56 protein-coding genes and 1 rRNA gene (2 of these 57 running past the window's edge) are annotated in these 54,854 nt (G+C 60.2%); 35 read left to right on the forward strand and 22 right to left on the reverse strand.

Annotated features, from left to right (window positions below; all coding sequences use genetic code 11):
- The 3 genes from ACMYUN_RS14085 to ACMYUN_RS14095 form a co-directional block, all read right to left on the reverse strand.
- Positions 1-727 (reverse strand): 16S ribosomal RNA (locus tag ACMYUN_RS14085) (it extends 810 nt beyond the left edge of the window).
- 631 nt (positions 728-1,358) lie between these two features.
- On the reverse strand, positions 1,359-2,579 hold the full coding sequence (locus tag ACMYUN_RS14090; protein ID WP_415760919.1) for a CaiB/BaiF CoA transferase family protein: 1,221 nt from the start codon (positions 2,577-2,579) through the stop codon (positions 1,359-1,361).
- Positions 2,580-2,593: 14 nt separating this feature from the next.
- Positions 2,594-3,775: an acyl-CoA dehydrogenase gene (locus ACMYUN_RS14095; RefSeq protein ID WP_415760920.1), complete on the reverse strand. Its 1,182-nt coding sequence runs from the start codon at positions 3,773-3,775 to the stop codon at positions 2,594-2,596.
- 156 nt (positions 3,776-3,931) lie between these two features.
- Here ACMYUN_RS14095 and ACMYUN_RS14100 point away from each other — a divergent pair, with 156 nt between their 5' ends.
- The 10 genes from ACMYUN_RS14100 (at position 3,932) to ACMYUN_RS14145 (ending at position 13,784) form a co-directional block, all read left to right on the forward strand.
- Entirely contained in the window at positions 3,932-4,831 is a 900-nt protein-coding gene (locus ACMYUN_RS14100; protein WP_415760921.1) for a LysR family transcriptional regulator, read from the forward strand.
- A 434-nt stretch (positions 4,832-5,265) separates the two neighbouring features.
- Complete coding sequence (locus ACMYUN_RS14105) at positions 5,266-6,387, forward strand: Re/Si-specific NAD(P)(+) transhydrogenase subunit alpha (protein ID WP_039757060.1); 1,122 nt, start codon at positions 5,266-5,268, stop codon at positions 6,385-6,387.
- A 15-nt stretch (positions 6,388-6,402) separates the two neighbouring features.
- The gene (locus ACMYUN_RS14110; RefSeq protein WP_003220416.1) at positions 6,403-6,723 is read left to right on the forward strand and encodes an NAD(P) transhydrogenase subunit alpha; all 321 of its coding nucleotides are present in this window, start codon (positions 6,403-6,405) and stop codon (positions 6,721-6,723) included.
- A complete protein-coding gene (locus tag ACMYUN_RS14115) occupies positions 6,723-8,156 on the forward strand; it encodes an NAD(P)(+) transhydrogenase (Re/Si-specific) subunit beta (protein ID WP_039757064.1) in 1,434 nt (477 codons plus the stop codon). The genes ACMYUN_RS14110 and ACMYUN_RS14115 overlap by 1 nt, the downstream gene beginning before the upstream one ends.
- A gap of 214 nt (positions 8,157-8,370) precedes the next feature.
- Complete coding sequence (locus ACMYUN_RS14120; RefSeq protein WP_071173986.1) at positions 8,371-9,864, forward strand: acetyl-CoA hydrolase/transferase family protein; 1,494 nt, start codon at positions 8,371-8,373, stop codon at positions 9,862-9,864.
- Between the two features lie 321 nt (positions 9,865-10,185).
- Positions 10,186-10,401, forward strand: a complete 216-nt coding sequence (locus ACMYUN_RS14125) for a DUF1127 domain-containing protein (protein ID WP_007911656.1) — start codon at positions 10,186-10,188, stop codon at positions 10,399-10,401.
- Positions 10,402-10,734: 333 nt separating this feature from the next.
- Positions 10,735-11,052: a DUF2388 domain-containing protein gene (locus tag ACMYUN_RS14130; RefSeq protein WP_415760922.1), complete on the forward strand. Its 318-nt coding sequence runs from the start codon at positions 10,735-10,737 to the stop codon at positions 11,050-11,052.
- 108 nt (positions 11,053-11,160) lie between these two features.
- Positions 11,161-11,478: a DUF2388 domain-containing protein gene (locus tag ACMYUN_RS14135; protein ID WP_064365263.1), complete on the forward strand. Its 318-nt coding sequence runs from the start codon at positions 11,161-11,163 to the stop codon at positions 11,476-11,478.
- 27 nt (positions 11,479-11,505) lie between these two features.
- The gene (locus ACMYUN_RS14140; RefSeq protein ID WP_039757071.1) at positions 11,506-11,826 is read left to right on the forward strand and encodes a DUF2388 domain-containing protein; all 321 of its coding nucleotides are present in this window, start codon (positions 11,506-11,508) and stop codon (positions 11,824-11,826) included.
- Complete coding sequence (locus tag ACMYUN_RS14145) at positions 11,823-13,784, forward strand: DUF4105 domain-containing protein (RefSeq protein WP_415760923.1); 1,962 nt, start codon at positions 11,823-11,825, stop codon at positions 13,782-13,784. The genes ACMYUN_RS14140 and ACMYUN_RS14145 overlap by 4 nt, the downstream gene beginning before the upstream one ends.
- Before the next feature lie 58 nt (positions 13,785-13,842).
- On the opposite strand, the gene trpA is transcribed toward ACMYUN_RS14145, so the two are convergent.
- Both trpA and trpB read right to left on the reverse strand, forming a co-directional pair.
- The gene (trpA, locus tag ACMYUN_RS14150) at positions 13,843-14,652 is read right to left on the reverse strand and encodes a tryptophan synthase subunit alpha (RefSeq protein ID WP_024015029.1); all 810 of its coding nucleotides are present in this window, start codon (positions 14,650-14,652) and stop codon (positions 13,843-13,845) included.
- The gene (trpB, locus tag ACMYUN_RS14155; protein WP_016772302.1) at positions 14,652-15,884 is read right to left on the reverse strand and encodes a tryptophan synthase subunit beta; all 1,233 of its coding nucleotides are present in this window, start codon (positions 15,882-15,884) and stop codon (positions 14,652-14,654) included. The genes trpA and trpB overlap by 1 nt, the downstream gene beginning before the upstream one ends.
- A gap of 113 nt (positions 15,885-15,997) precedes the next feature.
- Here trpB and ACMYUN_RS14160 point away from each other — a divergent pair, with 113 nt between their 5' ends.
- Entirely contained in the window at positions 15,998-16,915 is a 918-nt protein-coding gene (locus ACMYUN_RS14160) for a LysR family transcriptional regulator (RefSeq protein WP_415760924.1), read from the forward strand.
- Here the strand turns inward: ACMYUN_RS14160 and ACMYUN_RS14165 are convergent.
- Complete coding sequence (locus ACMYUN_RS14165; protein ID WP_039757078.1) at positions 16,888-17,214, reverse strand: DUF883 family protein; 327 nt, start codon at positions 17,212-17,214, stop codon at positions 16,888-16,890. The two genes, ACMYUN_RS14160 and ACMYUN_RS14165, sit on opposite strands and share 28 nt — an antisense overlap.
- A 166-nt stretch (positions 17,215-17,380) precedes the next feature.
- On the opposite strand from ACMYUN_RS14165, the gene ACMYUN_RS14170 reads away from it, so the two are divergent.
- Positions 17,381-17,596: a dodecin gene (locus ACMYUN_RS14170; RefSeq protein ID WP_039757080.1), complete on the forward strand. Its 216-nt coding sequence runs from the start codon at positions 17,381-17,383 to the stop codon at positions 17,594-17,596.
- A 129-nt stretch (positions 17,597-17,725) separates the two neighbouring features.
- Positions 17,726-17,950, forward strand: coding sequence for a DUF1161 domain-containing protein (locus tag ACMYUN_RS14175; protein ID WP_016772306.1), 225 nt, complete (start codon positions 17,726-17,728; stop codon positions 17,948-17,950).
- A 162-nt stretch (positions 17,951-18,112) separates the two neighbouring features.
- On the opposite strand, the gene ACMYUN_RS14180 is transcribed toward ACMYUN_RS14175, so the two are convergent.
- Complete coding sequence (locus ACMYUN_RS14180; RefSeq protein WP_415760925.1) at positions 18,113-19,114, reverse strand: LLM class flavin-dependent oxidoreductase; 1,002 nt, start codon at positions 19,112-19,114, stop codon at positions 18,113-18,115.
- Between the two features lie 240 nt (positions 19,115-19,354).
- Between ACMYUN_RS14180 and ACMYUN_RS14185 the strand changes: the two genes are divergently transcribed.
- Together ACMYUN_RS14185 and ACMYUN_RS14190 are read left to right on the forward strand one after the other, a co-directional pair.
- Positions 19,355-19,786: an OsmC family protein gene (locus tag ACMYUN_RS14185; RefSeq protein ID WP_016772308.1), complete on the forward strand. Its 432-nt coding sequence runs from the start codon at positions 19,355-19,357 to the stop codon at positions 19,784-19,786.
- A gap of 240 nt (positions 19,787-20,026) precedes the next feature.
- Positions 20,027-20,266, forward strand: a complete 240-nt coding sequence (locus ACMYUN_RS14190; protein ID WP_125917048.1) for a DUF1161 domain-containing protein — start codon at positions 20,027-20,029, stop codon at positions 20,264-20,266.
- Between the two features lie 4 nt (positions 20,267-20,270).
- Here ACMYUN_RS14190 and ACMYUN_RS14195 read toward each other — a convergent pair whose 3' ends face one another.
- On the reverse strand, positions 20,271-20,690 hold the full coding sequence (locus ACMYUN_RS14195; RefSeq protein ID WP_310409597.1) for a hypothetical protein: 420 nt from the start codon (positions 20,688-20,690) through the stop codon (positions 20,271-20,273).
- 40 nt (positions 20,691-20,730) lie between these two features.
- Entirely contained in the window at positions 20,731-21,153 is a 423-nt protein-coding gene (locus tag ACMYUN_RS14200; RefSeq protein ID WP_415760926.1) for a hypothetical protein, read from the reverse strand.
- 58 nt (positions 21,154-21,211) lie between these two features.
- On the opposite strand from ACMYUN_RS14200, the gene ACMYUN_RS14205 reads away from it, so the two are divergent.
- Positions 21,212-22,303 (forward strand): aminopeptidase, encoded by a 1,092-nt coding sequence (locus ACMYUN_RS14205; RefSeq protein WP_415760927.1) that lies wholly within the window; start codon positions 21,212-21,214, stop codon positions 22,301-22,303.
- A gap of 99 nt (positions 22,304-22,402) precedes the next feature.
- On the opposite strand, the gene ACMYUN_RS14210 is transcribed toward ACMYUN_RS14205, so the two are convergent.
- Positions 22,403-23,053 carry an HAD family hydrolase gene (locus ACMYUN_RS14210; RefSeq protein ID WP_415760928.1) on the reverse strand — a complete coding sequence of 217 codons (651 nt, stop codon included), beginning with the start codon at positions 23,051-23,053 and terminating at the stop codon, positions 22,403-22,405.
- A gap of 28 nt (positions 23,054-23,081) precedes the next feature.
- Positions 23,082-23,627 carry a gamma carbonic anhydrase family protein gene (locus tag ACMYUN_RS14215; RefSeq protein ID WP_415760929.1) on the reverse strand — a complete coding sequence of 182 codons (546 nt, stop codon included), beginning with the start codon at positions 23,625-23,627 and terminating at the stop codon, positions 23,082-23,084.
- A 62-nt stretch (positions 23,628-23,689) separates the two neighbouring features.
- On the opposite strand from ACMYUN_RS14215, the gene prlC reads away from it, so the two are divergent.
- From prlC to ACMYUN_RS14230, 3 genes are all read left to right on the forward strand, one after another.
- Complete coding sequence (gene prlC / locus ACMYUN_RS14220) at positions 23,690-25,768, forward strand: oligopeptidase A (protein ID WP_165368388.1); 2,079 nt, start codon at positions 23,690-23,692, stop codon at positions 25,766-25,768.
- Positions 25,765-26,055, forward strand: a complete 291-nt coding sequence (locus tag ACMYUN_RS14225) for a YheV family putative zinc ribbon protein (RefSeq protein WP_039757098.1) — start codon at positions 25,765-25,767, stop codon at positions 26,053-26,055. The genes prlC and ACMYUN_RS14225 overlap by 4 nt, the downstream gene beginning before the upstream one ends.
- A gap of 113 nt (positions 26,056-26,168) precedes the next feature.
- Positions 26,169-28,196 carry a M3 family metallopeptidase gene (locus tag ACMYUN_RS14230; RefSeq protein WP_415760930.1) on the forward strand — a complete coding sequence of 676 codons (2,028 nt, stop codon included), beginning with the start codon at positions 26,169-26,171 and terminating at the stop codon, positions 28,194-28,196.
- A gap of 5 nt (positions 28,197-28,201) precedes the next feature.
- Here ACMYUN_RS14230 and ACMYUN_RS14235 read toward each other — a convergent pair whose 3' ends face one another.
- Positions 28,202-28,849, reverse strand: coding sequence for a tyrosine-protein phosphatase (locus ACMYUN_RS14235; RefSeq protein WP_039757100.1), 648 nt, complete (start codon positions 28,847-28,849; stop codon positions 28,202-28,204).
- A gap of 279 nt (positions 28,850-29,128) precedes the next feature.
- Here ACMYUN_RS14235 and ACMYUN_RS14240 point away from each other — a divergent pair, with 279 nt between their 5' ends.
- The 3 genes from ACMYUN_RS14240 to ACMYUN_RS14250 are packed head-to-tail and all read left to right on the forward strand — an operon-like array spanning position 29,129 to position 32,970.
- Positions 29,129-29,869, forward strand: coding sequence for a gluconate 2-dehydrogenase subunit 3 family protein (locus ACMYUN_RS14240; protein WP_415760931.1), 741 nt, complete (start codon positions 29,129-29,131; stop codon positions 29,867-29,869).
- Between the two features lie 2 nt (positions 29,870-29,871).
- On the forward strand, positions 29,872-31,656 hold the full coding sequence (locus ACMYUN_RS14245) for a GMC family oxidoreductase (RefSeq protein WP_415760932.1): 1,785 nt from the start codon (positions 29,872-29,874) through the stop codon (positions 31,654-31,656).
- 12 nt (positions 31,657-31,668) lie between these two features.
- Positions 31,669-32,970, forward strand: a complete 1,302-nt coding sequence (locus tag ACMYUN_RS14250) for a c-type cytochrome (protein ID WP_415760933.1) — start codon at positions 31,669-31,671, stop codon at positions 32,968-32,970.
- A gap of 70 nt (positions 32,971-33,040) precedes the next feature.
- Here ACMYUN_RS14250 and ACMYUN_RS14255 read toward each other — a convergent pair whose 3' ends face one another.
- The gene (locus ACMYUN_RS14255) at positions 33,041-33,343 is read right to left on the reverse strand and encodes a hypothetical protein (RefSeq protein ID WP_039757104.1); all 303 of its coding nucleotides are present in this window, start codon (positions 33,341-33,343) and stop codon (positions 33,041-33,043) included.
- Between the two features lie 235 nt (positions 33,344-33,578).
- Here ACMYUN_RS14255 and ACMYUN_RS14260 point away from each other — a divergent pair, with 235 nt between their 5' ends.
- The 3 genes from ACMYUN_RS14260 to ACMYUN_RS14270 all read left to right on the forward strand — a co-directional run bounded on the left by ACMYUN_RS14260 (position 33,579) and on the right by ACMYUN_RS14270 (position 37,220).
- Entirely contained in the window at positions 33,579-34,637 is a 1,059-nt protein-coding gene (locus tag ACMYUN_RS14260) for a PA0069 family radical SAM protein (protein ID WP_415760934.1), read from the forward strand.
- A gap of 237 nt (positions 34,638-34,874) precedes the next feature.
- On the forward strand, positions 34,875-35,603 hold the full coding sequence (locus tag ACMYUN_RS14265; protein WP_039757106.1) for a carbonic anhydrase: 729 nt from the start codon (positions 34,875-34,877) through the stop codon (positions 35,601-35,603).
- A 90-nt stretch (positions 35,604-35,693) separates the two neighbouring features.
- On the forward strand, positions 35,694-37,220 hold the full coding sequence (locus ACMYUN_RS14270; protein ID WP_415760935.1) for a SulP family inorganic anion transporter: 1,527 nt from the start codon (positions 35,694-35,696) through the stop codon (positions 37,218-37,220).
- Between the two features lie 136 nt (positions 37,221-37,356).
- Here ACMYUN_RS14270 and ACMYUN_RS14275 read toward each other — a convergent pair whose 3' ends face one another.
- Positions 37,357-38,007 carry a hypothetical protein gene (locus ACMYUN_RS14275; protein ID WP_007911722.1) on the reverse strand — a complete coding sequence of 217 codons (651 nt, stop codon included), beginning with the start codon at positions 38,005-38,007 and terminating at the stop codon, positions 37,357-37,359.
- Between the two features lie 370 nt (positions 38,008-38,377).
- On the opposite strand from ACMYUN_RS14275, the gene coxB reads away from it, so the two are divergent.
- The 4 genes from coxB (at position 38,378) to ACMYUN_RS14295 (ending at position 42,768) form a co-directional block, all read left to right on the forward strand.
- Positions 38,378-39,505: a cytochrome c oxidase subunit II gene (coxB, locus tag ACMYUN_RS14280; protein ID WP_039757109.1), complete on the forward strand. Its 1,128-nt coding sequence runs from the start codon at positions 38,378-38,380 to the stop codon at positions 39,503-39,505.
- An 82-nt stretch (positions 39,506-39,587) separates the two neighbouring features.
- On the forward strand, positions 39,588-41,174 hold the full coding sequence (gene ctaD, locus ACMYUN_RS14285; protein ID WP_415760936.1) for a cytochrome c oxidase subunit I: 1,587 nt from the start codon (positions 39,588-39,590) through the stop codon (positions 41,172-41,174).
- Between the two features lie 129 nt (positions 41,175-41,303).
- Positions 41,304-41,855 carry a cytochrome c oxidase assembly protein gene (locus tag ACMYUN_RS14290; protein WP_415760937.1) on the forward strand — a complete coding sequence of 184 codons (552 nt, stop codon included), beginning with the start codon at positions 41,304-41,306 and terminating at the stop codon, positions 41,853-41,855.
- A 25-nt stretch (positions 41,856-41,880) separates the two neighbouring features.
- Entirely contained in the window at positions 41,881-42,768 is an 888-nt protein-coding gene (locus ACMYUN_RS14295; RefSeq protein WP_129998069.1) for a cytochrome c oxidase subunit 3, read from the forward strand.
- A gap of 76 nt (positions 42,769-42,844) precedes the next feature.
- Here ACMYUN_RS14295 and ACMYUN_RS14300 read toward each other — a convergent pair whose 3' ends face one another.
- A complete protein-coding gene (locus ACMYUN_RS14300; RefSeq protein WP_415760938.1) occupies positions 42,845-43,048 on the reverse strand; it encodes a twin transmembrane helix small protein in 204 nt (67 codons plus the stop codon).
- A gap of 70 nt (positions 43,049-43,118) precedes the next feature.
- Here ACMYUN_RS14300 and ACMYUN_RS14305 point away from each other — a divergent pair, with 70 nt between their 5' ends.
- The 5 genes from ACMYUN_RS14305 to ACMYUN_RS14325 are packed head-to-tail and all read left to right on the forward strand — an operon-like array spanning position 43,119 to position 47,027.
- On the forward strand, positions 43,119-43,859 hold the full coding sequence (locus ACMYUN_RS14305) for an SURF1 family protein (protein WP_415760939.1): 741 nt from the start codon (positions 43,119-43,121) through the stop codon (positions 43,857-43,859).
- On the forward strand, positions 43,825-44,418 hold the full coding sequence (locus tag ACMYUN_RS14310; RefSeq protein WP_415760940.1) for a hypothetical protein: 594 nt from the start codon (positions 43,825-43,827) through the stop codon (positions 44,416-44,418). The genes ACMYUN_RS14305 and ACMYUN_RS14310 overlap by 35 nt, the downstream gene beginning before the upstream one ends.
- Positions 44,419-44,428: 10 nt before the next feature.
- Complete coding sequence (locus tag ACMYUN_RS14315; RefSeq protein ID WP_129998066.1) at positions 44,429-45,508, forward strand: COX15/CtaA family protein; 1,080 nt, start codon at positions 44,429-44,431, stop codon at positions 45,506-45,508.
- On the forward strand, positions 45,496-46,395 hold the full coding sequence (gene cyoE, locus ACMYUN_RS14320) for a heme o synthase (RefSeq protein ID WP_039757118.1): 900 nt from the start codon (positions 45,496-45,498) through the stop codon (positions 46,393-46,395). The genes ACMYUN_RS14315 and cyoE overlap by 13 nt, the downstream gene beginning before the upstream one ends.
- Positions 46,392-47,027 (forward strand): SCO family protein, encoded by a 636-nt coding sequence (locus tag ACMYUN_RS14325; RefSeq protein ID WP_415760941.1) that lies wholly within the window; start codon positions 46,392-46,394, stop codon positions 47,025-47,027. Before cyoE ends, ACMYUN_RS14325 begins: the two co-directional genes overlap by 4 nt.
- A gap of 174 nt (positions 47,028-47,201) precedes the next feature.
- On the opposite strand, the gene ACMYUN_RS14330 is transcribed toward ACMYUN_RS14325, so the two are convergent.
- The 3 genes from ACMYUN_RS14330 to ACMYUN_RS14340 all read right to left on the reverse strand — a co-directional run bounded on the left by ACMYUN_RS14330 (position 47,202) and on the right by ACMYUN_RS14340 (position 49,718).
- The gene (locus ACMYUN_RS14330) at positions 47,202-47,972 is read right to left on the reverse strand and encodes a MetQ/NlpA family ABC transporter substrate-binding protein (protein WP_039757123.1); all 771 of its coding nucleotides are present in this window, start codon (positions 47,970-47,972) and stop codon (positions 47,202-47,204) included.
- A gap of 64 nt (positions 47,973-48,036) precedes the next feature.
- Positions 48,037-48,711: a methionine ABC transporter permease gene (locus ACMYUN_RS14335; RefSeq protein WP_016772337.1), complete on the reverse strand. Its 675-nt coding sequence runs from the start codon at positions 48,709-48,711 to the stop codon at positions 48,037-48,039.
- Complete coding sequence (locus ACMYUN_RS14340; RefSeq protein ID WP_016772338.1) at positions 48,711-49,718, reverse strand: methionine ABC transporter ATP-binding protein; 1,008 nt, start codon at positions 49,716-49,718, stop codon at positions 48,711-48,713. Before ACMYUN_RS14340 ends, ACMYUN_RS14335 begins: the two co-directional genes overlap by 1 nt.
- 262 nt (positions 49,719-49,980) lie before the next feature.
- Here ACMYUN_RS14340 and katE point away from each other — a divergent pair, with 262 nt between their 5' ends.
- A complete protein-coding gene (gene katE, locus ACMYUN_RS14345) occupies positions 49,981-52,122 on the forward strand; it encodes a catalase HPII (RefSeq protein ID WP_415760942.1) in 2,142 nt (713 codons plus the stop codon).
- A gap of 93 nt (positions 52,123-52,215) precedes the next feature.
- Here katE and ACMYUN_RS14350 read toward each other — a convergent pair whose 3' ends face one another.
- The 4 genes in view from ACMYUN_RS14350 to ACMYUN_RS14365 are tightly spaced (at most 37 nt apart) and all read right to left on the reverse strand, a layout consistent with a single transcriptional unit that may run on beyond the window.
- A complete protein-coding gene (locus ACMYUN_RS14350) occupies positions 52,216-52,929 on the reverse strand; it encodes a PA5502 family lipoprotein (RefSeq protein ID WP_415760943.1) in 714 nt (237 codons plus the stop codon).
- A 37-nt stretch (positions 52,930-52,966) separates the two neighbouring features.
- The gene (znuB, locus tag ACMYUN_RS14355) at positions 52,967-53,755 is read right to left on the reverse strand and encodes a zinc ABC transporter permease subunit ZnuB (protein ID WP_101159661.1); all 789 of its coding nucleotides are present in this window, start codon (positions 53,753-53,755) and stop codon (positions 52,967-52,969) included.
- Positions 53,748-54,533, reverse strand: coding sequence for a zinc ABC transporter ATP-binding protein ZnuC (gene znuC, locus ACMYUN_RS14360; protein ID WP_039757132.1), 786 nt, complete (start codon positions 54,531-54,533; stop codon positions 53,748-53,750). The genes znuB and znuC overlap by 8 nt, the downstream gene beginning before the upstream one ends.
- Positions 54,533-54,854, reverse strand: the 3' portion of a protein-coding gene (locus ACMYUN_RS14365) for a Fur family transcriptional regulator (RefSeq protein WP_129998064.1). It continues 161 nt past the right edge of the window; only the last 322 of its 483 coding nucleotides appear in the window; its start codon lies beyond the right edge, outside the window; its stop codon occupies positions 54,533-54,535. The genes znuC and ACMYUN_RS14365 overlap by 1 nt, the downstream gene beginning before the upstream one ends.

The following is a 54,854-nucleotide window of genomic DNA, read 5'->3' on the forward strand; positions in this document are numbered from 1 at the left end:
CGCCTTCGCCACTGGTGTTCCTTCCTATATCTACGCATTTCACCGCTACACAGGAAATTCCACCACCCTCTACCATACTCTAGCTTGCCAGTTTTGGATGCAGTTCCCAGGTTGAGCCCGGGGATTTCACATCCAACTTAACAAACCACCTACGCGCGCTTTACGCCCAGTAATTCCGATTAACGCTTGCACCCTCTGTATTACCGCGGCTGCTGGCACAGAGTTAGCCGGTGCTTATTCTGTCGGTAACGTCAAAATTGCAGAGTATTAATCTACAACCCTTCCTCCCAACTTAAAGTGCTTTACAATCCGAAGACCTTCTTCACACACGCGGCATGGCTGGATCAGGCTTTCGCCCATTGTCCAATATTCCCCACTGCTGCCTCCCGTAGGAGTCTGGACCGTGTCTCAGTTCCAGTGTGACTGATCATCCTCTCAGACCAGTTACGGATCGTCGCCTTGGTGAGCCATTACCTCACCAACTAGCTAATCCGACCTAGGCTCATCTGATAGCGCAAGGCCCGAAGGTCCCCTGCTTTCTCCCGTAGGACGTATGCGGTATTAGCGTTCCTTTCGAAACGTTGTCCCCCACTACCAGGCAGATTCCTAGGCATTACTCACCCGTCCGCCGCTGAATCCAGGAGCAAGCTCCTTTCATCCGCTCGACTTGCATGTGTTAGGCCTGCCGCCAGCGTTCAATCTGAGCCATGATCAAACTCTTCAGTTCAAACATCTTTGGGTTTTTAAGAAACCCTAAACTTGGCTCAGCAATCGTTGGTTACATCTTTGATTTCTCGCGGAGTAACTTGTGATGCTGATAATCTTGTTGACTATCAGTCTGACTGCACAAGCACCCACACGAATTGCTTGATTCAGTTGTTAAAGAGCGGTTGGCTAAGATCTTTCGTCTCAACCGAGGCGCGCATTCTACAGCAGCCTCATTTGCTGTCAAGTGATTATTTTCAGAAGTTTTCGAAGAATTCTTCAACAACTTCAACCACTTGCGCTTCCGATCTCTCGTTAGCGGGAGGCGAATTCTACAGCGTTAATCGCTGCTGTCAACACCTCTTTTTCTCCACTTTCGACCGAGAAGATCGAACCGTTAAAAGAGCTACACATCACTGCTCTTTCAACTCCTTCCAGGCTTCGATGATCTGAAGCAAGCCACTGTCGAAAACTTCGTAACTCTTTGAATATCAAGGAGTTTTCCGTTTCGACTGCGCCGGAAGTGGGGCGAATTATAGACCTCTGGAATCTGCCGTCAACCGTTAATTTCGCTTTTCTTTCAATAAGTTGCGTATTGGTTAAAAAACATCCAATCAGATGAGAAAAAGAGCGCCTTCTATATAGAAGAAGACTTAAAGGACGCCTTCCTCCTTCAACATAGTCACCGCACCTGCCTTCAGACCCAGCACCCGCTGCAGAACCTCTAATGTGTGCTCACCCAATAAAGGAGGCGCATGGCGATATTCAACGGGCGTCTCCGACAATCGAATCGGGCTGGCCACCTGAGGCACCATCCCCGCCAATGCATGAGGCAGTTCGATCGCCAGACCGCGCGCCTTCACTTGTGGGTCTTCAAACACCTGCGACAGATCATTGATCGGCCCACAAGGCACACCCGCCAGCTCCAGTTGTGCAACCCACTCGGCCGTGGTCTTGAAGACCGTAGCTTGGCGGATCAACGGGATCAGCACCGCGCGGTTCGCTACCCGCAGCTTGTTGGTCGCGAAACGCGGATCATTCGCCCACTGCGGCTGCCCGGCGACTTCGGCGAACTTGCGGAACTGCCCGTCATTACCTACGGTAAGAATGAAGTCGCCATCCGCCGTAGGAAAGTCCTGATAAGGCACAATATTGGGATGTGCATTACCCAGCCGCTTTGGCGCAGTGCCCGTGGTCAGGTAATTCATCGCCTGGTTGGCCAGACACGCGACCTGTACATCCAGCAACGCCATATCGATGTGCTGGCCGCCACCGCCGTGATCGCGATGAGCCAATGCCGCGAGGATCGCCACCGTCGAATACAGCCCGGTGAGAATATCCGTCAGCGCCACGCCCACTTTCACCGGGCCAGCGCCTTCATCTCCTTCAGGTCGACCGGTCAGACTCATCAAGCCGCCAAGGCCCTGGATCATGAAGTCATACCCTGCGCGCTTGGCGTAAGGACCGGTCTGGCCGAAGCCGGTGATGGAGCAATAGATCAGATTCGGGTTGAGCGCCTTCAGCGATTCATAGTCCAGGCCGTAGGCCGCCAGACCGCCCACTTTGAAATTCTCGATGAGGATGTCCGACTTCGACGCCAGGTCGCGCACCAGCTTCTGCCCTTCAGGCCGGGTGAAGTCGATGGTGACCGACTGCTTGTTGCGATTGGCCGACAGGTAATACGCGGCTTCCGACGTGTTCTCGCCGTAAGCGTCTTTAAGGAAGGGCGGGCCCCAGGCGCGGGTGTCATCACCATTGCCGGGGCGCTCGACCTTGATCACTTCGGCGCCAAGGTCGGCGAGGATTTGCCCGGCCCAAGGCCCGGCCAGCACTCGCGATAAATCCAGTACCCGCAGATGCGACAGTGCGCCCATGGTCCGCTCTCCTATTAATAGAACGCTTGCAGACCGGTTTGCGCACGCCCGAGGATCAGCGCGTGAACGTCGTGGGTACCTTCATAGGTATTCACTACTTCTAGGTTAACCAAGTGACGGGCTACGCCGAACTCATCAGAGATGCCATTGCCACCAAGCATGTCGCGCGCCATTCGTGCGATATCCAGCGATTTGCCGCACGAGTTGCGTTTCATGATCGAAGTGATTTCAACGGCGGCGGTACCTTCGTCTTTCATACGACCCAGACGCAGGCAGCCTTGCAGTGCCAGGGTGATTTCGGTCTGCATGTCGGCGAGTTTCTTCTGCACCAGTTGAGTCGCGGCCAACGGGCGACCGAATTGCTGACGATCCAGAGTGTATTGGCGTGCGGTGTGCCAGCAGAACTCGGCGGCGCCCAGCGCGCCCCAGGAAATGCCGTAGCGTGCGGAGTTGAGACAGGTGAACGGACCTTTCAGGCCACGCACGTCCGGGAAGATGTTTTCTTCCGGCACGAACACGTTGTCCATAACGATCTCACCGGTGATCGAAGCGCGCAGGCCGACCTTGCCGTGAATCGCCGGAGCGCTCAGACCTTTCCAGCCTTTCTCCAGAACGAAGCCACGGATATCGCCGGCATCGTCCTTGGCCCATACCACGAACACGTCAGCGATCGGGCTGTTGGTGATCCACATCTTCGCGCCAGTCAGGCTGTAGCCGCCATCGACCTTGCGCGCCCGAGTGATCATCGCGCCCGGATCGGAACCGTGGTTCGGCTCGGTCAGACCGAAGCAACCGATCCATTCGCCGGAAGCCAATTTCGGCAGATACTTTTGTTTCTGTGCTTCGGTACCGAATTCGTTGATCGGCACCATCACCAGTGAGGACTGCACGCTCATCATCGAGCGATAGCCAGAGTCGACACGCTCGACTTCACGGGCGATCAAGCCATAACTGACGTAATTCAGACCGCTGCCACCGTATTGCTCGGGAATGGTCGCGCCGAGCAGGCCGACTTCGCCCATCTCACGAAAGATTGCCGGATCGGTCTTCTCATGACGGAACGCTTCAAGCACACGCGGCGCCAGACTCTGTTGAGCGAACTGTGCGGCGGTGTCGCGGATCATGCGCTCTTCCTCGGTGAGCTGTTGATCCAGCAGCAGGGGATCGATCCAGTTGAAGCTAGCTTTACCGCCCATGAGTGTGCCCTCGCATCGGGTGAATTAACGTGGCATTGATCCTAGGCGCGGTTCGCCATCGCGGCAAACGAGGATTTCGCATCCTGTTGTGCTAATTTCTCACTTCGAACCGTCGCGAAATGCCATTTATGCGGCGCATTAGTGAGGTTGACGTACATGCGCAGGAAAATCCCCAGCACCGCCGCCCTGATCAGCTTCGAAGCTGCCGCCCGCCATGAGAGCTTTACCCGTGCCGCTGAAGAGCTGTCACTCACCCAGGGCGCCATTTGCCGACAGATCGCCAGCCTCGAAGAGTTCCTCAGTGTGCAACTGTTCCGGCGCTCGCGACGAGGGGTGAAGCTGACGGAAGCGGGACTTTCCTACAGCCGCCGGGTGGCGACTCAGCTCGATGCAGTGGAGCGCGATACCCTCTCGGTGATGGGCCAGCAGGGCACCAACGTTATCGAGCTCGCCGTGGTGCCGACTTTCGGCACGCAGTGGTTACTGCCACGCCTCAAGGATTTCCAGCTCCAGCACCCGGAAGTGACCGTCAACCTGACCAACCGCACCCGGCCCTTCCTGTTTGCCGACACCGAATTCGATGCCGCGATTTACTTCGGCGACGCCGACTGGTCGGGTACCGAATCCCACAGGTTGATGGGCGAAAATCCGATGCCGGTGTGCAGCCCCGCCCTACTCGGCGATCACACGCAGCTGACAGCGCCAGCCATCGCCGAGCTACCGCTGCTTCAGCAGACCACCCGACCTTACGCCTGGCGCCAATGGTTCAACTCGCAACAGCTGAATATTCCGCGCGACATGACGGGTCCACGCTACGAGCTATTCTCCATGCTCGCCCAGGCAGCCATGCACGACATGGGCGTCGCGCTGATTCCGCCGTTTTTGATCCAGCGCGAGCTGGCAGAGAAACGTCTGGTGGTTGCCAACCCTCAAGCGCTCTCCAGCATCAAGGCCTATTACCTTATGATTCCGGAGCGAAAGGTCGAATCAGCATCACTGAAGGCATTTCGCGACTGGCTGGTAAATCAAGCGCAGAGCTACAGCCTAGAAGAATAAAGGCTCTGCGCAATACTTAACCCCGTAGTCAGAAAAAACAAAGCCCTACAGATATAACTATTTGTCGCTTTTGCGCAGACTGTATCCGAAAGTCGTACAGACGTCCCGCAAGCTGCCAAACACGTGGCCTTGAGCCTCTAATGGCGACTCATTGCTGCCTATTCACGCCACCGATGCGAAATTTTTCAAAATTCAGCCAGAATCCTTGCAGGGCACGGTCTGCAAGGGGTTCACCTGGCCATCTGCGACATTCGGTCACGGCATGACTTGTAGTTAATTTTCCGTCACCCGTCATAATCCCTTGAAGGGCATAAAGTTCGCCTGCAAAATGCCGCGCCCCGCCCTGATTCGGCGGGATCGTGCTGATCGGCCGCCCCAGTCGCACCATCCGTAGTGCATGGGTTTACTCAATAAGATCACGCAGGAGATTTGACGTGCACATTGGTGTTCCTCTCGAAACCCAGACCGGTGAAACACGGGTTGCTGCAACCCCGGAAACCATCAAGAAGCTGATCAGCCAAGGCCATAAGGTCACTGTACAAAGCGGCGCCGGCGTCAAAGCCAGTGTTGTTGACAGTGCCTATGAAGCGGCCGGCGCAAGCATTGGCAGCGCCAATGATGCGTTTGGCGCCGAGCTGATACTCAAAGTGGTCGCGCCAAGCGATGCCGAACTGACGCTGATCAAGCGCGGTGCGGTGCTGGTGGGTATGCTCAACCCATTCAACAACGAGACCATCGCGAAGATGGCTGAGTGCGGCATTACCGCGTTCGCCCTCGAAGCGGCGCCGCGTACCTCGCGGGCGCAGAGCCTTGATGTGTTGTCGTCGCAAGCGAACATCGCCGGTTATAAAGCGGTGCTGCTCGCCGCTCACTATTACCCACGCTTCATGCCGATGCTGATGACTGCTGCGGGCACCGTGAAAGCGGCGCGCGTGCTGATTCTCGGCGCGGGTGTGGCCGGTCTGCAGGCGATTGCCACGGCGAAACGTCTGGGTGCGGTCATCGAAGCGTCTGACGTACGCCCAGCCGTTAAGGAACAGATCGAATCCCTCGGCGCCAAGTTCGTCGACGTGCCGTACGAGACCGATGAAGAGCGCGAATGTGCCGTCGGTGTCGGCGGTTACGCGCGGCCCATGCCGGCGAGCTGGATGCAGCGTCAGGCCCAGGCTGTGCACGAGCGCGCCAAGCAGGCCGATATCGTCATCACCACCGCGCTGATTCCGGGCCGCAAGGCGCCGACGCTGCTGAGCGCCGAGACCGTGGCGCAGATGAAACCGGGCTCGGTGGTCATCGACCTTGCCGCCGCCCAGGGTGGCAACTGCCCACTGACCGTCGCCGATCAGGTCGTTGTGGAAAACGGTGTGACCATCGTCGGCCCGACCAACCTCGCCGGTGAAGTCGCTGCCGATGCTTCGGCGCTGTACGCACGCAACCTGCTGGACTTCCTCAAGCTGGTGTTCACCAAGGAAGGCCAGTTCGACGTCAACCTCGAAGACGACATCGTCGCCGCGTGCCTGATGTGCCGCGACGGCCAAGTCATCCGCAAAAACGCCTAAGCAGGGATTCAGACGATGGAAGAGCTTATCTCCCCCGGTATCTACAACCTGATCATCTTCGTGCTGGCGATTTATGTCGGTTACCACGTGGTCTGGAACGTTACACCTGCGCTGCACACACCGTTGATGGCGGTGACCAATGCCATTTCCGCAATCGTGATAGTCGGCGCCATGCTCGCCGCTGCGCTGACCGTCACGCCGCTGGGCAAGACCATGGGCACGCTGGCTGTGGCACTGGCGGCGGTTAACGTCTTCGGTGGCTTCCTGGTCACCCGCCGCATGCTTGAGATGTTCAAGAAGAAAGCCCCGAAAGCAAAAGAAGAGGCGCCGAAGTAATGAGCATGAATCTCGTCACGACGCTCTACCTGATCGCGTCGATCTGCTTTATCCAGGCCCTCAAAGGCCTGTCGCACCCGACTACTTCGCGGCGCGGCAACCTGTTCGGCATGCTTGGCATGGCGTTGGCTATCATCACCACGGTCGGCCTCATCTATAAGTTGGGCGCTGAGCTGGCTACGGCTGGTATCGGTTATGTCATCGTTGGTCTGCTGGTCGGCGGCACCGCCGGTTCGATCATGGCCAAGCGCGTTGAAATGACCAAGATGCCGGAACTGGTAGCGTTCATGCACAGCATGATCGGCCTCGCGGCGGTGTTCATTGCCATTGCGGCGGTAGTTGAGCCGCAGTCGTTGGGTATCGTTAAACAGCTGGGCGATGCGATCCCGGCGGGCAACCGTCTGGAGCTGTTCCTCGGCGCTGCGATCGGTGCGATCACCTTCTCCGGTTCGGTGATTGCCTTCGGCAAGCTCTCGGGCAAGTACAAGTTCCGCCTGTTCCAGGGCGCGCCGGTACAGTTCGCCGGTCAGCACAAACTCAATGCGATTCTGGGTCTGGCTACGCTGGTGCTCGGCCTGACCTTCATGTTCACCGGCAACCTCACGGCGTTCGCGCTGATGCTGGCGCTGGCGTTCGTGATGGGCGTGTTGATCATCATCCCGATCGGCGGCGCCGACATGCCGGTGGTGGTGTCGATGCTCAACAGCTATTCCGGCTGGGCGGCGGCGGGGATCGGCTTCTCGCTGAACAACTCGATGCTGATCATTGCCGGCTCGCTGGTGGGTTCGAGCGGCGCGATTCTCTCGTACATCATGTGCAAGGCGATGAACCGTTCCTTCTTTAATGTGCTGCTCGGCGGTTTCGGCAATACGGCAGATGCAGGCCCTGCTGGTGCGCAGGAAGCCCGTCCGGTGAAGTCCGGCTCGGCTGATGATGCAACCTTCCTGCTGACCAACGCCGACACCGTGATCATCGTCCCGGGTTACGGCCTGGCAGTGGCCCGTGCACAACACGCATTGAAGGAACTGACCGAGAAGCTGACCCATCGCGGCGTAACCGTGAAGTACGCGATCCACCCGGTTGCCGGTCGCATGCCTGGGCACATGAACGTCCTGCTCGCCGAGGCCGAAGTGCCTTACGACCAGGTGTTCGAGATGGAAGACATCAACTCCGAATTCGGCCAGGCCGATGTGGTGCTGGTGCTCGGTGCGAACGACGTGGTCAACCCGGCCGCGAAGAACGATCCGAAGTCGCCGATTGCCGGCATGCCGATTCTCGAAGCGTTCAAGGCCAAGACCATCATCGTCAACAAGCGCTCGATGGCCAGCGGCTATGCCGGTCTGGACAATGAACTGTTCTATCTGGACAAGACCATGATGGTTTTCGGCGATGCGAAGAAAGTCATCGAAGACATGGTCAAAGCGGTCGAGTAATTCACCGTTGCAATAGCGAACGCCCCGACCTGTCGGGGCGTTTTTGTTTGCGCCACACACTGGACAATTTACCGCGTTGTTGCAGATCCGGTAACGGTGTTTTACTGCAAACCCGCGAAATAGAGGCCTCGTTTGCGACCTTGGTAGCGGGACAGGCGCCGGCCAAATTCACTAGACTGCGCATCCTGCTACTCGTTGCCCGAGATAATAATCCATGTACCGTGACCGTATTCGCCTGCCTTCGTTGTTGGATAAAGTGATGAGCGCTGCCGACGCTGCCGCTCTGATTGAGGACGGCATGACCGTCGGCATGAGCGGTTTCACCCGCGCCGGCGAAGCCAAGGCCGTTCCCCACGCACTGGCCGAGCGCGCCAAGGTCACGCCGCTGAAGATCAGCCTGATGACCGGCGCCAGCCTGGGCAACGACCTCGACAAGCAACTGACCGAGGCCGGCGTGCTGTCGCGGCGCATGCCGTTTCAGGTCGACAGCACGTTGCGCAAGGCAATCAACGCCGGCGAAGTGATGTTCATTGACCAACATCTCTCGGAAACGGTCGAGCAGTTGCGCAACCAGCAATTGAAACTGCCGGACATCGCCGTCATCGAGGCAGTCGCCATCACCGAACAAGGCCATATCGTGCCGACCACTTCGGTGGGCAACTCGGCCAGCTTCGCGATCTTCGCCAAACAAGTGATCGTCGAGATCAACTTGGCCCACAACGCCAACCTCGAAGGTCTGCACGACATCTATATCCCGACGTACCGCCCGACGCGCACGCCAATCCCGCTGGTGAAAGTCGACGATCGCATCGGCAGCACGGCGATTCCGATTCCACCGGAGAAGATCGTTGCGATTGTCATCACCCAGCAGTCGGACTCGCCGTCCACGGTGTCGGTACCGGACGTTGATACCAACGCTATCGCCGAACACCTGATCACCTTCTTCAAGCAGGAAGTTGCGGCCGGCCGCATGACCAACAAGCTTGGCCCACTGCAGGCCGGCATTGGCAACATCGCCAACGCGGTGATGTGCGGCTTGATCGACTCGCCGTTCGAAGACCTGACCATGTACTCGGAAGTGCTCCAGGATTCGACTTTCGACCTGATCGATGCCGGCAAGCTGAGCTTTGCCTCGGGCAGTTCGATCACCCTGTCCGAGCGGCGCAACAGCGACGTGTTCGGCAACCTGGAGAAGTACAAGGACAAACTGATTCTGCGGCCGCAGGAGATCTCCAATCACCCGGAAGTGGTGCGCCGTCTGGGCATCATCGGCATCAACACCGCGCTGGAGTTCGATATCTACGGCAACGTCAACTCCACCCATGTCTGCGGCACGCGGATGATGAACGGCATCGGCGGCTCCGGCGACTTCGCGCGCAATGCGCATCTGGCGGTATTCGTGACCAAGTCGATCGCCAAGGGTGGCGCGATTTCCAGCGTGGTGCCGATGGTCAGCCACGTCGACCATACCGAGCATGACGTCGACATCTTGGTGACCGAAGTCGGCCTCGCCGACCTGCGTGGCCTGGCGCCACGGGAGCGTGCACGAGTGATCATCGACAACTGCGTGCATCCAGACTTTCGCCAGGCACTGAATGACTATTTCAGCGCTGCCTGTGCAATCGGTGGGCACACCCCGCACATTCTGCGCGAAGCCCTGAGCTGGCATATGAACTTGGAAGAAACCGGGCGCATGCTGGCGGTGTGATTCACACAGATAACCACCGAGGCAAACACAGTTTTGCCTCGGTGGGTGTGCGCGAGAAGCAGGATCGCAAAAAACTGTACTGCTGTACCGGTCTTTTCCTACAGCAAAGTCCTACTCAATCCCCAGATACGAGCCGAAATGCACCAACCGAGTGCAGACAGGTACAGTTTGCCCAATTTCGACCCGTACACCATGCATAAACAGTTAACTGCTCGCTCACAATACAAATGAACTGTATCTACAGAGACTATCCAAACGAGAGGATCATGGGCACCAGTCAAACCACTACCTGATCCCGCCACAAGCGGAAGGATGTCAACCATGGAACGTACACTCAGTTCCGAACTGTTCTTCGAAGACAAAGCTGTAAACACCCAGGCTTCCCTGCCTCTGCGCGTTATCGCCAATCTGATGTTGTGGCAGCGCCGCATCTCCAGCCGCCATCAACTGGCCCGTCTGGATTCGCGTCTGCTGGCTGATGCCGGTATCAGCGAAGCACAACGCTACGAAGAGCTGAGCAAGCCGTTCTGGCGCTAAGCAGCGTCGCTGGCTCTGGTCTTCAGACCCACCGCCAGCAACCCGAATTGCACAAGCAGAACCCGTCGTGGGAAACCACGACGGGTTTTGTCGCTTCAGGGGCTTTGAATGCTCTAAAACGCATAACTGAATGAGCACAGGTACAATTTTCGAATTCTCGTATGACGCCAGTACAGTCATCCAGAACCTTTGCAGTATCACTGGCCACCACTGGGCGAACCGCATTTGCCAGCCTAATATCCCTGCAGAACGTGGCGAACGTTGCGCAACAGGCGTCTGACTCCTCAGATACCGAGCCACCTCTCACTACGGTTTATCCAAAGGAGTTCCATCATGACCCGTCTTCGCCTGCTCAGTGCCGCTGCCCTGCTGGCCGTGGCTGCCAACGCCAGCGCTACCAGCTTCATCGTGACTACCGACTCGATCGTCGGCGCGCTGAAAGCCTCTTCCGATGCCACTTCCGATGTGACCTCCTCTTTCCGTGACGACAAGATCGTCCTTGCCGCCCGCGACGATGCCGCCAGCTTCGTCGCCAGCGAAGGCGACATCCGCGGGGTGAAACTGGAAAGCGCGCTGGACCACATTCGCCATCACGCGCCACAACTCAATGCCACCGACGCCCAATTGGCTCAGGCCATTCTGACCCTCTGATCGTTTGCCGCATGGCGGGACACGCCAGCCGTGTCCCGATGTTTCAATGCTGGCTCTGGCCCGGGCATTTGCGCTAGCCTTCAGGCTCGTTAACAGTTGTCGAGTCCCATGCGCTTTCTTCCAAACCTGCTCATCTCTTCTACTTTATTCACCGCCTGCTGGGCGATGTCCGCTAACGCCTTCGACGCTTTCAATGCATCGACTCAAGGCACGGTTGTCAGCGGGTACGCCACCAGCATGGTGTCTTCTGCGCCGTTCGACCGTAAACTGCTGCTCGCCGCCCATGATGACGCGGCCGCCTTCGTCGCCAGTGACGGTGAATGGCGGGGCGCACGGCTGGAATCCGCGCTGCACTACCTGCGCAAAACCCGGCCAAAACTTCATGCCAGCGACCTTGAACTGGCAGAGGCAATTCTCGTCCAATAGTTATCCTTGTCCTTCCGGAGTCGTTCCATGCGTAGCCCGCTGATTGCTGCCGCCCTTGGCCTGTTTGTGTTGGCCGATGTGGCCCAGGCGCACACCCTGGTAGCCACCAGTAACATCATCGTTCGTGCCTCCCAGCGCACCATCGATTTCACCTCCGATACCACCACGTCGATTCGCGATTCGAAAATCATCCGCGAAGCCCACGACGACGCCGCCAGTTTCGTCGCCAGCAACGGTGACATCCGTGGCGCGCACCTCGAAGCCGCCCTCAACACCTTGCGTACCCGCGTGCCGGAAGCACGCGACGCCAGTGACCAGGTACTCGCCGAAGCCATCCTCGCACTGTGAGGTCCGTTGGCGCCTGGCTGCTGGCCGGAGCGTTGTTGCTGCTTGGCAACAGCGCCCACGCCGGCCTGCAATTGCGGCTCAAGACCGAGGGTTTGAGCCCGGCTCAAGTACAGGCCAGTCAGGCGCTGATCGATGAAGCCATGCACAAGCTGCCGCCGAGTTTCATCGAGCGGCTGGATCGGCGCATTGATGTCGGCTGGACCGATGACATGCCTGCCAACGCTTACGGGCAGGCAACGCTGGTTGCCGAGCTCGATCTGAATCGCAAGCTGCTCGACGGTCTCACCGATGGCAGCGCGGCGAAAGAGAAAACCAATCGCCCCCACGGCACTGTGCGCGAGGAACTGCTGGCCACGGTGCTGCACGAAATTACCCACATTTATGATCGCGCGCGTTTATGGCCGAGCGCCGAGCGCACGTTGATCCAACGCTGCACCCGACGCTTCAACAGCGCCGGGCTGATCGGCATTCCCGATGAGTGTCGCGGGCAGAACGGTCGCCGCTTCACCATCAGCGACGACCCGCGCCTGCTTGACCTGGCCGGGTGGCAGCAGTACGTCGGCCGCCGTGGCGAGCGTGAACAACACAACCGCCAGATCGCCCGCAGTCCGGATCTTTACGAGATCTCCAGTCCCAAGGAATTCGTCGCGGTCAACATGGAGTACTTCCTCCTCGACCCGAGCTACGCCTGCCGCCGCCCGGCGCTGTATCGCTATTACAAGGAACATTTCGGCTGGGCGCCGCCAGCGCAGGACACCTGCAGCAAGAGCTTCGCCTTTCTCAATGCGGGCAATGACTTCGCCAAGCAGCCTCTGGGGCAAGTCGATCCGGAACGGGTCTACGCGGTCGATTACCTGCTGGCCGAGGCCAATCAGAACTGGGTCAGCCGCTGGGGTCACAGCATGCTGCGCCTGGTGATCTGCGCCCCCGGTCGCCCGCGTGGCCCGGATTGCCGCCTCGACCTCGATCAGCACCTGGTGCTGTCCTATCGCGCTTTCGTTGGCGATGTGCAGCTGTCGAGCTGGGACGGACTGGTCGGCAAATACCCGTCACGGCTGTTCGTGTTGCCGCTGGCGCAAGTGATCGACGAATACACCAAGACCGAGCTGCGCAGCCTCGCTTCAGTGCCGCTGAACCTGTCTCGCGAGGAAATCGAAGGCGTGGTCGAACATGCTGCCGAGATGCACTGGAGTTACGACGGCAACTACTTCTTCCTGTCCAACAACTGCGCGGTGGAAGGCTTGAAACTGTTGCGCAGCGGCAGCAATAACAGCCAACTGGTCGGCCTCGACAGCATCATGCCCAACGGCTTGCTCGAGGTGCTCAAGGGCCGTGGTCTGGCCGACACCAGTGTGCTCGACGATCCGAAAGAAGCGCTGCGCCTGGGTTACCGCTTCGACTCGTTCCGCGATCGCTATCAAGCGATGTTCGATGTATTGAAGAAGCAGCTGCCGATCAAGCAGACCACTGTCGAAGACTGGCTGTCACTCAGCGCTGAACAACGCCGCGAATGGTTCGACCGCGCCGACCTGCGCACCAGCGCGGCGCTGTTGCTGCTCGAGCAAGCCAGTTTCCGCCGGCAGTTATTGCTGGCCCAGGACGAGGTCAAGCAACGCTACCTCGGCGCCCGCGAGCTGGAAAATGGCGGCATGGACAAAGCCAACGCGACCTTGCAGGAGATTCTCGCCAACAGTGGCTTCCTCAGCCGCCCGGCGGAACTGCTCGACTCCAAGGGTTACGGACTGCCCCAGCCGAGCGAGTTCGGCCGACTGGAAGCGGAAAGCAGCCAGCGGCAGAAGAAGCTGCTGGCGCTGTCCGGCGACCTCGATACTGAAGTGCGCAAGCTGCTCGAACCCAAGCGCGCCGCCGAGATTGCCGCCAGCGAGGCCAACGTGAAGCAGATTGGCGAGCATTTGCGCAAACTGCACAAAGCTTCGGGCGGACTGCAATTACCCTGAGCACAAAAAAAGGCTTCAGAACGCCTGTTCTGAAGCCTTTTTGTTTTCCCCTGCGGTCTTAGACGCGAGCCTTGCGCACGCCTTGGGACAGCGCCGAACAAAGGCTCAACACGCCATCGATGGCCTGTTCAGGCGTATCGGCACTGGCGATGTGATCGATCAACGCCGAGCCCACCACCACACCGTCAGCCAGACGCGCGATGGCCGCAGCCTGCTCCGGCGTACGGATACCGAAACCGATGCTGATCGGCAGATCGGTATGCCGACGCAGACGTGCAACCGCCTCTTCCACATGTTCCAGAGTCGCTGCACCGGCACCGGTGACACCTGCGACCGACACGTAGTAGACGAAACCGGAGCTGCCGTTGAGCACACGCGGCAGACGCGCGTCGTCGGTGGTCGGCGTGGTCAGGCGGATGAAGTCCAGGCCAGCAGCCTGCGCCGGGTCGCACAGCTCTTCGTTGTGCTCTGGTGGCATGTCGACCACGATCAGGCCGTCAACGCCAGCCTCTTTGGCTTCGGCGATGAAACGCTCGACGCCGAATTTGTGAATCGGGTTGAAGTAGCCCATCAACACTAGCGGCGTGTCGCTGTTGCCTTCACGGAACTCGCGAACCATTTGCAGGGTTTTCGCCAGATTCTGTTTGGCGCCCAGTGCGCGGATATTGGCCAGCTGGATCGCCGGGCCATCGGCCATCGGATCGGTGAACGGCATGCCCAGCTCGATCACATCGGCACCTGCGGCAGGCAGGCCTTTGAGGATTGCCAGCGAAGTGTCGTAGTCAGGATCACCTGCAGTGACAAAGGTCACCAGCGCGGCGCGGTTCTGTTGCTTGAGGTCGGCAAAGCGGGTTTGCAGGCGGCTCATCAGTGTTTCTCCTGCTGCGACTGTTGCATATGGTGCATCACGGTTTGCATGTCCTTGTCACCACGGCCCGAGAGGTTGACCACCATCAGGTGATCCTTCGGCAGCTTCGGTGCGCGCTTGAACACTTCGGCCAGAGCGTGGGCGCTTTCCAGGGCAGGAATAATCCCTTCCAGGCGGCAGCATTTGTGGAACGCTTCAAGAGCTTCATCATCGGTTACCGAGGTGTACTGGACGCGGCCGATGTCATGCAACCAGGCGTGTTCAGGGCCGATGCCCGGATAGTCGAGGCCAGCGGAAATCGAGTGAGCGTCGATGATCTGCCCATCGTCGTCCTGCAGCAGGAAGGTGCGGTTACCGTGCAGCACGCCCGGCACCCCGCCGTTCAGGCTGGCCGCGTGCTTGCCGGTTTCGATGCCGTAACCGGCGGCTTCGACGCCGATGATCTCCACGCTCTTGTCGTCGAGGAACGGGTGGAACAGGCCCATGGCGTTGGAACCGCCACCGATGCACGCCACCAGACTGTCCGGCAGACGACCTTCCTGAGCCTGCAGCTGATCGCGGGTTTCCTTACCGATAACGGCCTGGAAGTCGCGGACCATTGCTGGATACGGGTGTGGGCCGGCTACGGTGCCGATCAGGTAGAAGGTGTTGTCGACGTTGGTCACCCAGTCACGCAGGGCTTCGTTCATCGCGTCTTTGAGGGTGCCGGTGCCAGCCACGACCGGGATGACTTCAGCGCCGAGCAGCTTCATGCGGAAGACGTTGGCCTGCTGACGTTCGATGTCAGTGGTGCCCATGTAGATCACGCAGTCCAGCCCGAAACGCGCAGCAACGGTGGCAGTAGCCACGCCGTGCATGCCGGCGCCGGTTTCGGCAATGATGCGCTTCTTGCCCATGCGCCGTGCCAGCAGAATCTGGCCGATGCAGTTGTTGATCTTGTGCGCGCCGGTGTGGTTCAGCTCTTCACGCTTGAGGTAGATCTTCGCGCCGCCGCAGAACTCGGTCAGGCGTTCGGCGAAATACAGCGGGCTCGGACGTCCGACATAATCACGCTGGAAGTAGGCCAATTCTTCCTTGAATGCCGGATCTTCCTTGGCCGCTTCGTATTCGCGAGCGAGGTCGAGGATCAATGGCATCAGGGTTTCCGCTACATAACGGCCACCGAACGCACCGAACAGGCCGTTGGCGTCAGGGCCGTTACGCAGATCAGAGGTGTTCGAAGTCTGGGTCATGGGTCGCTCCAGGTGAATTCGGTCAGAAGACAATGACGATCACTCTACCCCTGACTTTCCAGGCTGAAAACCGATAAGATCGCCACAACCTGTCAGGAAAACTCACAGATACCATGAGCCATGACCTTCCCCCGCTGAATGCCTTGCGCGCCTTCGAGGCCACCGCCCGTCTGAACAGTGTGAGTCAGGCTGCCGAACAGCTGCACGTCACCCACGGCGCCGTCAGCCGCCAGCTCAAGGTGCTCGAAGAACATCTAGGGGTGAGCCTGTTCGTCAAGGACGGCCGCGGCTTGAAACTCACAGATGCCGGAGCGCGTCTGCGCGATGCCAGCGCTGAGGCGTTCGATCGGTTGCGCAGTGTTTGCGCCGAACTTACGCAAAGCACAGCGAATGCGCCGTTCGTGCTGGGTTGTTCGGGGAGCCTGCTGGCGCGCTGGTTTATTCCGCGTCTGGGGCGGCTGAATGCCGATTTGCCTGATCTGCGCTTGCACCTGTCGGCCGGTGAAGGCGATCTCGATCCCCGCCGCCCGGGGCTGGACGCGCTGTTGCTGTTCGCCGAGCCACCGTGGCCGGCCGATATGCAGGTCTATGAACTGGCGGCGGAACGCATCGGCCCAGTGATGAGCCCATTGTTCAGTGGTTATAAGAACCTGCACGACGCTCCTGCCGCAGAATTGCTCGAGCAGCCCTTGCTGCACACCACCTCTCGCCCACAAGCCTGGCCCAGCTGGGCGCAGCAAAACCACCTCGATCCCAAGGCGTTGAAGCTCGGGCAAGGTTTTGAGCATTTGTATTATTTGCTGGAGGCGGCTGTTGCTGGACTTGGCGTGGCAATCGCGCCGGAGCCGCTGGTAACCGAAGATCTGAAGGCGGGGCGCCTGGTTGCGCCATGGGGCTTCTGCGAAACCCAGGCGCAACTGGCGTTGTGGCTACCCAAGCGCGCCGCAGACGGACGCGCCCGGCAACTGGCGCAGTGGCTCAAGAACGAGCTGCGCCAGACTGATCACTCGCCGCGCTTGAACAAAAAGTAGGCGGCGAGCAGACCGATTGCACCGACAGCCACGCCGGCTGTGGTCCATGGGTGTTCCTGCGCGTAGTCACGAGTGGCAATGCCGGTCTCGCGGGTTTTCACTTTGACTTCTTCGTACGCGTCGCTGAGTAGATGACGGGAATGTTTCAGCGCACTTTCAGCGTTGCTTTTCAGCGCCTTGAGGGTCTTGCGCGACTCGTCCGAAGCATCGTCTTTCAAGCTTTCCAACGATTTGAGCAGACTCTCGATCTCGGCTTCCATGCTTTGCAACGAGGCTTTACGTAAAGAGGTGTTGGCCATGGTGGCTCTCCTGCATTGGTGATGAGTGGCGTGTGTTGGTTGGGACTTCACCACTTCGAGAAAGTGCAGAAATTCTGAACTTCGGCAGCGCAGCGGCGCCGAAAACAACAGTGCAATTGCCTGCTAGTCTCAATTTCACACGCCATTCCAACCCAAGGAGATCGCCATGAGTGACCATCACACGTACAAGAAAGTCGAACTGGTCGGTTCGTCCACCACCAGCATCGAAGACGCCATCAACAATGCCCTGGCCGAGGCCAACAAGACCCTGCGCAATCTGGAATGGTTTGAAGTGACTGAAACCCGCGGCCACATCGAAAACGGCCAAGTGGCGCATTTTCAGGTAACGCTGAAAGTCGGCTTCAAGATTGTCGCCAGCTGAGTTTGAGCTAGTCTTCTGAACTTGCGCGCTGGCCGAGTGCCATAGGGAATGGCAAAGCGCTACAAGGTGAGCGCATCGGGTGGATGACTCGATGCCCGCCTCTTTCAATCCGACCAGGGAGTGCGACCGATGAAGAAGTTCATGTTGGCAGTAGGTTTGTTGAGCCTTGCGGGTGGTGCATTTGCAGCCGGCAAACCTTGTGAAGAGCTGAAAAGCGAAATCGCAGCGAAGCTCGACGCCAAGGGCGTTTCCGGTTATTCGCTGGAGGTTGTCGACAAGGGTGCAGCGGCTGATGGCGATGTCGTCGGCAGCTGCGAAGGCGGCAGCAAGGAAATCGTCTACAAGCGCGGTTGATTGCGCCTGAAATACAAAAGCCGACGTCGATGCGTCGGCTTTTTTATGCAGAACAGATTTCTTTGTAGGAGTGAGCCTGCTCGCGATCGCGGTGTGACAGTCACAAATGCTGTGACTGAAGAAATGCCATCGCGAGCAGGCTCACTCCTAAAAAAGTGCGCTTTATCCCTTCATGACTTGGGCCAGCAGCTCGTAGGAATGCACGCGATCCGCATGCTCGTACAGGTCAGAGGTGAAAATCAGCTCGTCCGCCTGGGTCTGCTCGATCAACACCTCAAGCCTGGCGCGGATCTTCTGCGGGCCGCCGACCATGGCGAGGCCGAGGAAATCGCCCACCGCTTCACGTTCATGGGGCAGCCACAGACCGTCCATGGTTTTCACTGGCGGACGCTGCACCAGGCTCTGGCCACGCATCAACGCAAGAATGCGCTGGTACACCGACGTCGCCAGGTAATCGGCTTGCTCATCGGTATCCGCTGCCACCAACGGCACGCCGAGCATCACGTAAGGCTTGTCGAGCACCGCTGACGGTTTGAAGTGATTGCGGTAGATGCGGATCGCCTCGTGCATGAAGCGCGGCGCGAAGTGCGAGGCAAAGGCGTAAGGCAAGCCGCGCTCACCCGCCAATTGCGCGCTGAACAGGCTTGAGCCGAGCAGCCAGATCGGCACGTTGGTGCCGGTGCCGGGCATGGCGATCACCCGTTGCTCAGGGGTGCGCGGGCCGAGGTAGCGCATCAGTTCGGCGACGTCTTCAGGGAAGTCGTCAGCGCTGCCCGAGCGCTCACGGCGCAAGGCGCGGGCGGTCATCTGGTCCGAGCCGGGCGCGCGGCCCAGACCCAGGTCGATGCGTCCCGGGTACAGGCTCTCGAGGGTGCCGAACTGCTCGGCAATCACCAGCGGCGCATGATTGGGCAGCATCACCCCGCCGGAACCGACACGGATCGTTGAAGTGCCACCAGCCAGATAGCCGAGCAACACCGAAGTGGCCGAACTGGCGATGCCGTCCATGTTGTGGTGTTCGGCGACCCAGAATCTTGTGTAGCCGAATTTCTCGGCATGCTGCGCCAGATCCAGCGAGTTGTGCAGCGATTGCGCCGCGCTGCCGTTTTCGCGCACCGGCACCAGGTCGAGGGTGGAAAATTTAACGTCGGACAGTTTTTTCATGAACCTGCATCTCCGGGTGGGGAGGCAGGTTTTTCTTGCGAACGAAAACCTGCCAAATCCATAAGCGTGTTTTATGGAATGAGGGCATATACCCGAGATTCAATAGCAGCGTCGAAATTTCCTACTAAAAAAGTCAACGATTCAGCCAGGCTGAACTTTGTTCTGCCGTCTATCCTCAGAAGCCTTGCTAGTAAAAACCGTGACGGCGCGGCGTTCCGCGCCACATTTGAGGAGGCAGACATGGCTATCGTGAAAAAGGCATCGGCGCATTGGGAAGGCGACCTGAAAACCGGTCTCGGCTCGATCTCCACCGAAACCGGCGTACTGCGCGAAGCACCGTACGGCTTCAAGGCGCGCTTTGAAGGCGGCAAGGGCACCAATCCGGAAGAACTGATCGGCGCGGCCCACGCAGGGTGCTTCTCCATGGCGTTTTCGATGATTCTCGGCGACGCCGGCCTGAAGGCAGACAGCATCGACACCAACGCTGAAGTTACTCTCGATCAGGTTGACGGCGGCTTCGCGATCACTGCGGTGAAGCTGATTCTCAAGGCGAAGATCCCGGGCGCAACTCAGCAACAGTTTGAGGAGTTGAGCAACAAGGCCAAGGAAGGTTGCCCGGTTTCCAAGGTGCTGAATGCGAAGATCACCCTTGAGGCTTCGCTGGTCAGCTGATTCGGCGTTTGCAGCGCTGACGCCTTCGCGAGCAGGCTCGCTCCCACAGGGGATTTGTGCACATCGCAGATCCGGTGTGGGAGCGAGCCTGCTCGCGAAGGCAATCTCGAAACCAGCTCAGCGGCCGGCAATTAATACAAGGTGTGAGCAAAGTCAGAACCCGCTCTGTAAAAATGTGGTCGAATAATCGACAGCAGCTTCAGCGCACACCCGTGCGCGCTGCCTCAAGGAGCTTCATCGATGAAACGTATTGGCTTGGCGATCCTTTGCAGTGCACTGGCCACGTCCGCTTTCGCAGCCCCCAAGGACTGCGAAGAGCTCAGAAAGGAAATCGAGATCAAGATCCAGGCGAAGGCCATTCCCTCATACACACTGGAAATCATCACGGCCGAAGAGGCGAAGCAGCACGACTCAGCCATGATCGTCGGTTCTTGCGAGAACGGCACCAAGCGCATCATCTATCAGAAAAACGACAGCTGAAGCGCTAGATGATGCAGTTGAACTCGCGGTCTTCAGCAACGATTTCGCGTTTGGCATTGTACAAACGTGCGCTCGGCGTGAATGCCAACGAACGTCCTTCCAGCAGATAACGCTGGCCGGCTTCGAAGTGGTCGTAGCGGATCGTCAGATAACACAAACGCTCGACCGGGCCGGTGAGCAGACTGCCACCGCCGCCAAACACTTCGAAGTCGAAACGCACCCGCAGCTCGTGGCTGCCGGGCGTCACCTGGAAGAAGCGCCCGTCGTTCAAGCGCTGGTTGTCGAGGCGCTCGGCCATCAGCAACTTGCCGCCGGGGCTTGGCGTTGAGAAGTCGACCCAGGCCATGTGCGGGTCAACCGGTGGCAATGGCGTCTGGCAACCGGCGACGAGACCGACAACGAACAACAGCAGCAAGGTACGCATGGTGGATATCCGCAGGTTTTAACAGCCAGCATAGCGCCGATCAACTGCTCTGACAGCCCGCCGGCGTACCCCGACCGACGACCTTGCGCTGTTCGTCATAAAGCTTGGCCCAAGGCCGGAAGCCGATGCTGCCCGCCTGCAACTGATAGCGCTGGCCGGCGTTGAAATCCTTGAATTTCACGCTCAACTGGCAATCGCGCCACAGCGGTTCGGCAGTCGGGCCGATGTTGGTGGCTTCGACCGGAAACTGATAGCGCACCTTCAGCTCATGGCTGCCGGGCTGCACTTCGAAATAACGTTTGTCGACAGCCTGTGTGGCATCGACTTGCACGGCTTGCAGTGCCGTGTCGTGTTGGCGGGCGTCGAGATCGATCCAGGCTTGCGAAGGGTCGGGGTCGGGCATTCCGAATCCGGCACAACCGGCCAGCGTCAGCAGGCCTCCTGTCAGCATCAACATGCGCATAGCGGTGCTCCTTGAGGCGGGATAGTCTTGGGGCAGACTTTCCGGGGAATTTCTTATTTTGATCAGGCCGTATTCCAGCCTTGGGTTACTTGATCGCGTTTTTCCGATTTTGTTTCCGGGTGTGTTGTTTTTGTTGCTCAACGGTTGCGCCAGCGTCAGCTATTACAGCCAGTTGGCCAGCGGACAATTGCAGTTGCTGCGCGCGCGGGAGCCGGTCGAGCAAGTCATTGCCGACCCAAGCCGCGATGCCAAATTGCGCGCGCATCTGGCTCAATCACAAAAGGCCCGCGCGTTCGCCAGCGAGCATCTGCACCTGCCGGACAACCAGAGCTATCGCCTGTACGCCGACCTTGGCCGGCCGTTCGTGGTGTGGAACGTGTTCGCCACCACAGAGTTTTCCCTCACGCCGCAGAATCACTGCTTCCCGATTGCCGGCTGCGTGGCCTATCGCGGCTACTACAGCCAGAGCGCCGCCCGTGGCGAAGCGGCGCTTCAGCGCTTGCAGGGCATGGACGTGTCGATCGGCGGGGTCGAGGCGTACTCGACGCTTGGCTGGTTCAATGACCCGATCCTCAATTCGATGATGGGCTGGGGCGATGAGCGGCTGGCCACGCTGATTTTTCATGAGCTGGCGCACCAGAAGTTCTATGTAAAGGACGACACCGAGTTCAACGAGTCATTTGCCACGTTTGTCGAGCAGGAAGGGACGCGGGATTGGCGGGCGTTTCGCGGCTTGCCGGCGGAGTCGGATGCCAGGCTCAAGCAGCGTGACCAGTTCATCGAACTGGTACTCGCCACGCGTTCTCGACTGGAGAAGCTGTATGCGCAGCCACTGTCGGTCGAGCAGATGCGAGAGCGCAAAGCGGCGGAGTTCGAGCGCTTGCGCCGGGAGTATCGGGTCATGCGCGACAGTCAGTGGGCCGGGGACAAGCGCTATGACGCCTGGGTCAACGCGCCGCTGAACAACGCGCGACTGTTGCCGTTCGGGCTGTATGACCAGTGGGTGCCGGCGTTCGCGGCCGTGTTCCGGCAGGTGGGTGGGGATTGGCCGAGGTTTTATGCCGAGGTTGAGCGGTTGGGACGATTGCCGGTTGATGAGCGCAAGGCGGCTTTGAGGGCCTTGGCCATTCCTGAGTCCTCCAGCGGCTGAACGGGCCTCATCGCTGGCAAGCCAGCTCCCACAGGGCAGCGGTGAGCCTGAAGATATCGCTAACCTGTGGGAGCTGGCTTGCCAGCGATAGCCATCTGATCAGCGCTGCAAAAACGCCTGATGCAACTCGTCCAAGGTTTCAAAGTGATAAGCCGGCGCCTCGGCATTCAACTCCTCGAAACTGCCAAACCCATAGCCCACCGCCGCTGCATCCAGGCCATTGCTGCGGGCGCCGATCAGGTCATGCTTGCGATCGCCGATCATCAGGGTCTGGGCCGGGTCGAGGCGTTCTTCCTCAAGCAGGTGCGCAATCAGCTCAACCTTGTTGGTGCGCGTGCCGTCCAGTTCGCTGCCGTAGATCACTTTGAAATGCCCGGCGAAGTCGAAGTGCCGGGCGATCTCGCGGGCAAATACCCACGGCTTGGACGTCGCGATGTACAACTGCCGCCCCTGCCCGCTCAAGGTTTCCAGCAACGGCGTGACCCCGTCGAATACTCGGTTTTCGTAGAGGCCGGTGACCTTGAAGCGCTCGCGATAGAAATTCACCGCTTCCCAGGCCTTGGCCTCGTCGAACCCGTAGAACTGCATGAACGCTTGCAGCAGCGGCGGACCGATGAAGTGTTCCAGTTTGCTCAGGTCCGGTTCGTCGATGCCGAGGTTGGCCAAGGCAAATTGAATTGAGCGGGTAATGCCCTCACGCGGGTCGGTCAGGGTGCCATCGAGGTCGAACAGTACGGTCTGGTAATGCATGGAAATTCCCGGGCAGGTGTAGGGCCATTCAGAGCTGGTCGTAGCCTTCGGCCAGATGCAGGTCCTTGAGCTTGACGTAGTTAGCCGCGCTGTAAGTAAAGAAGGCGTTTTCCTTATCGGTCAGCGGGCGCACTTGCTTGACCGGGCTGCCGACGTACAGAAAGCCGCTCTGCAGACGCTTGCCCGGCGGCACCAGGCTGCCAGCGCCGATGATCACGTCGTCCTCGACCACGGCGCCGTCCATGACGATGCTACCCATGCCGATCAACACGCGGCTGCCAACGGTGCAGCCGTGCAGCATGACCTTGTGGGCGATGGTCACGTCATCGCCGATCAGCAGTGGAAAACCGTCCGGGTTGAACGGGCCGGCGTGGGTGATGTGCAGTACGCAGCCATCCTGCACGCTGGTGCGCGCCCCGATGCGGATGCGGTGCATGTCGCCACGGATCACCGTCAGCGGCCAGACTGAGCTGTCTGCGCCAATTTCGACGTCGCCGATCACCACCGCCGAACCGTCGACGAATGCGCCGTTGCTCAGGAGGGGGGTGTGATTCTGGTATTTGCGAAGGGACACGATTAGTTCTCTCTCTGTCGCCGATAGCTGCGGTGAGTGTCGATTGTAATTAAGATGGGCGCATGTTTCTTCCAGCCAAGGTGCCAACCGTGAGCGTGAACAACCCTCTTTTGCAGTCCTACGACCTGCCGCCGTTCTCCACGATCCGTGCCGAACACGTCCTGCCCGCCATCGAAACCATCCTCGCGGACAACCGCGCCGCCATCGCCGACATTCTCAAGACCCAGGGCAAGAACCCGACCTGGGCCGGTCTGGTGCTGGCGATGGACGAACTCAATGATCGTCTCGGTGCGGCATGGAGCCCGGTCAGCCATCTTAACGCCGTGTGCAACAGCGCCGAACTGCGCGAAGCCTACGAGTCGTGCCTGCCGGCCCTGAGCGCCTACTCCACCGAAATGGGCCAGAACCGCGAACTGTTCCAGGCGTATGAAGCGCTGGCCAACAGTCCGGAAGCTGCCAATTTCGACGTCGCGCAAAAAACCATTCTGGAACACGCCCTGCGCGATTTCCGCCTCTCGGGTATCGACCTGCCGGAAGCCGAGCAGAAGCGTTACGCCGAAGTGCAGAGCAAATTGTCCGAGCTCGGCAGCCGCTTCTCCAACCAATTGCTCGACGCTACGCAGGCCTGGACCAAGCACATTACCGACGAAGCCGCCCTCGCCGGCCTGACCGATTCGGCCAAGGCGCAGATGGCTGCCGCCGCGCAGGCCAAAGGTCTGGATGGCTGGTTGATCACCCTGGAATTCCCCAGCTACTACGCGGTGATGACCTACGCGCAAGACCGTGCGCTGCGCGAAGAAGTCTACGCCGCCTACTGCACCCGCGCCTCGGATCAAGGCCCGAATGCCGGCCAGAACGACAACGGCCCGGTGATGGAAGAGATCCTCGACCTGCGTCAGGAACTGGCCCGACTGCTGGGTTTCGCCAGTTTCGCCGAGCTGAGCCTGGCGACGAAAATGGCCGAATCCAGCGATCAGGTACTGAGCTTCCTGCGTGATCTGGCCCAGCGCAGCAAGCCGTTCGCCGCGCAGGATCTGCAACAGCTGCGCGCTTACGCCGCCGAACAGGGCTGCGCCGATCTGCAAAGCTGGGACAGTGGTTTCTACGGCGAAAAACTCCGCGAGCAACGCTACAGCGTCGCTCAGGAAACCCTGCGCGCCTACTTCCCGATCGATAAAGTCCTCAGCGGCCTGTTCGCCATTGTCCAGCGTTTGTACGGCATCGAGATCGCCGAGCAGAAAGGCTTCGACACCTGGCACCCGGACGTACGCCTGTTCGAGATCAAGGAAAACGGCCAGCACGTCGGCCGCTTCTTCTTCGACCTGTATGCCCGCGCCAACAAGCGTGGCGGCGCGTGGATGGATGGCGCCCGCGACCGTCGCCGCACCGTCGACGGCGTGCTGCAAAGCCCAGTCGCCAATCTGGTGTGCAACTTCACCCCGGCCGACAGCGGCAAGCCTGCGCTGCTGACCCACGATGAAGTGACTACCCTGTTCCACGAGTTCGGCCACGGCCTGCATCACCTGCTGACCCGCGTCGAACACGCTGGCGTCTCCGGCATCAATGGCGTGGCCTGGGATGCGGTCGAACTGCCGAGCCAGTTCATGGAAAACTGGTGCTGGGAGCCGGAAGGCCTGGCACTGATCTCCGGCCACTACGAGACCGGCGAACCCCTGCCGCAGGACCTGCTGGAAAAAATGCTCGCGGCGAAGAACTTCCAGTCCGGGCTGATGATGGTGCGTCAGCTGGAGTTTTCGCTGTTCGACTTCGAACTGCATGCCACCCATGGCGATGGCCGCAGCGTGGCGCAAGTGCTCGAGGGCGTACGTGACGAGGTCTCGGTGATGCGTCCACCGGCCTACAACCGCTTCCCCAACAGCTTCGCGCACATCTTCGCCGGTGGTTACGCGGCCGGTTACTACAGCTACAAGTGGGCTGAAGTGTTGTCCGCCGATGCCTTCTCCAAGTTCGAAGAAGACGGCGTGCTCAACGCTGAAACCGGTCGCGCCTTCCGCGAAGCGATTCTGGCGCGCGGCGGCTCGCAGGCACCGATGGTGCTGTTCGTCGACTTCCGTGGCCGTGAGCCGTCGATCGACGCGCTGTTGCGCCACAGCGGTCTGAGTGAGGACGCGGCAGCATGAGCGAAGGCCCTGTGATCACCAAGAAGCGCTTCATCGCCGGGGCAGTCTGCCCGGCGTGCAGCGAGCCGGACAAGTTGATGATGTGGAACGAGGACGGCGTGCCACACCGCGAATGCGTGGCCTGCGGTTACTCCGACACCCTCAACGAGCAGGGGTTGTCGGTGCCCAAAGAGCTGGGCACGCGGGTCAATACCAGCGCGCTCAAGCCTGCCGCCGACAAAACGGTCCAGGCCGTGCAGTTCTTCCCCAACCCCAAGTTGAAGAAAAAGCCCGACGAGCAGCAGTGACAATTACCGCCGCCTGCCGATGACCGTCGGCAGGTGGCGGTAACTATCTACCACCGCGCCCCTGCGCTTCCTGATTAGGCTGGTCAATCCAGCCCTATCTCACGGAAGACGCCATGCCTGACACCAATCCCCTTCTGCAACACTGGCAGTTGCCGCCCTGGTCGGCGATACGCGCCGCGCATTTGCTGCCGGCAGTCGAACGCACCATTGCCGACAACCAGCTGATTATCGATAACGTCCTCGCCACTCAGGTCGATCATCCCAACTGGGACGACGTGGTAATTGCCATTGATGAAGCCGACGCGCGCCTGGCGGAAACCATGGCGATCATCGAGTTCCTGACGGTGATCCACTCCGACGATGCCGACTGGTTACTGCAGAGCGCACTGAGCAGCAATGCCGCAGCACGATTCAGCGCGACGAGGAGCAGTCATCGGGGGTTGCTCGAAACCTGTCAGCGGTTGGCAAAGAGCTCGATTGCCGCCAGCTTCAGTGATTCGCGCAAAACCTCGCTGGCGAAAATCCTGCGCAGATTTCGTCTGGCCGGCACTGAGTTGCCAGCAGCGCAGCGAGCACAGCTGGCGCAGTTGAACGAGGACATCGACCTGCAGGAAAAGCGCTTCCTGGCCAACCTCGCCGCAACCAACGTCGCCTGGTACAAACACATCGATGATCAGACCGTGCTGGAAGGGCTGACGCCCGATGTGCAAGCGCATCTGGCTGCCAACGCCAAACAGGCTGGGCTTTCCGGCTGGCGGCTTACGCTGAATCAGCACACTTTCGAACAGATCATGACCCACGCGCAGAACCGCGCATTGCGAGAGGAGTATTTCAAGGCTTACTACACCCGTGCCTCGGATCAGGGGCCCACGGCCGGGCGCTTCGATAATGAGCCTGTACTGGCGAGGCTGTTGCTCTCGCGGCATGCGAAGGCGAAGTTGCTGGGCTTCGACAATTTCGCCCAATTGCGCCTGCACAACCGCATGGCCACGCATACCGATCAGGTCAGCCGTTTCCTGCATCAACAGATCGCGCTCAATGCCGCGCAACTGGCGCGTGACACCGCAGAACTGCGAGTCTTCGCCCGCCAGTGGGGCATCGAGCAGGTGCAGGCGTGGGATCAGGACTTCCTCGCGGAACAGCTGCGCCTGCAGCAACTGGACGGGGCACTTCATGACCTTCGCGAGTATTTCCCGCTCAATGCCACTCTGCGCAGCCTGTGCCGGTTCGGCGAGCATCTGTTCGGCATCACCCTTGTTGAGGACCCGCACGGCGAACGCCTCGATGATCAGGTTCGATTATTCGAGGTCAGTGAGCATGGGCAGCCGATCGGCTATATCTACATCGACCCATTCCATCGTGACACTGGCAGCGATTACGCCTGGACCGGTGTGCTGCGCAATCGGCGCATCACCGCCGAAGGCCGGCCGGTACTGCCGATCGCCTCGCTGCAAAGTAATTTCACCGCTGCCGCTGCCGGCCACCCCGATCTGCTTTCTCACCAGGACCTGCGCGTGCTTCTGCACGAGTTCGGGCATTGCCTGCATCACGTGCTGACGCGCTCGCCTCATTACAACCTGTCAGGCATATCGCAATTGAGCCGCGACGCGGCCGAATTTACCGGTCAACTGTTCGAACACTGGGCGCGGTCAGGGGAATTCCTGCGCTGGCTGGGCACGCATCACGAAACCGGCGAGCGTCTTGGCGAAGCGCGGATCAACCGTGCACTGCTTGCTCTCGGCGCTCAGCGCAGTCGAGACACGGCAATGCTGCTGATGAGCGCACTGCTGGACTTCGAGCTGCACCGCAGTCAGGGCGACGGGCGCAGCGTTCAGCAGGTATTCGATGAGGTTCAAGGCGCGTTCCCTCATTTGCAACTGCCGGCAGAATGCCGCTTCGCCAACAGCTGCGACTATCTGGCGACCGGTTACGAAGCTTCGTTGTATGCCTACAAGTGGTCAGGCGTGCTGGCGAGCGAGGCATTCAAACGCTTCGAACGCGAAGGCATGTTCAACGAGCAGACCGGCCGCGATCTGCGTGAAACGCTGCTTTCGGCTGACATGAAATCGCTGCCCGAAGCGCTGCACGCCTTTCTCGGCCAGCCGATCAACCCTGAGCTCTTCGCGGCGCTGCCAGACTGAGCCGATCAACGCTGGACGTGCGCCGAGTCGAACCAACTCTTCATCGAGCACATGGCGAATGCACTGGTGCTGCATTCGCCATTGACCAGCGCCTCGTGCAATCGGTCGACGTCGACTTGCATCACGTAACGCACGCTGTCGTGAAAATGCTGGCTGTCACCAAAACCGCCCTCGGTCATTTCCTTGAGCGCCTGCTCTTTGCTCCAGCCCTGCACTACTACGCGGTACATCGCCGCCATCAGCCCGGTGCGGTCAGAACCGTGCTTGCAGTGCATCAGCACCGGGCCATCAGCTTCAGCGGACTGAATCGCGCGCAGGGCCTTGAGCACATCACTGTCGTCGACATGATTGGTGCGATACGGCAACTGCACCTGCTTGACCCCGGGCGTGGACAGCCAGTCACTATCGGTTTCAGGCAGGAAGTTGATCACTGTGACGACATGCAGACTGTTCAGCAACGGCACCGCGCCACGACTCGGCAGGGCACTGCGATACAGGGTCGGCGACATGCGGAACAGGTTGAACTGCGCCTCGACCGGCTGCGCCCAATCGGCCGGGCGGGGCGATATTGCGTCGGCCGCCCGGGCGGCCATGCCATGCAACAGCGCGACAAGCGAAAAACACAAAGCGGGGAAAAAGCGCACTCGAGACATGCTGGGCTGACCGTTTCGGCAATCTTCATGGAAGGAATCTCAGCTTCGACGTTCGGCGGTCAATGCGCCGTGAGCCGGCCGTCAAAGAAATGTGAATCGTCGCCTCGCCGGGCTTTTTTCCGTGCAAACGGTTTTTCTTGATGCTTAGCCTGCTACCATTTGTCACATGATGTTGCAGACGTGGCGCTCCTTTACCGGGACAGACACCCGTCACCGCGACGCAATATTCCTCGAGCTGCTCGCAGAAGCGGCTGACTTCTATGCCTGATGAGGTACCCCATGTCTGATCAAGATCGAGACAACCCGCGGCGTGAGTTTTTGCGCAAATCCCTGACCCTGATTCCGGTGGTCACCCTTGCCGGTACCGGCCTGGGCAGCAGCGTGCTGCAAGCCGCACCTGAAAGCACACCGGCGCCTGCCGCAGCAAAACCGGCTGGTGCTGGTGATTATCAGCCGAGCTTTTTCACCGCTGAAGAATGGGCATTCATCAATGCCGCCGTCGCGCAGTTGATCCCCAACGACGCGCAAGGCCCGGGCGCGCTTGAAGCCGGCGTGCCGGAATACATCGACCGCCAGATGAACACGCCGTACGCCGCCGGTGCCCTGTGGTACATGCAAGGCCCGTTCAATGCCGACGCTGCGCCGGAGATGGGCTGGCAGAGCAAACTGGTGCCCAAAGACATTTATCGCCTCGGCATCGCCGCCACGGATCAGTGGGTAAAAGGTCTCAGCGGTAAAACATTTGCCGAGCAAGACAGCGCTACCCGAGACGATTTGCTCAGGCAACTTGAAGCCGGCAAGCCGCAGTTCGCTGCGGTGCCGGCGAAGATCTTCTTCAATCTGCTGCTGCAAAACACCAAGGAAGGGTTCTTCTGCGACCCGATCCACGGTGGCAATAAAGGCATGGTCGGCTGGACCATGATCGGTTTCCCCGGCGCCCGCGCCGATTTCATGGATTGGGTGGAACGCAACGAGCAATACCCCTTCCCGGCAGTGTCGATTCGCGGCGAGAGGGCGTAAGCATGGCAACGGTAATGAAGAAGGTTGATGCAGTCATCGTCGGTTTTGGCTGGACCGGCGCGATCATGGCCAAGGAACTCACCGAGGCGGGTCTCAACGTGCTGGCGCTGGAACGCGGGCCGATGCAGGACACCTACCCCGACGGCAACTATCCGCAGGTGATCGACGAACTCACCTACAGCGTGCGCAAGAAACTCTTTCAGGACATCTCCAAAGAGACGGTGACCATTCGCCACAGCGTCAACGACATCGCCCTGCCCAACCGCCAACTGGGCGCTTTCCTGCCGGGTAATGGCGTCGGCGGCGCCGGACTGCATTGGTCCGGCGTGCATTTCCGGGTCGACCCGATCGAGTTGCGCATGCGCAGCCATTACGAAGAACGCTACGGCAAAAGCTTCATTCCCAAGGACATGACCATCCAGGACTTCGGTGTCAGCTATGAAGAGCTGGAACCGTTTTTCGACTTCGCGGAAAAAGTCTTCGGCACCTCAGGTCAGGCGTGGACGGTGAAAGGCCAATTGGTCGGTCAGGGCAAGGGCGGCAACCCATACGCGGCGGATCGATCCAACCCGTTCCCGCTTCAAGCGCAGAAGAACACCGTATCCGCACAACTGTTCGGCAAAGCGGCTACAGAAGTCGGTTACAAACCCTACAACCTGCCTTCGGCAAATACCTCTGGGCCGTACACCAATCCCTACGGCGCCCAGATGGGGCCGTGCAATTTCTGCGGTTTCTGCAGCGGCTACGTCTGCTACATGTATTCCAAGGCTTCGCCGAACGTGAACATTCTGCCGGCGCTCAAGCCCCTGCCGAATTTTGAACTGCGCCCCAACTCCCATGTGCTGCGGGTCAATCTCGACAGCACGAAAAGCAAAGCCACCGGCGTCACTTATATCGACGGCCAGGGCCGCGAGATCGAGCAGCCGGCGGATCTGGTCATCCTCGGTGCCTTCCAGTTGCACAACGTGCGGCTGATGCTGCTGTCCGGCATCGGCAAACCGTACGACCCGATCAGCGGCGAAGGCGTGGTCGGGCGTAACTTCGCCTACCAGAACATGGCCACCATCAAGGCGTTCTTCGACAAGGACACCCACACCAACAACTTCATCGGCGCTGGCGGCAACGGCGTGGCGGTGGACGATTTCAACGCCGACAACTTCGACCACGGCCCGCACGGCTTCGTTGGCGGCTCGCCGATGTGGGTCAATCAGGCTGGCAGCCGCCCGATTGCCGGCACCTCGAACCCGCCGGGCACCCCGGCGTGGGGCAGCGCGTGGAAACGCGCCACCGCCGATTACTACACCCACCAGGTGTCGATGGACGCCCACGGCGCGCATCAGTCCTACCGTGGCAACTACCTCGATCTCGATCCGGTGTACCGCGATGCCTACGGCCTGCCGCTGCTGCGCATGACCTTCGACTGGCAGGAAAACGACATCAAGATGAACCGCTTCATGGTCGAGAAGATGGGCAAGATCGCCCAAGCCATGGGCCCGAAAGCCATTGCGGTGATCGGCAAGCAGGTCGGCGACCACTTCAACACCGCCTCGTACCAGACCACCCACCTCAACGGTGGCGCGATCATGGGCACCGATCCGAAGACCAGCGCGCTGAACCGCTATTTGCAGAGCTGGGACGTGCACAACGTGTTCGTCCCGGGCGCCTCGGCGTTCCCGCAGGGCCTGGGTTATAACCCGACCGGTCTGGTGGCGGCGCTGACCTACTGGTCGGCGAAAGCGATCCGCGAGCAATATCTGAAAAACCCCGGCCCGCTGGTGCAGGCTTAAGGAGCGATGACCATGAAAACTCTCGTTATCGCCACCCTCGCCCTGCTCGGCAGCACGGCAGTCTATGCGGCCAACGTTGATCAAAATCTGATCAAGCACGGCGAATACCTGGCCCGCGCCGGCGACTGCGTGGCCTGCCACACGGCCAAGGGCGGCAAGCCGTTCGCCGGCGGCCTACCGATGGAAACGCCGATCGGCACGATCTACTCGACCAATATCACCCCGGATAAGACCGGCCTTGGCGATTACAGCTTCGAAGACTTCGATCAGGCCGTGCGTCATGGTGTGGCCAAAAACGGCAGCACGCTTTACCCGGCGATGCCGTATCCGTCCTACGCGCGGGTCAACCAGGCCGACATGCAGGCGCTGTATGCGTATTTCATGCATGGCGTCGAACCGGTGGCGCAGGCGAACAAGGCCAGCGATATCCCGTGGCCGTTGAGCATGCGCTGGCCGCTGATGGGCTGGCGCTGGCTGTTCGCGCCGAAGGTCGAGGATTACCAGACCACGTCGGACGATCCGGTGATTGATCGCGGCGCGTATCTGGTTGAAGGCCTCGGCCACTGCGGCGCCTGCCATACGCCACGCGCACTGACCATGCAGGAAAAATCCCTGAGCGCGGCGGACGGCAGCGAATTCCTCGCCGGCAGCGCACCGCTGGAAGGCTGGATCGCCAAGAGCCTGCGCGGCGACCACAAGGATGGCCTCGGCAGCTGGAGCGAAGAGCAACTGGTGCAGTTTCTCAAGACCGGGCGCAGTGATCGCAGTGCGGTGTTCGGCGGCATGAGTGATGTGGTGACCCACAGCATGCAGTACATGAGCGACGCCGACCTCACCGCGATTGCCCGCTATCTCAAATCGCTACCGGCCAATGATCCGGCGGATCAGCCGCATCAGTACGACGAGAAAGTTGCCAAAGCGCTGTGGAACGGTGATGACAGCCAACGCGGCGCGTCGGTGTACATCGACAACTGCGCGGCCTGCCACCGTACCGATGGCCATGGCTACACCCGGGTGTTCCCGGCGCTGGCGGGCAATCCGGTGTTGCAGACGGAGGATCCGACCTCATTGATCCACATCGTGCTCAAGGGCGGAACCTTGCCGGCCACGCACACCGCGCCGTCGACCTTCACCATGCCCGGTTTCGCCTGGCGCCTGTCGGATCAGGAAGTCGCGGATGTGGTGAGCTTCATTCGGGGCAGCTGGGGTAACCAGGGCGCGCCGGTCAGTGCCAGAGACGTTGCGCATCTGCGCAGCGAAGATATGCAAAACACCTCCGGAGATGATCTCGGCCAGGTTACCCAACATCAATAAAAACAAGCCCCCTGCATGATGTAAGCATGCAGGGGGCTTTCATTAATATATTTCTGGCAATTACTTCTGCTTACGGATTAATGATGGCCACATAAGCTTTGGCCAGTGCGATCAACTTTGCCTTGTCGTCGCTATCGATATCGCCGTCGCCATCGACATCTTTCTTGTCAGTGCGAATGGTGAACGTTTTGCCCTTGTCAGCCGATACCGCCACAACGTAAATCGAATCGACCAGTGCTTCGGTCGACAGCTGCTGCTCTGCATTCCAGCCCAGCTCCTTGCGTGCCAGTTGCAGCGAAACAATAGTGTTGGAGTCGGTGATACTCGGCTGCATCATTTGCAGAAAAACACCGCGTTGATTCAAATAAGACATTCAATCAAATCCTTTTAATTAGTTGCCCGGAGTCTGTCGCCGGGAGTTCCAGAGCCTATATAGGGGACCTGAGTTCAGCAATTAGGCATCTGTATCCTGACTTGTCGTGACCTGATTAAAATTGGTCAGTGAAACGCTGTGCGGTATCACTATTGGCAAAGCATCGCTGAACGGTACTGGATCACAGCGCGCGCCCTCGGATACTGTATGCATATACAGAAGCGAGGCTCGTTCGATGATCATCCAAGTTCCGCCCCGCGGTCGCGGCACCGCAACCAACCCGCACAACCGCTTTGCGCCGAGCCGTTCGGTGGCCGAGGACGATGGCTGGTGTCAGGAAGTACCGCCGACGCAAAACACCGAAGTGATCATCGAAAAGGCCAAATCGATCATCAGCCGCAACACCTCGCCGGATCTGCCCTTCGACCGTTCGCTCAATCCCTATCGCGGCTGCGAACACGGCTGCATCTATTGCTACGCACGACCCAGCCACGCCTACTGGGACATGTCGCCGGGCCTTGACTTCGAAACCCGGCTGATCGCCAAGACCAATGCGGCCCAGGTCCTGGAAGAACAGCTGAGCAAACCCGGCTATCAATGCGCGCCGATCAATCTGGGCTCCAACACCGACCCGTATCAGCCGCTCGAGCGCGAATACACAATCACCCGACAGACGCTGGAAGTGCTGCTGCGCTATCGCCATCCGGTGACCATCGTCACCAAAGGCTCGCTGATTCTGCGCGATCTCGATTTGCTCACCGAACTGGCGCAGCAACGGCTGGTGTCGGTGATGATCAGCCTGACCACCCTGGACGACGAACTCAAACGCATCCTCGAACCGCGCGCCGCTGCACCCAAGGCACGCCTGCGCGCGATCCGGGTGATGCGCGAAGCAGGCATTCCGGTCGGCGTGCTGTGTTCGCCGATGATTCCGATGATCAATGACAGCGAAATCGAAAGCCTGCTTTCCGAGGCCCACGCTGCCGGTGCGCAAAGCGCCGCCTACATGATGCTGCGCCTGCCGCTGGAAGTCGCGCCCCTGTTCGAGGAGTGGTTGCTGGCGCACTATCCTCAGCGTGCCGCCCATGTGCTGAGCCTGATCCGCCAGAGTCGCGGCGGCGAACTCTACGACAGCCGTTTCGGCGCGCGGATGCGTGGTGAGGGGCCGTTTGCCGACCTGCTCGCACAAAGATTTGCCAAGGCCATCAAAAAGCTTGGTCTGAACAAACGCGAGGGCTATAACCTCGACTGCACGGCCTTCTGTCCGCCGGGTCGCCAGATGTCGTTGATTTAGCGACAATTGGCTTTGGGTTGACGGGTTGGAATCCTTCCGCCGAAACGCGCCGGTCACGTTTTTTGTGACCTGGAACACACGTTCTAGAGCGTTTGATTCAGTTTCAGTTAAGTTTCGGCGGCTACCTTGTTCATCGAGTGACTGACGGGTCGGGATGACCCGGATGGTTTAAACAGCCACTGGCTTCATACCGGAATACCGGGGAAGACTCCCTGAATCCGCACAAGAGGATGAATCATGAGTGACAAGGATAAACAGTCGTTGGCTGCCTCGGCGCAAACCCCTGAAGCGGAATCCGCCGATGCAGCACTGCGACAGATCGTTGATGGCTTTTTACGCTTTCATCATGACGTTTTTCCGCAGCAGGAAGAACTGTTCAAGAAGCTCGCCACCGCCCAGGCGCCCAAGGCGATGTTCATCACCTGTGCCGACTCGCGCATCGTTCCCGAGCTGATTACCCAGAGCTCGCCGGGCGATCTGTTCGTCACCCGTAACGTCGGCAACGTGGTGCCGCCCTACGGTCAGATGAACGGCGGCGTCTCCACCGCGATCGAGTACGCGGTACTGGCGCTGGGCGTGCAACACATCATCATTTGCGGCCACTCCGATTGCGGCGCCATGCGTGCGGTACTCAACCCCGACAGCCTGGAAAAAATGCCCACGGTCAAAGCCTGGCTGCGCCACGCTGAAGTCGCAAAAACCATGGTGCACGACAACTGCAACTGCACCGACGAAAAAGAAAGCATGCCGATCCTCACCGAGGAAAACGTCATCGCCCAGCTGCAGCACTTGCGTACCCATCCTTCGGTAGCCTCGCGCATGGCGAACGGTCATCTGTTCATCCATGGCTGGGTCTACAACATCGAAACCAGCGAAATCAAAGCTTACGACGCGGACCAGGGTCGTTTCCTGCCTCTCGACGGCAGCCATCCGATTCCTGTGGCGACGCCCAAAGCGCGCTTCTAAATCTTCCCAACAATCTGTGTGGTATGACGCCGGCCGCTGATTCAGCGGCCCGGCCTCGCCACGCCTGAAGAAAACTTCGGGAGAATCGCCATGCGTGCGGCTCAATTGAAAGCTGTGTTGCCACGGGAGCTGCTCGCTTCCGTGGTTGTGTTTCTGGTCGCCCTGCCCCTGTGCATGGGCATCGCGATTGCGTCAGGGCTGCCGCCGGCCAAGGGTCTGATCACCGGTATCATCGGTGGTCTGGTGGTCGGTTGGCTGGCGGGTTCGCCGTTGCAGGTCAGCGGACCGGCGGCGGGGCTCGCGGTGTTGGTGTTCGAACTGGTGCGCCAGCATGGCATGGAGATGCTCGGGCCGATTCTGCTACTTGCCGGTTTTCTGCAACTGGTCGCCGGGCGCCTGAAGCTTGGCTGCTGGTTTCGCGTCACGGCGCCAGCGGTGGTGTACGGCATGCTCGCGGGCATTGGCGTGTTGATCGTGCTCTCGCAAATCCATGTAATGCTCGATGCCAAGCCGCAGCCTTCCGGGCTCGACAACCTCACGGCGTTCCCCTCGGCCGTAGCGCAAGCCTTGCCGTCGTTCGGCTGGCAGGCGGGTCTGCTCGGCTTGTCGACGATTGCGGTGATGTGGCTCTGGGAAAAATTCCGCCCGCATTCGCTGCGCTTCATTCCCGGCGCATTGCTCGGTGTGGGCCTGGCGACGGTGGCGAGCCTGATGCTGGCGTTGCAGGTCAAACGCGTGGAGGTGCCGGCGAATCTGGCCGAGGCGATCGATTGGCTCAAACCTGCCGACCTGATGAGTCTGGCCGACCCGACGCTGCTGATTGCTGCGTCCGCCGTGGCGTTTATTGCCAGCGCCGAAACCCTGTTGTCCGCCGCAGCGGTGGACCGCATGCACAGCGGTGTGCGTTCGGATTTCGACCGAGAGCTGTCGGCGCAAGGTGTCGGCAACATGCTCTGCGGCCTGGTCGGCGCGCTGCCGATGACTGGGGTGATCGTGCGTAGTTCGGCCAACGTTCAGGCCGGTGCGACCACGCGTTACTCGACGATTTTCCATGGTCTGTGGCTGCTGGCATTCGTGCTGTTGCTGTCGAGCGTGCTGCAAAGCATTCCGGTGGCGAGTCTGGCGGGTGTGCTGGTGTATACCGGTTTCAAACTGGTCGACTTGAAAGCTTTCCGTGGTCTGGGTCGATACGGGCGGATGCCGATGTTCACCTACGCTGCGACGGCGCTGGCGATCATCTTCACTGACCTGCTCACCGGTGTGCTGATCGGCTTCGGGCTGACCATGTTGAAGCTGGCGTTCAAGGCTTCGCGCCTGAAGATCAGCCTGATCGACCTGCCGCAGGACGGTGAGATGGAATTGCGCCTGGTCGGCGCGGCGACGTTCCTCAAAGTGCCGGCGCTGACCCAGGTGCTGGGCAGCATTCCCCACGGCACCACAGTGCATGTGCCGCTGAACAACCTGAGCTACATCGACCATTCCTGTCTCGAGTTGCTTGAGGAATGGGGCCGGGCGAATGCGGCGAAGGGGTCGAAGCTGTTGATCGAATCGCGTGGGTTGAAGCGCAGGCTGGAAGGTCGGGTGCGGACCAATACCGGGATTGGTGCGGCGGGTTAGAAGTCGACCTCAAAACGCAAACCCTGTGGGAGCGAGCCTGCTCGCGAAAGCGGTGTATCAGCCAACAGAGATGTTGAATGATCGACCGCATTCGCGAGCAGGCTCGCTCCCACACTGGATTTATGACATAAGAAAATCAGGCGGCAGGCTGATCCAGCTCAAGCCCCACACCCAAGCGGCGGCTCATGCACGGCCAGCGTTTCCACGCCGCGCCAGTGTCCGGGCTGCTGAGTTTTTCGCGATAGGCTTCTACCGATTCCAGGGCAAAACTCTCGTCGTTGAGCATCTCGTCGATCGCGTGATGCACCGCTTCGTCCAGTTGGTTGGCAAATTCCTCACCGATCAATTGGTGAGCGATCAGGTTGGCGACCGTCATGTCCAAGGGGATCAGTGGCTGGCCGAAGTGCTTGATGTACAGGTCGTTGACCTCTTCGACAAAACGGTGCGCCAGATAGGCCTCGTCGAGCAGGCTGTCCAGGCCGACGTGTCCGGCCATGATCGCCGGCGGCTGGAGGAAATACTGCTCGGCGATTTTCAGCACCGGTTTGATCTGCGATTCGATTCCCGCTTCCCTGGCGACTTCATTGGCTGCATCCAGCAGGTCAGGTACTTCATCAATGTAGGCGGCGACAAAACGTGTCAGCACACCATTGGCGTCGGCTTCCGGCAACTGGATCGCCGGGTGCAGGTGAGGCAGCTTGCTTTCCAGCTGACGGGTCAGCAGGCCGGTATCTTTTTCGTGCTGTTGGGCTTTTTGGATCTGCTCGCGCAATGCGGCGGTGTTCATGAAAACTCCAGGAAACAAGGCAATGAAATAGGGAAGACATAACTTAGCTGGCTTACGAAAAACGCTAAGACGCATTTGTCATAATTATTTCATCCTTGATGCAGCTGCGTTATATCCATTTGCCACCACTCGTCTGCATCCTTCTCCATTCGGGCACTTGAACGCAAGCGGCGGTTGTTTCAGCTCATTTACGTGCGCCAGTTGCATTTCCCGGGCGCTGTCTATACTCGCCAATGAATGGAGTTAGCTGATGACGCCCGACTGCACCCGCAGCAAGGCCCGGCGATTCAAGTTCGTAGTCTGATGCAGCCGCTCCCTTGCCGCAGGCGATACGCCGGCGGGATAACAAGAACGATAAGGGGAACCCGCAATGATGCGACATCCACATGTCTGGATGGGCCTCCTGTTGTGGTCGATTTTCAGCCAGGCCAATGCAGCCTGGACTGTGAATATGGCGCCTGGAGCGACTGAAATCAGTCACGCAGTATTCGACCTGCACATGACCATTTTCTGGATCTGTGTGGTGATCGGGATCATCGTCTTCGGCGCCATGCTCTGGTCGATGATGGTGCATCGCCGCTCCACCGGCCAGGTCGCCGCGAAATTCCACGAAAGCACCGGCGTCGAGATCATGTGGACCATCGTGCCGCTGCTGATCCTCGTGGCCATGGCCGTTCCCGCCACCGCAACGCTGATCAAGATGTACGACACCAGCGAGCCGGACATCGATATCCAGATCACCGGTTATCAGTGGAAGTGGCATTACAAATACCTGGGCCAGGACGTCGAGTTCTTCAGCAACCTGGCCACCCCCGCCGAGCAGATTCACAACAAGCAAGCCAAGGGCGAGCATTACCTGCTCGAAGTCGACAAGCCATTGGTGCTGCCGATCGGCGCCAAGGTGCGCTTTCTGGTGACCTCCGCCGACGTCATTCACTCATGGTGGGTGCCGGCCTTTGCGGTCAAGCGCGATGCGATTCCCGGGTTCGTCAACGAAGCCTGGACGCGCATCGACAAGCCCGGCCTCTACCGTGGCCAATGCGCCGAGTTGTGCGGCAAGGATCACGGCTTCATGCCGATCGTGGTTGAGGTCAAGGAGAAGGCCGACTACGAAAAATGGCTCGCCGAACGCAAGGCCGAGGCCGCGCAGCTCAAAGAACTGACCAGCAAGGAATGGACCCTCGACGAGCTCAAGGAGCGCGGCGACAAGGTCTATCACACCACTTGCGTGGCCTGTCACCAGGCCGAAGGCCAGGGCCTGCCGCCAATGTTCCCGGCACTAAAAGGCTCGAAAATCGCCACTGGACCGAAGGAGGGCCACCTGAGCATTGTCTTCCACGGCAAACCCGGCACCGCCATGGCGGCGTTCGGCAAGCAGCTGTCGGAAGTCGATATCGCCGCGGTGGTGACTTACGAACGTAACGCCTGGGGCAACAACAAGGGCGACATGGTCACGCCAAAAGAAGTGCTGGAGCTGAAACAGGCGGAAAGCAAATGAACCGGTCAATTGCGTATTCAGTGAACCCGTCGGGGCAGCGCGCCCTGACCTGCCCCGTCCACTTTCGTGAAGGAGACCGGCCATGAGCGCTGTCATCGATGACCACGGTCACGCCGACCACGCCCACGGCCCCGCCAAAGGCCTGATGCGCTGGGTGCTGACCACCAACCACAAGGACATCGGTACGCTGTACCTGTGGTTTGCCTTCTGCATGTTCCTGCTCGGCGGCTCGTTCGCCATGGTCATCCGCGCCGAGCTGTTCCAGCCCGGCCTGCAGATCGTGCAGCCGGAATTCTTCAACCAGATGACCACCATGCACGGTCTGGTGATGGTATTCGGCGCGGTAATGCCGGCGTTCGTCGGCCTCGCCAACTGGATGATTCCGCTGATGATCGGCGCGCCGGACATGGCCCTGCCACGGATGAACAACTTCAGCTTCTGGCTGTTGCCGGCGGCGTTTCTGCTGCTGGTCTCGACGCTGTTCACCCCGGGTGGCGGGCCGAATTTCGGCTGGACCTTTTACGCGCCGCTGTCGACGACCTACGCGCCGGAAAGCGTGACGTTCTTCATTTTCGCCATCCACTTGATGGGCATCAGTTCGATCATGGGCGCGATCAACGTGGTCGCGACCATCCTCAACCTGCGCGCCCCCGGCATGACCCTGATGAAAATGCCGCTGTTCGTCTGGACCTGGCTGATCACCGCGTTTCTGCTGATCGCAGTGATGCCGGTGCTGGCCGGCTGCGTGACGATGATGCTCATGGACATTCACTTCGGCACCAGTTTCTTCAGCGCTGCCGGCGGTGGTGACCCGGTACTGTTCCAGCACGTGTTCTGGTTCTTCGGCCACCCCGAGGTGTACATCATGATCCTGCCGGCGTTCGGCGCGGTCAGCCAGATCATCCCGACCTTCGCGCGCAAGCCGCTGTTCGGCTACACCTCGATGGTCTATGCCACAGCGAGCATCGCGTTCCTGTCGTTCATCGTCTGGGCGCACCACATGTTCGTGGTCGGCATTCCGCTGGTGGGCGAATTGTTCTTCATGTACGCGACCATGCTGATCGCCGTGCCGACGGGTGTGAAAGTGTTCAACTGGGCGAGCACCATGTGGCAAGGCTCGATGACCTTCGAGACGCCGATGCTGTTTGCCGTGGCGTTCGTCATCCTGTTCTCCATTGGCGGTTTCTCCGGGCTGATGCTGGCGATCGCCCCGGCGGACTTCCAGTATCAGGACACCTACTTTGTCGTTGCGCATTTCCACTATGTGCTGGTGCCGGGGGCGATCTTCGGCATCTTCGCCTCGGCCTATTACTGGCTGCCGAAATGGACCGGGCACATGTACGACGAAACCCTCGGCAAGCTGCATTTCTGGCTGTCGTTCGTCGGCATGAACCTGACCTTCTTCCCGATGCACTTCGTCGGTCTTGCAGGGATGCCACGGCGGATTCCGGACTACAACCTGCAGTTCGCCGACTTCAACATGGTCTCGTCGATCGGCGCATTCATGTTCGGCGCCACGCAGATCTTCTTCCTGTTCATCGTCATCAAGACCATTCGTGGTGGTGCACCGGCCCCGGCGAAACCGTGGGACGGCGCCGAAGGCCTGGAGTGGAGCGTGCCGTCGCCGGCGCCGTATCACACCTTTACCACGCCGCCGGAAGTGAGATGAACACCTTTAGCCTTGTGAAAATCTCTGTGGGAGCTGGCTTGCCAGCGATGGCTGCCTGCCTGACACACCGCGGGGGTGCCATCGCTGGCAAGCCAGCTCCCACAGGTTTCTCGGCAGAGGTCAAACACCATGGCTGACTCGATCTCGCTGAAGAAACTCGTCACTCGCCTGCTGTTGGTGGTGGTGGCGATGTTCGTCTTCGGCTTCGCCCTGGTGCCGATCTACGACGTGATGTGCAAAGCCTTCGGCATCAATGGCAAGACCGGTGGCCAGTACGAAGGCGAGCAAGTGGTCGACACCTCGCGCCAGGTACGCGTGCAGTTCCTGTCGACCAACACCGCCGACATGCCGTGGGACTTTTACCCGAAACACGACGAGCTGACCGCCAACCCCGGCGCGGTCAACGAGATGGTCTTCATCGCGCGCAATCCCACCGACAAACCGATGAGTGCACAAGCGGTGCCGAGCATCGCGCCGAGCAACGCGGCGGCGTTTTTCCACAAGACCGAATGCTTTTGCTTTACCCAGCAGCTGCTGCAACCCGGTGAACAGATCGAAATGCCGGTGCGCTTCATCGTTGACCGCGACATGCCCAAGGAAGTGAAGCACCTGACGCTGTCCTACACGCTGTTCGATATCACCGCCCGACATCCGCCGGTGGCTGTTAACACTGGCGGTTGAGCGTGCCCGATAAGGAGAACAATAAATGGCAACTCATGAGCATTATTACGTCCCGGCCCAGAGCAAATGGCCGATCATCGCTACGCTCGGGATGTTCGTCACCGTGTACGGCCTGGCCACCTGGTTCAACGATCTCAAGGCCGCGCGCCCGGAATCCCACGGCCCGCTGATCTTTTTCGTCGGCGGCCTGCTGCTGGCGTACATGCTGTTCGGCTGGTTCGGTGCGGTGATCAAGGAAAGTCGCGCGGGGTTGTACAGTCCGCAACTGGATCGCTCGTTCCGCTGGGGCATGAGCTGGTTCATCTTTTCCGAAGTGATGTTCTTCGTCGCTTTCTTCGGCGCGCTGTTCTACGTGCGCCACGTGTCCGGGCCGGCGCTGGGCGGCGAGGGGCCGAAAGGCATCGCGCACATGCTCTGGCCGAATTTCGAATTCGTCTGGCCGTTGCTGCACACACCAGACCCGAAACTGTTCCCGCCACCCAAAGAAGTCATCAGCCCGTGGGGCCTGCCGCTGATCAATACGATCCTGCTGGTCAGCTCCAGCGTGACCATCACCATCGCCCACCATGCGCTGAAGAAAGGCCATCGCGGCGCGCTGAAACTGTGGCTGGCGATCACCGTGCTATTGGGCGTCGCGTTCCTCGGTTTCCAGGCCGAGGAGTACATCCACGCCTATAAAGAGCTGGGGCTGACCCTCGGTTCGGGCATCTACGGTGCGACGTTTTTCATGCTCACCGGCTTCCACGGCGCCCACGTGACCATCGGCACGATCATCCTGTTCGTGATGCTGATGCGGATCATGAAGGGCCACTTCGACAACGAGCACCAGTTCGGTTTCGAAGCGGCGAGCTGGTACTGGCACTTCGTCGATGTGGTGTGGATCGGCTTGTTCTTCTTCGTCTATGTGCTCTGAAAACAGCTGCAAGTTGCTAGCTGCAAGCTTCAAGTCAAAGCGGGATGGCCTCTAACTTGTAGCTTGCCGCTCGCGTCTACCACGGCGCATGGGACACCAACTGGCCGCTGTAGAAACCCCAGGCCATCAGGCCGACGGTGACCACGGCCAGTGCCACCCGAACACTCAAGGCGATGACCAGCCGATGGGAGCTGCTGTCGTCCTTGACCAGGAAAAACAGGCCGCTGAACAGGCTGATGACCGTGGCAATCAGCATCAGGACGATCGCTGCTTTGAACATGGCAAGACTCCGGGGGACAGGCGATGCACTTGAGTATAGCGATCGCGATGACTGACTTTATGGCGCGCCCATGAAGCGCTTTCGCCCGGGCGTGATCCCCACCGTAGTGGTCGGCCTGTTGCTGCCGCTGATGGTTGCGCTGGGCTTCTGGCAACTGGGCCGGGGCGCGGAGAAAACCGCGCTGCTGGCCAGTTACGCCGAACGTCGCGTGGCCGAACCGATGGCCAGCAGTGAACTGCTCGCCAGCGCCGACCCGGCTTACCGCCGCGTGCGCCTGCACGGCCAGTTCGACCCTGCCCACACGCTACTGCTGGACAACCGCCAGCGTGGCGGCAAGGTCGGCGTCGAGTTGCTGCAACCGTTTCAGGATCAGCGCAGCGGCCTGTGGCTGCTGGTCAATCGCGGCTGGCTGCCTTGGCCCGACCGGCGCGTGCCGCCGCAATTCACTACACCGGCCGAGACACTGACGCTCGATGCCTGGGTCTACGTCGCCCCCGGCGCGACGTTTCAATTGCACGCCGATCCGGTGAGCAGTGTCTGGCCGCAAACCATCACCGCCGTCGAGCCGAGCAAGTTGTGGCAAACCCTGGAGCGCGACGGTTTCGCCTTTGAGCTGCGCGCCGAACCCGGCCCGGCCAGCTATCAGACCGATTGGCCGGTGGTCGCGATGGGCCCGGAAAAACACCTCGGCTACGCCGTGCAATGGTTCGCCATGGCCACGGCCCTGCTCGGTCTTTACCTCTATTTCGGCTGGCACCACGCAAAGGAGAAACGCCATGGGAAGCGCCATGAATCCACCCAGCATGTCTGAGGCCAAACCCGTTCCCAGCCGCCGGCGTGGGCGCATTCAGTTGCTGCTGATTGTGCTTGGCGTGGTCGGGCCGATGCTGCTCGCCACCGGCATGTACAAATTACAGTTCTGGGTGCCGGAAGGACGCAGCTATCACGGCGAGCTGATCGGCAACGGCCAGACCCGCGCCGACCTCGGCGTGCAGGCCGATGAGCAGCGCTGGCAGATTCTGGTCACGGCGCCGAAGGATTGCGCAGTCGATTGCCAGCAACTGGTTTATCTGGCGCGGCAGATCCAGATCAGCCTCGGCCGCGAAGCCGGACGTGCCAGCCATGCGCTCGCCGCCGCGCAACCGTTGGGCGCCGACTACGCCGCCAAGCTCGACCGTGAATATCCGCAATTGCAGCGTTACCCACTGGATGCCGGAGTGTTTGCCAGGACCACCGGCGACAAAGCCGTGCCGCAGCTGTGGATCGTCGACCCGCACGGCAATCTGGTGCTGCGCTACGAGCCCAATGTGAAGGGCAAGGATCTGCTTAACGACCTGCGGCATCTGCTGAAACTGTCGAACATCGGATAAGGGCATCGTCATGGCCAAACCTGGATTTCGCCTCGCGCTGTTTGCCACCCTGCTGGCACTGATTGTGGTGCTGCTCGGCGCCTATACGCGCCTGACCCACGCCGGCCTCGGCTGCCCCGACTGGCCGGGCTGTTACGGGTTTATCAGCGTGCCGAAAAGCGAGGCGCAACTGGCCCATGCCGAGCTGCATTTCCCTGACGCGCCGGTGGAGGCGCACAAAGGCTGGAACGAGATGATCCACCGCTACTTCGCCGGCACTCTGGGTCTGCTGATTTCAGTATTGGCCGGGCGCGCCTGGGTCAACCGGCGCCATCCGGGCCAACCGGTGAAACTGCCGCTGTTTCTGCTGGCGGTGGTCATCGCTCAGGCAGCGTTCGGCATGTGGACGGTGACACTCAAGCTCTGGCCGCAAGTGGTTACCGGGCATTTGCTCGGCGGCTTCGCCACGCTGAGTCTGCTGTTCCTGCTGACGCTGAGGTTGTCCGGCGTGCTGCCGGTGCTGACCGTACCCAAGCGCCTGCAATACTGGGCGACGGCGGGCCTGCTGTTGGTGATCGGCCAGATCGCTTTGGGCGGCTGGGTCAGTTCCAACTACGCAGCGGTGGCCTGCATCGACTTCCCCACCTGCCATGGCCAATGGCTGCCGCCGGCGGACTTCGCCAATGGTTTTCACCTGACTCAGCACATCGGCCCGAATTATCTCGGCGGACAACTCGACAGCGATGCGCGCACGGCGATTCACCTGACCCACCGCATCGGCGCTTTGCTGGTGACGGTCGTGCTGCTCGGTCTGGCGTGGCAGTTGAAAGCCGTGGGCATGACCCGTTTGGCCGGATTGCTGCTGATCGCCCTCGCCGCGCAGATCACCCTCGGCATCAGCAACGTGCTGTTTCATCTGCCGCTACCGGTGGCCGTCGCCCACAACGCTGGCGGCGCGGCGTTGTTGCTGACCCTGGTGCTGGTCAATTATCACGCGCGCACCAGTCTGCTGCGGGTGAGCCAACCGGTGCTGGCGCGCTGGCGCTTCAGTGCACCCAAACCTGCCGTCGCGCCCATTGCATTGAAAGGAGAAACGCCATGGCGAGTCTGATCGGCGAACGTCCAGCGCAGGCGCTGTGGCGCGATTATCTGGAGCTGACCAAACCGAAAGTCGTGGTGCTGATGCTGATCACCTCGCTGGTCGGCATGTTCCTCGCCACCCGCGCGGGCGTGCCATGGACGGTGCTGGTGTTCGGCAATCTGGGCATTGCCTTGTGTGCAGGCGGCGCGGCAGCGGTCAATCATGTGGTCGACCGGCGCATCGATGCGGTGATGGCGCGTACGCACAAACGGCCGTTGGCCGAAGGGCGGGTTTCACCTGCGGCGGCGCTGACATTTGCGTTGCTGCTGGCGTTGCTCGGTCAGGCCTTGCTGCTGACGTTCACCAATCAACTGACCGCTTGGCTGACTCTCGCTTCACTGCTCGGTTACGCCGTGGTCTACACCGGTTTTCTCAAGCGTGCGACGCCGCAGAACATCGTCATCGGCGGCCTCGCTGGCGCCGCGCCACCGCTGCTCGGCTGGACCGCCGCCACCGGCCATGTCAGCGCCGAACCGCTGTTGCTGGTGCTGATCATCTTCGCCTGGACCCCGCCACATTTCTGGGCGCTGGCGATTCATCGCAAAGAGGAATACGCCAAGGCCGACATTCCGATGCTGCCGGTGACCCATGGCGAGCACTACACAAAAGTGCACATTCTGCTCTACACCTTCGCGCTGCTGGCGGTGAGTCTGCTGCCGTACGTGATTCACATGAGCGGCGTGCTGTATCTGGTCTGCGCGCTGGCATTGGGCGCGCGGTTTCTGCAATGGGCCGTGGTGCTGTACCGTGGCACTCGGCCGCACGCGGCGATCAACACCTTCAAGTACTCTATCTGGTACCTGTTCCTGTTGTTCATCGCCCTGCTCGTAGACCACTACTTACTGTTGAACCTATGACCCGAACCCAGAAAACCGTCTTCATCCTCGTTGCCGTGATCGCATTGATCCTCGGGCTTACCGTCAACAAAGTGCTGAGCGGCAAAGGCCAGGGCGACCCGACTGCGCTGATCGACGCCGGCATCATCCTGCTGCCGCAGAGCCGCAACCTGCCGGACGTGACCATGACCGATCAGGACGGCAAACCGGTGGCGATTGACGAGTTGAAAGGCAAGTGGAGTCTGTTGTTCTTCGGCTACACCCTCTGCCCGGACATCTGCCCGACCACCCTGGCGCAACTACGGCAGATCAAGAGCGAGCTGCCGAAAGAGGCGGTGGATAAATTGCAGATCGTGCTGGTCAGCGTCGACCCCAACCGCGATACGCCGAAGCAGTTGAAGCAGTACCTGGGCTATTTCGATCCCCAGTTCATTGGCCTGACGCCAACCTCGATCGAGGAGCTGCAGAAGGTCGCGAACGCGGTGAGCATTCCATTCATTCCGGCCGATACCAGCAAGCCGAACTACACCGTGGATCACAGCGGCAATCTGGCCGTGATCGGCCCGGACGGCACACAGCGCGGGTTTATTCGCGCGCCGTTGAACAATGCCAAATTGGTTGCGCAACTCCCGGTGATGCTTGAGCGCCAGTAGGAACACCACTGAACCATTGTGGGAGCGGGCTTGCTCGCGAATGCGGTGGGTCAGATAAAGACATGTTGGCTGACACACCGCATTCGCGAGCAAGCCCGCTCCCACACGGACGATATTCCAGGCACAAAAAAGGGGACGCCATTGGCGTCCCCTTTTTCATTGCAGCAACCTGAATCAGAACGCCGGCAACACCGCGCCTTTGTACTTCTCGGTAATGAACTGCTTCACTTCCGGGCTGTGCAGTGCAGCCGCGAGTTTCTTCATTGCGTCGCTGTCCTTGTTGTCCGCGCGGGACACGAGGATGTTCACGTACGGCGAGTCGTTGCCTTCGATCACCAGCGCATCCTTGGACGGATCAAGCTTGGCTTCCAGCGCGTAGTTGGTGTTGATCAGCGCCAGATCGACCTGGGTCAGCACACGCGGAATAGTGGCGGCTTCCAGTTCACGGAATTTCAGGTCTTTCGGGTTCTGCTCGATGTCTTTGAGGGTCGACAGAATGTTGCTCGGGTCCTTCAAGGTGATCACGCCAGCCTTGGCCAGCAGCAACAGCGCACGGCCGCCATTGGTGGCGTCGTTCGGGATCACCACGTTGGCGCCGCCGGGCAGGTCTTTCAGATCCTTGAGCTTGCTCGAGTAAGCGCCCAGCGGCTCCAGGTGCACGCCGGTCACGGCAACGAGGCTGGTGCCCTTGGCCTTGTTGAATTCATCGAGATACGGCTGGTGCTGGAAAAAGTTGGCGTCGAGGCGCTTTTCCGCGACCTGGACGTTCGGCTGAATGTAGTCGGTGAAGACCTTGACCTTCAGATCCACGCCTTCCTTGGCCAGGGCCGGTTTGACGAACTCGAGGATTTCCGCGTGCGGCACCGGGGTGGCGGCAACGGTCAGGGTCTCGGCGTGGGCCGAAAACGCCGCAACAGCGGCGAAAGCAGCGATCAGTTTTTTCATTCAGCTAACTCCTTGTGAGGGCGCGCGCCAACGAATGGCCCGCGCCTCTTGATTAAACAACCGCTTATTTGCGCGAGAAATGCACGACCAGGCGGTCGCCAACCATTTGCAGCACTTGCACCAGAATCAACAGCAGCACCACGGTGACGATCATCACGTCAGTCTGGAAACGCTGGTAGCCGAAACGGATCGCCAGGTCGCCCAAACCACCGGCGCCGACCACACCGGCCATCGCCGTGTAGGACACCAGTGTAATCGCTGTCACCGTAATCGCTGCGAAGATGCCCGGACGGGCTTCCGGCAGCAAGGCGTTCATGATGATCTGCCGCGTGGTCGCGCCCATCGACTGGGTCGCTTCGATAATGCCGCGATCGACTTCGCGCAGCGCGGTTTCCACCAGACGCGCGAAGAACGGCGTAGCACCGACCACCAGCGGCGGGATCGCCCCGGCCACACCCAGCGAGGTGCCGGTGATCAGCACGGTGAACGGGATCATCACGATCAGCAGAATGATGAACGGCAGCGAACGCAAGATGTTCACCACCAGCGACAGCACCGCGTAGAGGCCACGGTTTTCCAGCAATTGGCGCGGGCTGCAGAGAAACAGCAGCACGCCCAGCGGCAGGCCGAGCAGCACGGTGAACAACAGCGAACCGCCAAGCATCAGCATGGTGTCGCCAGTCGCCAGCCAGATTTCGTACCAGTCGATATTGGCGAAGAAACTCATCAGGTCAGCCATTAGCGCAACACCTCCATGTGAACGTCAGCGGCGGTGAAGCGGGCAAACGCCGCTTCCATGTCGCCACCGGTGACAGCGAGGGTCAGTTGCCCGTAAGGAATATCTTTGATGCGGTCGATGCGACCGGCGAGGATGCTGTAGTCGACGCCGGTTTCCCGGGCGACGGTGCCGAGCAACGGCGCGTAGGTCGCCTCGCCCTGAAAGGTCAGACGCACGATGCGCCCGGGCACATGGGCGAAGTCGTCACGCTGCTCGCTCTCGTCGATCTGCTCGCTTTCCTGGACGAAACGCTTGGTGGTCGGGTGCTGCGGATGCAGGAACACATCGGCCACCGGACCCTGCTCGACGATCACGCCAGCGTCCATCACCGCGACCTGATCGCAGACGCGACGGATCACGTCCATCTCGTGGGTGATCAGGACGATGGTCAGTTTCAGTTCGCGGTTGATTTCCGCCAGCAGTTGCAGGACCGATGCCGTGGTCTGCGGGTCGAGGGCGCTGGTGGCCTCATCGCACAGCAGAATCTTCGGCTTGGTCGCCAGCGCACGGGCGATGCCGACGCGTTGCTTCTGACCGCCGGACAATTGCGCCGGGTACTTTTTCGCGTGGTCGGACAGACCGACCCGCGCCAGCAGCTCGGCCACCCGTTGATTGATTTCACTGCTCGACAGCTCACCGGCCAGGGTCAGCGGCAAGGCCACGTTATCGGCGACAGTCTTGGAGGCGAGCAGGTTGAAGTGCTGGAAGATCATCCCGACCTGCTGGCGGAAACGGCGCAGGCCGTTGGCATCCAGTGCGGTGACTTCTTCGCCGTCGACGATGATCTTGCCGCCACTGGAATCTTCCAGGCGATTGATCAGACGCAGCAGGGTACTTTTGCCCGCACCGGAATGGCCAATCAGGCCGAACACCTGGCCGTTCTCGATGGCGAGACTGGTCGGGTGCAGCGCGGGAATATCCTTACCGGCGACGCGGTAAGTCTTGTGGACGTTTTGAAACTCGATCACGTAGCGAACCTTGTGGGGCGCGTTGGAAAAGGATCAGCGGTTAGCCGGGCGCGCATTTTAGCCTGTCCGTATAGAGGTTCTTAGCATTTATTTCGCAATTAACCTTCAATTTGGCAATAACGCGATCAAAGGTCAGATAAACGGAACGGCTGAAACGCTCATCAGTCACTAAGTAAGCGACTTGAAACCCTGGGTGCCGTGCCCGGGAATCACTCAAGGGTCTGCGGAAGGCATCCGGGGCCAAACGAGGAGTTTACGTCTGATGAGCATCAAAAAGCCTGCACCTGCTAAAAGCGAGATGGCCGGAACCGATACCCCGGATCGCGCCAACACCAATGCCAAGCTCGACAGCCTGGAAGAATTCCGTTCCGACGCCACCGGTCAGGCACTGCGCACCAATCAGGGCGTGAAGATCGCCGACAACCAGAACACCCTCAAAGCCGGGCCGCGCGGGCCTTCGCTGCTGGAAGACTTCATCATGCGTGAAAAGATCACGCACTTTGACCATGAGCGCATTCCGGAGCGCATCGTCCATGCGCGTGGTACCGGCGCCCACGGTTTCTTTCAGACCTACGAGAACCATGCAGCGCTGACCAAGGCCGGTTTCCTACAGGATCCGGGCAAGAAAACCCCAGTGTTCGTGCGCTTTTCCACGGTGCAGGGGCCACGGGGTTCCGGCGATACCGTGCGTGACGTGCGCGGCTTTGCGGTGAAATTCTTTACCGATGAAGGCAACTTCGACCTGGTCGGCAACAACATGCCGGTGTTCTTCATTCAGGACGCGATCAAGTTTCCGGACTTCGTCCACGCGGTGAAACCCGAGCCGCACAACGAAATCCCCACCGGCGGCTCGGCTCACGACACGTTCTGGGACTTCGTCTCGCTGGTGCCGGAATCGGCGCACATGGTGATCTGGGCGATGTCCGACCGGGCCATCCCGAAAAGCTTGCGCAGCATGCAGGGCTTTGGCGTACACACCTTCCGCCTGATCAACGCCGAGGGCAAATCGCGCTTCGTCAAATTCCACTGGCGTCCAACCGCCGGCACCTGCTCGCTGGTGTGGGACGAGGCGCAGAAGCTCGCTGGTAAAGACACCGACTACCATCGTCGCGACCTGTGGGAAGCGATCGAGATGGGCGACTACCCGGAATGGGAACTGGGCGTACAGATCGTCGAAGAAGAGAATGAACACGACTTCGACTTCGACATCCTCGACCCGACCAAAATCATCCCCGAAGAAATCGTCCCGATTACGCCACTGGGCAAAATGACCCTGAACCGCAACCCGGACAATTTCTTCGCCGAAACCGAGCAGGTTGCTTTCTGCCCGGGCCACATCGTGCCGGGTATCGACTTCTCCAACGACCCGCTGCTGCAAGGTCGGCTGTTTTCCTACACCGACACGCAGATCAGCCGACTCGGCGGGCCGAACTTTCATGAGCTGCCGATCAACCGTCCGGTGGCGCCGTTTCACAACGGCCAGCGAGATGCACAACACCGCACCACCATCGACAAGGGTCGCGCCTCTTATGAGCCCAACTCGATCGACGGCGGCTGGCCGAAAGAAACACCGCCAGCGGCACAGGACGGTGGTTTCGAGAGCTACCCGGAACGCATCGACGCCGCGAAGATCCGTCAGCGCAGCGAGTCGTTCAGCGATCACTTCTCCCAAGCCCGCTTGTTCTTCAACAGCATGAGCGAGCACGAGAAAGAGCACATCATCGCCGCCTACAGCTTTGAGCTGGGCAAGGTCGAGCGTGAGTTCATTCGGGCCCGTGAGGTGAACGAGATCCTCGCCAATATCGACCTGACCCTGGCCAAACGCGTAGCGGAAAACCTCGGTTTGCCGGCACCAGCCAAAGGTACGGTCGAAGTGCGCAAGACCTCGCTGGAGCAATCGCCAGCGCTGAGCCAGGCCAATCTGCTGCCAGGTGATATCAAGACGCGCAAAGTGGCGATTCTCGCTGCCAACGGTGTAGACGCCGCGGCTATCGATGCGATGAAGAAAGCGCTGGAGGCCGAAGGCGCCCACGCCAAAGTACTCGGCCCGACGTCAGCGCCGGTGAAAACTGCGGATGGCAAGGCATTGCCGGTGGATGCGTCGATGGAAGGCATGCCGTCGATCGCCTTCGACGCGGTGTTCGTACCGGGTGGCGCGGCGTCGATTACCGCGTTGAGCGGTGACGGCGTGGCGCTGCATTATCTGCTGGAGGCCTACAAGCACCTCAAGGCGATCGCGCTGCACGGCGAGGCCAAGCAGTTGCAGGACTTGTTGAAGCTGGATGCGGATGCCGGGTTGTTGCAGGGCGCGGATGTGGGTGCGTTGACCAAGCCGTTCTTCGCTGCGATCGGCGAGCATCGGGTCTGGGCACGGGAGCCCAAGGCCAAGGCGATTCCGGCTTAAGATCTTTATTGGCTGAGAGGACGCTTTCGCGAGCAGGCTCGCTCCCACAGGTACGCTGTTGCACCTGTGGAGCGAGCCTGCTCGCGAAGCTAGTTATGGCTTGCGCGGGCTTAGAACCATCTGCGCCGGCACTGTGCGCAAGATCTGCTTCTCGATCTGCAAATCAAAATCAGGATCGAGCTTCTTGACTCGCTTGCTCAGCAGCGTCGCCAGCCACGGATAATCCGCAGTGCGCGGGGCCTGGATGCTGACGGCGCAGTCGTAATTCACCACATCGGCGGCGATTGCATCGAGCTGTCGTTGCAGCTTGTGAATATCGCCGATGTTCAGCGCAACCGTGGTGCTTTCGGCGGTCGGGTCGATGACCTTGGCTTTCGGCCGTGCTTCAGCAGCCAGCAGCGCCGCTTCAGCGTTTTCCAGCTCGGCCTTGCGCGCTTCGGTGATCGCGCCGTTGACGCCGCCGGTCAGCGCCGGCGCCTTGGGCATCAGAGCACGGGCGCGGCTGAGCGCGGTGGCAGCGGCGTTGACATCGCCTTTCTGCAGGACGATCTGGCTGCGGCGCAGATACGCCTCGGCCAGCTGCCGCTGATATTGTTCAAGGGACTGATCGTTGGGGGTGTCGGCCTGCAACGCGGCCAACTGGTCTTCGGCGGTGGCCAGTTCGCTGCTGGCCAGGCTTTGCTCCAGCTGTGCGATGGCCGTAGCCCGCGCATCCGGGACTTCGGTCACCGGCGGCGTGCTTTGGCAGGCGCCCAGCAGCACGGAAAATGCGACAAGGAGCAGATAACGGGAGGCGAACGGCTTCATTCCTGCGACTCTCTAATTGCGCAAAAAGCGGCCAAGTCTACACCCCACGACGGGGCAGAACAAAACTCAACAGAAACAGCGCGGCTGCCGTCACCACGATAGACGGCCCCGCCGGGGTGTCCTTGAACCACGACAACGCCAGCCCGCCGCACACCGCGAGCATGCCCAGCAGGCTCGCGCCCAGCGCCATCTGCTCCGGCGAACGGGCGTGACGCTGTGCCGCAGCCGCCGGGATGATCAGCAGCGAAGTAATCAGCAGCACGCCGACAATTTTCATCGCCACCGCAATCACCACCGCGATCAACAGCATCAGCGCCAAGCGCAAACCCGCTACCGGCAAGCCTTCGACCCGCGCCAGTTCTTCGTGCACGGTGACCGCCAGCAGCGGCCGCCACAGCGCCACCAGCAACACCAGCACCGCCGCGGTGCCGCCGAGAATCCATGCCAGGTCGCTCGGGCTGATCGCCAGCAGATCGCCAAACAGATAGGCCATCAGGTCGATCCGCACTTCATGCATGAAGCTTAGTACCACCAGGCCGAGAGAGAGCGTGCTCGGCGCAAGAATTCCCAACAGCGTGTCGGACGCCAGCGGCTGGCGCTGTTGCAGCGTCACCAAAAGCACCGCCAGCAGCAGACAACCGACCGTCACCGCCACCGTCGGGCTGACATCCAGCAAAAAGCCCAGTGCCACGCCGAGCAGTGCGGCATGGGAAAGGGTGTCGCCGAAATAGGCCATGCGCCGCCACACCACAAACGAGCCGAGCGGTCCGGCCACCAGCGCCAGCGCCAGACCTGCAAGCAGGGCATACAAGAGAAAATCAGCCATGCTTGCAGCCGTCTCCATGAACATGAGGTTGCCCGCTCAGCGGGCCTTTGACCACCGAACCGTGCAGGTCGTGGGCGTGGTCGTGATGGTGGTGATAGATCGCGAGGCTCGGCGCGTTCTTGCCGAACAGCTCGACGAATGCCGGGTCGCCGCTGACCTGCTCGGGATGCCCGGAGCAGCAGACGTGACGGTTGAGACAAACCACCTGATCGGTGGTGCTCATCACCAGATGCAAATCGTGGGAGACCATCAGCACGCCGCAACCGTGGCGGTCGCGCAGCCGGGTGATCAGGCTGTACAGCTCGGCCTGCCCGGCCACGTCGACGCCCTGCACCGGCTCGTCGAGCACCAGCAACTCAGGCTCGCGCAGCAGTGCCCGGGCCAGCAGCACGCGCTGCATTTCGCCGCCGGAAACGCTCTGCACCGGGCTGTCGATCACGTGTTCGGCGCCAACTTCCTTCAACGCGGCCAGCGCGCGCGGACGATCGACACCGGGCACCAGGCGCAAGAAGCGCAGCACTGACAGCGGCAGGGTCGGGTCGACATGCAGTTTCTGCGGCATGTAGCCGACGCGCAGTTTCGGTTTGCGCCAGACGCTGCCACTGTTCGGCTTCAACAACCCGAGCACGGCGCGCACCAGCGTGGTCTTGCCGGCGCCGTTGGGGCCGATCAGGGTGACGATCTGCCCCGGCTCGACGCTCAGCTCGATGTTGTCCAGCACGGTCTGCCCGGCAAACGTGACGGCGACCTGTTCCAGACGGATCAGCGCATTGCTCATCAGGCCCCCTGGCAACCGGCGCACAGGCCGACCACTTCGACCGTCTGCGCTTCGACAATGAAACCGACGTCTTTGGCGCTGTCGATAATCGCGTCGCTGATTACTTTTTGTTCAAGTTCGATCGCGGCGTGGCAGTCGCGGCAAATCAGGAACTGGCCCTGATGCGCGTGCTCGGGATGCACGCAGCCGACGAAGGCATTCAGCGAGGAAATGCGATGGACCAGGCCGTTGTCCAGGAGGAAATCCAGCGCGCGGTACACGGTGGGCGGCGCGGCGCGACGGCCGTCCTGCTCGCTGAGGACGGCGAGGATGTCGTAGGCA

Source organism: Pseudomonas sp. CP4, from assembly GCF_047758505.1.
Lineage (GTDB): Bacteria > Pseudomonadota > Gammaproteobacteria > Pseudomonadales > Pseudomonadaceae > Aquipseudomonas > Aquipseudomonas fluorescens_AO.

Excerpts from the sequence above, each read along its gene's own strand:
- ACMYUN_RS14090 (WP_415760919.1), bottom strand. The coding sequence starts at position 2,579 with ATGGGCGCACTGTCGCATCTGCGGGTACTGGATTTATCGCGAGTGCTG.
- ACMYUN_RS14095 (WP_415760920.1), bottom strand. The coding sequence starts at position 3,775 with ATGGGCGGTAAAGCTAGCTTCAACTGGATCGATCCCCTGCTGCTGGAT.
- ACMYUN_RS14100 (WP_415760921.1), top strand. The coding sequence starts at position 3,932 with ATGCGCAGGAAAATCCCCAGCACCGCCGCCCTGATCAGCTTCGAAGCT.
- ACMYUN_RS14110 (WP_003220416.1), top strand. The coding sequence starts at position 6,403 with ATGGAAGAGCTTATCTCCCCCGGTATCTACAACCTGATCATCTTCGTG.
- ACMYUN_RS14115 (WP_039757064.1), top strand. The coding sequence starts at position 6,723 with ATGAGCATGAATCTCGTCACGACGCTCTACCTGATCGCGTCGATCTGC.
- ACMYUN_RS14120 (WP_071173986.1), top strand. The coding sequence starts at position 8,371 with ATGTACCGTGACCGTATTCGCCTGCCTTCGTTGTTGGATAAAGTGATG.
- ACMYUN_RS14125 (WP_007911656.1), top strand. The coding sequence starts at position 10,186 with ATGGAACGTACACTCAGTTCCGAACTGTTCTTCGAAGACAAAGCTGTA.
- ACMYUN_RS14130 (WP_415760922.1), top strand. The coding sequence starts at position 10,735 with ATGACCCGTCTTCGCCTGCTCAGTGCCGCTGCCCTGCTGGCCGTGGCT.
- ACMYUN_RS14135 (WP_064365263.1), top strand. The coding sequence starts at position 11,161 with ATGCGCTTTCTTCCAAACCTGCTCATCTCTTCTACTTTATTCACCGCC.
- ACMYUN_RS14140 (WP_039757071.1), top strand. The coding sequence starts at position 11,506 with ATGCGTAGCCCGCTGATTGCTGCCGCCCTTGGCCTGTTTGTGTTGGCC.
- trpA (WP_024015029.1), bottom strand. The coding sequence starts at position 14,652 with ATGAGCCGCCTGCAAACCCGCTTTGCCGACCTCAAGCAACAGAACCGC.
- trpB (WP_016772302.1), bottom strand. The coding sequence starts at position 15,884 with ATGACCCAGACTTCGAACACCTCTGATCTGCGTAACGGCCCTGACGCC.
- ACMYUN_RS14160 (WP_415760924.1), top strand. The coding sequence starts at position 15,998 with ATGAGCCATGACCTTCCCCCGCTGAATGCCTTGCGCGCCTTCGAGGCC.
- ACMYUN_RS14165 (WP_039757078.1), bottom strand. The coding sequence starts at position 17,214 with ATGGCCAACACCTCTTTACGTAAAGCCTCGTTGCAAAGCATGGAAGCC.
- ACMYUN_RS14170 (WP_039757080.1), top strand. The coding sequence starts at position 17,381 with ATGAGTGACCATCACACGTACAAGAAAGTCGAACTGGTCGGTTCGTCC.
- ACMYUN_RS14175 (WP_016772306.1), top strand. The coding sequence starts at position 17,726 with ATGAAGAAGTTCATGTTGGCAGTAGGTTTGTTGAGCCTTGCGGGTGGT.
- ACMYUN_RS14180 (WP_415760925.1), bottom strand. The coding sequence starts at position 19,114 with ATGAAAAAACTGTCCGACGTTAAATTTTCCACCCTCGACCTGGTGCCG.
- ACMYUN_RS14185 (WP_016772308.1), top strand. The coding sequence starts at position 19,355 with ATGGCTATCGTGAAAAAGGCATCGGCGCATTGGGAAGGCGACCTGAAA.
- ACMYUN_RS14190 (WP_125917048.1), top strand. The coding sequence starts at position 20,027 with ATGAAACGTATTGGCTTGGCGATCCTTTGCAGTGCACTGGCCACGTCC.
- ACMYUN_RS14195 (WP_310409597.1), bottom strand. The coding sequence starts at position 20,690 with ATGCGTACCTTGCTGCTGTTGTTCGTTGTCGGTCTCGTCGCCGGTTGC.
- ACMYUN_RS14200 (WP_415760926.1), bottom strand. The coding sequence starts at position 21,153 with ATGCGCATGTTGATGCTGACAGGAGGCCTGCTGACGCTGGCCGGTTGT.
- ACMYUN_RS14210 (WP_415760928.1), bottom strand. The coding sequence starts at position 23,053 with ATGCATTACCAGACCGTACTGTTCGACCTCGATGGCACCCTGACCGAC.
- prlC (WP_165368388.1), top strand. The coding sequence starts at position 23,690 with ATGTTTCTTCCAGCCAAGGTGCCAACCGTGAGCGTGAACAACCCTCTT.
- ACMYUN_RS14225 (WP_039757098.1), top strand. The coding sequence starts at position 25,765 with ATGAGCGAAGGCCCTGTGATCACCAAGAAGCGCTTCATCGCCGGGGCA.
- ACMYUN_RS14230 (WP_415760930.1), top strand. The coding sequence starts at position 26,169 with ATGCCTGACACCAATCCCCTTCTGCAACACTGGCAGTTGCCGCCCTGG.
- ACMYUN_RS14235 (WP_039757100.1), bottom strand. The coding sequence starts at position 28,849 with ATGTCTCGAGTGCGCTTTTTCCCCGCTTTGTGTTTTTCGCTTGTCGCG.
- ACMYUN_RS14240 (WP_415760931.1), top strand. The coding sequence starts at position 29,129 with ATGTCTGATCAAGATCGAGACAACCCGCGGCGTGAGTTTTTGCGCAAA.
- ACMYUN_RS14245 (WP_415760932.1), top strand. The coding sequence starts at position 29,872 with ATGGCAACGGTAATGAAGAAGGTTGATGCAGTCATCGTCGGTTTTGGC.
- ACMYUN_RS14250 (WP_415760933.1), top strand. The coding sequence starts at position 31,669 with ATGAAAACTCTCGTTATCGCCACCCTCGCCCTGCTCGGCAGCACGGCA.
- ACMYUN_RS14255 (WP_039757104.1), bottom strand. The coding sequence starts at position 33,343 with ATGTCTTATTTGAATCAACGCGGTGTTTTTCTGCAAATGATGCAGCCG.
- ACMYUN_RS14260 (WP_415760934.1), top strand. The coding sequence starts at position 33,579 with ATGATCATCCAAGTTCCGCCCCGCGGTCGCGGCACCGCAACCAACCCG.
- ACMYUN_RS14265 (WP_039757106.1), top strand. The coding sequence starts at position 34,875 with ATGAGTGACAAGGATAAACAGTCGTTGGCTGCCTCGGCGCAAACCCCT.
- ACMYUN_RS14270 (WP_415760935.1), top strand. The coding sequence starts at position 35,694 with ATGCGTGCGGCTCAATTGAAAGCTGTGTTGCCACGGGAGCTGCTCGCT.
- ACMYUN_RS14275 (WP_007911722.1), bottom strand. The coding sequence starts at position 38,007 with ATGAACACCGCCGCATTGCGCGAGCAGATCCAAAAAGCCCAACAGCAC.
- coxB (WP_039757109.1), top strand. The coding sequence starts at position 38,378 with ATGATGCGACATCCACATGTCTGGATGGGCCTCCTGTTGTGGTCGATT.
- ctaD (WP_415760936.1), top strand. The coding sequence starts at position 39,588 with ATGAGCGCTGTCATCGATGACCACGGTCACGCCGACCACGCCCACGGC.
- ACMYUN_RS14290 (WP_415760937.1), top strand. The coding sequence starts at position 41,304 with ATGGCTGACTCGATCTCGCTGAAGAAACTCGTCACTCGCCTGCTGTTG.
- ACMYUN_RS14295 (WP_129998069.1), top strand. The coding sequence starts at position 41,881 with ATGGCAACTCATGAGCATTATTACGTCCCGGCCCAGAGCAAATGGCCG.
- ACMYUN_RS14300 (WP_415760938.1), bottom strand. The coding sequence starts at position 43,048 with ATGTTCAAAGCAGCGATCGTCCTGATGCTGATTGCCACGGTCATCAGC.
- ACMYUN_RS14305 (WP_415760939.1), top strand. The coding sequence starts at position 43,119 with ATGAAGCGCTTTCGCCCGGGCGTGATCCCCACCGTAGTGGTCGGCCTG.
- ACMYUN_RS14310 (WP_415760940.1), top strand. The coding sequence starts at position 43,825 with ATGGGAAGCGCCATGAATCCACCCAGCATGTCTGAGGCCAAACCCGTT.
- ACMYUN_RS14315 (WP_129998066.1), top strand. The coding sequence starts at position 44,429 with ATGGCCAAACCTGGATTTCGCCTCGCGCTGTTTGCCACCCTGCTGGCA.
- cyoE (WP_039757118.1), top strand. The coding sequence starts at position 45,496 with ATGGCGAGTCTGATCGGCGAACGTCCAGCGCAGGCGCTGTGGCGCGAT.
- ACMYUN_RS14325 (WP_415760941.1), top strand. The coding sequence starts at position 46,392 with ATGACCCGAACCCAGAAAACCGTCTTCATCCTCGTTGCCGTGATCGCA.
- ACMYUN_RS14330 (WP_039757123.1), bottom strand. The coding sequence starts at position 47,972 with ATGAAAAAACTGATCGCTGCTTTCGCCGCTGTTGCGGCGTTTTCGGCC.
- ACMYUN_RS14335 (WP_016772337.1), bottom strand. The coding sequence starts at position 48,711 with ATGGCTGACCTGATGAGTTTCTTCGCCAATATCGACTGGTACGAAATC.
- katE (WP_415760942.1), top strand. The coding sequence starts at position 49,981 with ATGAGCATCAAAAAGCCTGCACCTGCTAAAAGCGAGATGGCCGGAACC.
- ACMYUN_RS14350 (WP_415760943.1), bottom strand. The coding sequence starts at position 52,929 with ATGAAGCCGTTCGCCTCCCGTTATCTGCTCCTTGTCGCATTTTCCGTG.
- znuB (WP_101159661.1), bottom strand. The coding sequence starts at position 53,755 with ATGGCTGATTTTCTCTTGTATGCCCTGCTTGCAGGTCTGGCGCTGGCG.
- znuC (WP_039757132.1), bottom strand. The coding sequence starts at position 54,533 with ATGAGCAATGCGCTGATCCGTCTGGAACAGGTCGCCGTCACGTTTGCC.